The 53583-nt window shown below is 36.0% G+C and carries 39 protein-coding genes, 2 tRNA genes, 1 other RNA gene and 1 pseudogene (1 of these 43 cut by a window edge); 18 read left to right on the top strand and 25 right to left on the bottom strand.

Annotated elements, in window-relative coordinates; translation table 11 throughout:
• From CEV08_RS02665 to ettA, 8 genes are all read right to left on the bottom strand, one after another.
• Window positions 1–1598, bottom strand: the 5' portion of a protein-coding gene (locus tag CEV08_RS02665; protein ID WP_100130247.1) for a peptidoglycan D,D-transpeptidase FtsI family protein. It extends 145 nt beyond the left edge of the window; the window shows 1598 of its 1743 coding nt (coding positions 1–1598); it begins with the start codon at window positions 1596–1598; its stop codon lies off the left edge, out of view.
• Window positions 1595–2002, bottom strand: a complete 408-nt coding sequence (gene ftsL, locus CEV08_RS02670) for a cell division protein FtsL (RefSeq protein ID WP_100130248.1) — start codon at window positions 2000–2002, stop codon at window positions 1595–1597. The genes CEV08_RS02665 and ftsL overlap by 4 nt, the downstream gene beginning before the upstream one ends.
• Window positions 1999–2997 carry a 16S rRNA (cytosine(1402)-N(4))-methyltransferase RsmH gene (rsmH, locus tag CEV08_RS02675; RefSeq protein WP_100130249.1) on the bottom strand — a complete coding sequence of 333 codons (999 nt, stop codon included), beginning with the start codon at window positions 2995–2997 and terminating at the stop codon, window positions 1999–2001. Before rsmH ends, ftsL begins: the two co-directional genes overlap by 4 nt.
• A gap of 264 nt (window positions 2998–3261) precedes the next feature.
• Window positions 3262–3651, bottom strand: an RNA gene (gene rnpB, locus CEV08_RS02680) — RNase P RNA component class A.
• 83 nt (window positions 3652–3734) lie between these two features.
• Complete coding sequence (locus CEV08_RS02685) at window positions 3735–4244, bottom strand: lytic transglycosylase domain-containing protein (RefSeq protein ID WP_100130250.1); 510 nt, start codon at window positions 4242–4244, stop codon at window positions 3735–3737.
• Between the two features lie 1448 nt (window positions 4245–5692).
• Window positions 5693–6136, bottom strand: coding sequence for a hypothetical protein (locus CEV08_RS02690; protein WP_348602882.1), 444 nt, complete (start codon window positions 6134–6136; stop codon window positions 5693–5695).
• A gap of 2136 nt (window positions 6137–8272) precedes the next feature.
• Window positions 8273–9211 carry an ArsR/SmtB family transcription factor gene (locus CEV08_RS02705; protein WP_100130252.1) on the bottom strand — a complete coding sequence of 313 codons (939 nt, stop codon included), beginning with the start codon at window positions 9209–9211 and terminating at the stop codon, window positions 8273–8275.
• Between the two features lie 686 nt (window positions 9212–9897).
• Window positions 9898–11547, bottom strand: coding sequence for an energy-dependent translational throttle protein EttA (ettA, locus tag CEV08_RS02710; protein WP_100130253.1), 1650 nt, complete (start codon window positions 11545–11547; stop codon window positions 9898–9900).
• Window positions 11548–11726: 179 nt separating this feature from the next.
• Between ettA and CEV08_RS02715 the strand changes: the two genes are divergently transcribed.
• Together CEV08_RS02715 and pncA are read left to right on the top strand one after the other, a co-directional pair.
• Window positions 11727–12263: a hypothetical protein gene (locus tag CEV08_RS02715; RefSeq protein ID WP_100130254.1), complete on the top strand. Its 537-nt coding sequence runs from the start codon at window positions 11727–11729 to the stop codon at window positions 12261–12263.
• A gap of 46 nt (window positions 12264–12309) precedes the next feature.
• Complete coding sequence (pncA, locus tag CEV08_RS02720) at window positions 12310–12918, top strand: bifunctional nicotinamidase/pyrazinamidase (RefSeq protein ID WP_100130255.1); 609 nt, start codon at window positions 12310–12312, stop codon at window positions 12916–12918.
• Window positions 12919–13387: 469 nt separating this feature from the next.
• On the opposite strand, the gene CEV08_RS02725 is transcribed toward pncA, so the two are convergent.
• Window positions 13388–14437 (bottom strand): DUF475 domain-containing protein, encoded by a 1050-nt coding sequence (locus tag CEV08_RS02725; protein WP_100130292.1) that lies wholly within the window; start codon window positions 14435–14437, stop codon window positions 13388–13390.
• Window positions 14438–14795: 358 nt separating this feature from the next.
• On the opposite strand from CEV08_RS02725, the gene CEV08_RS02730 reads away from it, so the two are divergent.
• Window positions 14796–15335: a helix-turn-helix domain-containing protein gene (locus CEV08_RS02730; RefSeq protein ID WP_100130256.1), complete on the top strand. Its 540-nt coding sequence runs from the start codon at window positions 14796–14798 to the stop codon at window positions 15333–15335.
• A 382-nt stretch (window positions 15336–15717) separates the two neighbouring features.
• Window positions 15718–15897: a YegP family protein gene (locus CEV08_RS02735; RefSeq protein WP_100130257.1), complete on the top strand. Its 180-nt coding sequence runs from the start codon at window positions 15718–15720 to the stop codon at window positions 15895–15897.
• 778 nt (window positions 15898–16675) lie between these two features.
• Here CEV08_RS02735 and CEV08_RS02740 read toward each other — a convergent pair.
• Complete coding sequence (locus tag CEV08_RS02740) at window positions 16676–16987, bottom strand: hypothetical protein (protein ID WP_100130258.1); 312 nt, start codon at window positions 16985–16987, stop codon at window positions 16676–16678.
• A gap of 203 nt (window positions 16988–17190) precedes the next feature.
• Window positions 17191–17583, bottom strand: coding sequence for a hypothetical protein (locus CEV08_RS09650; RefSeq protein WP_210421459.1), 393 nt, complete (start codon window positions 17581–17583; stop codon window positions 17191–17193).
• Window positions 17584–18303: 720 nt separating this feature from the next.
• Between CEV08_RS09650 and CEV08_RS02750 the strand changes: the two genes are divergently transcribed.
• Complete coding sequence (locus CEV08_RS02750) at window positions 18304–18618, top strand: helix-turn-helix domain-containing protein (protein WP_005773173.1); 315 nt, start codon at window positions 18304–18306, stop codon at window positions 18616–18618.
• Here the strand turns inward: CEV08_RS02750 and CEV08_RS09795 are convergent.
• On the bottom strand, window positions 18542–18724 hold the full coding sequence (locus CEV08_RS09795; RefSeq protein WP_100130260.1) for a hypothetical protein: 183 nt from the start codon (window positions 18722–18724) through the stop codon (window positions 18542–18544). The two genes, CEV08_RS02750 and CEV08_RS09795, sit on opposite strands and share 77 nt — an antisense overlap.
• Before the next feature lie 1669 nt (window positions 18725–20393).
• Window positions 20394–20470, bottom strand: a tRNA-Ile gene (locus tag CEV08_RS02760).
• A 170-nt stretch (window positions 20471–20640) separates the two neighbouring features.
• Between CEV08_RS02760 and CEV08_RS02765 the strand changes: the two genes are divergently transcribed.
• The gene (locus CEV08_RS02765; RefSeq protein WP_100130293.1) at window positions 20641–21369 is read left to right on the top strand and encodes an SIMPL domain-containing protein; all 729 of its coding nucleotides are present in this window, start codon (window positions 20641–20643) and stop codon (window positions 21367–21369) included.
• Between the two features lie 29 nt (window positions 21370–21398).
• Here the strand turns inward: CEV08_RS02765 and CEV08_RS02770 are convergent, their stop codons facing one another.
• The 3 genes from CEV08_RS02770 to dnaG form a co-directional block, all read right to left on the bottom strand.
• Entirely contained in the window at window positions 21399–21860 is a 462-nt protein-coding gene (locus CEV08_RS02770; RefSeq protein ID WP_100130261.1) for a YcgN family cysteine cluster protein, read from the bottom strand.
• 594 nt (window positions 21861–22454) lie between these two features.
• Complete coding sequence (rpoD, locus tag CEV08_RS02775) at window positions 22455–24470, bottom strand: RNA polymerase sigma factor RpoD (protein WP_100130262.1); 2016 nt, start codon at window positions 24468–24470, stop codon at window positions 22455–22457.
• Window positions 24471–24851: 381 nt separating this feature from the next.
• A complete protein-coding gene (gene dnaG, locus CEV08_RS02785) occupies window positions 24852–26795 on the bottom strand; it encodes a DNA primase (protein ID WP_100130264.1) in 1944 nt (647 codons plus the stop codon).
• Between the two features lie 136 nt (window positions 26796–26931).
• On the opposite strand from dnaG, the gene CEV08_RS02790 reads away from it, so the two are divergent.
• The 4 genes from CEV08_RS02790 to ubiC all read left to right on the top strand — a co-directional run bounded on the left by CEV08_RS02790 (window position 26932) and on the right by ubiC (window position 32941).
• Window positions 26932–28143 (top strand): mechanosensitive ion channel family protein, encoded by a 1212-nt coding sequence (locus CEV08_RS02790; protein WP_100130265.1) that lies wholly within the window; start codon window positions 26932–26934, stop codon window positions 28141–28143.
• Between the two features lie 70 nt (window positions 28144–28213).
• Window positions 28214–29905 (top strand): Na/Pi cotransporter family protein, encoded by a 1692-nt coding sequence (locus CEV08_RS02795; protein WP_100130266.1) that lies wholly within the window; start codon window positions 28214–28216, stop codon window positions 29903–29905.
• Window positions 29906–31107: 1202 nt separating this feature from the next.
• The gene (locus CEV08_RS02805) at window positions 31108–31359 is read left to right on the top strand and encodes a GlsB/YeaQ/YmgE family stress response membrane protein (protein WP_012232083.1); all 252 of its coding nucleotides are present in this window, start codon (window positions 31108–31110) and stop codon (window positions 31357–31359) included.
• A gap of 1069 nt (window positions 31360–32428) precedes the next feature.
• A complete protein-coding gene (ubiC, locus tag CEV08_RS02810; RefSeq protein WP_180753538.1) occupies window positions 32429–32941 on the top strand; it encodes a chorismate lyase in 513 nt (170 codons plus the stop codon).
• Window positions 32942–33586: 645 nt separating this feature from the next.
• Here the strand turns inward: ubiC and CEV08_RS02820 are convergent.
• Window positions 33587–34039, bottom strand: coding sequence for a GatB/YqeY domain-containing protein (locus tag CEV08_RS02820; RefSeq protein WP_100130270.1), 453 nt, complete (start codon window positions 34037–34039; stop codon window positions 33587–33589).
• A gap of 264 nt (window positions 34040–34303) precedes the next feature.
• On the opposite strand from CEV08_RS02820, the gene carA reads away from it, so the two are divergent.
• A complete protein-coding gene (gene carA / locus CEV08_RS02825) occupies window positions 34304–35500 on the top strand; it encodes a glutamine-hydrolyzing carbamoyl-phosphate synthase small subunit (protein ID WP_100130271.1) in 1197 nt (398 codons plus the stop codon).
• A gap of 868 nt (window positions 35501–36368) precedes the next feature.
• On the opposite strand, the gene CEV08_RS02830 is transcribed toward carA, so the two are convergent.
• Window positions 36369–37583 (bottom strand): MFS transporter, encoded by a 1215-nt coding sequence (locus tag CEV08_RS02830; RefSeq protein WP_432417141.1) that lies wholly within the window; start codon window positions 37581–37583, stop codon window positions 36369–36371.
• A 575-nt stretch (window positions 37584–38158) separates the two neighbouring features.
• Here CEV08_RS02830 and CEV08_RS02835 point away from each other — a divergent pair.
• A complete protein-coding gene (locus CEV08_RS02835) occupies window positions 38159–39016 on the top strand; it encodes a DUF1460 domain-containing protein (RefSeq protein ID WP_100130273.1) in 858 nt (285 codons plus the stop codon).
• 1605 nt (window positions 39017–40621) lie between these two features.
• Here the strand turns inward: CEV08_RS02835 and CEV08_RS02840 are convergent.
• The gene (locus tag CEV08_RS02840; RefSeq protein ID WP_100130274.1) at window positions 40622–41530 is read right to left on the bottom strand and encodes a cation diffusion facilitator family transporter; all 909 of its coding nucleotides are present in this window, start codon (window positions 41528–41530) and stop codon (window positions 40622–40624) included.
• A gap of 719 nt (window positions 41531–42249) precedes the next feature.
• Here CEV08_RS02840 and CEV08_RS02850 point away from each other — a divergent pair.
• The gene (locus tag CEV08_RS02850; protein ID WP_100130276.1) at window positions 42250–43065 is read left to right on the top strand and encodes a TrmH family RNA methyltransferase; all 816 of its coding nucleotides are present in this window, start codon (window positions 42250–42252) and stop codon (window positions 43063–43065) included.
• Window positions 43066–43326: 261 nt separating this feature from the next.
• Here the strand turns inward: CEV08_RS02850 and mnmA are convergent, their stop codons facing one another.
• The gene (mnmA, locus tag CEV08_RS02855; protein WP_100130277.1) at window positions 43327–44550 is read right to left on the bottom strand and encodes a tRNA 2-thiouridine(34) synthase MnmA; all 1224 of its coding nucleotides are present in this window, start codon (window positions 44548–44550) and stop codon (window positions 43327–43329) included.
• Window positions 44551–44964: 414 nt separating this feature from the next.
• Between mnmA and CEV08_RS02860 the strand changes: the two genes are divergently transcribed.
• Window positions 44965–45240: a DUF1153 domain-containing protein gene (locus CEV08_RS02860; RefSeq protein WP_100130278.1), complete on the top strand. Its 276-nt coding sequence runs from the start codon at window positions 44965–44967 to the stop codon at window positions 45238–45240.
• Window positions 45241–45402: 162 nt separating this feature from the next.
• Here CEV08_RS02860 and CEV08_RS02865 read toward each other — a convergent pair whose 3' ends face one another.
• Window positions 45403–45789 (bottom strand): flagellar export protein FliJ, encoded by a 387-nt coding sequence (locus CEV08_RS02865; protein WP_100130279.1) that lies wholly within the window; start codon window positions 45787–45789, stop codon window positions 45403–45405.
• Between the two features lie 557 nt (window positions 45790–46346).
• On the opposite strand from CEV08_RS02865, the gene ctrA reads away from it, so the two are divergent.
• Window positions 46347–47048 (top strand): response regulator transcription factor CtrA, encoded by a 702-nt coding sequence (gene ctrA, locus CEV08_RS02870; RefSeq protein ID WP_100130280.1) that lies wholly within the window; start codon window positions 46347–46349, stop codon window positions 47046–47048.
• Between the two features lie 237 nt (window positions 47049–47285).
• Here the strand turns inward: ctrA and chpT are convergent, their stop codons facing one another.
• Window positions 47286–47924: a histidine phosphotransferase ChpT gene (chpT, locus tag CEV08_RS02880; RefSeq protein ID WP_100130282.1), complete on the bottom strand. Its 639-nt coding sequence runs from the start codon at window positions 47922–47924 to the stop codon at window positions 47286–47288.
• Window positions 47925–48136: 212 nt separating this feature from the next.
• Here chpT and CEV08_RS02885 point away from each other — a divergent pair, with 212 nt between their 5' ends.
• Both CEV08_RS02885 and CEV08_RS09800 read left to right on the top strand, forming a co-directional pair.
• Window positions 48137–48733, top strand: coding sequence for a DUF1134 domain-containing protein (locus CEV08_RS02885; protein WP_100130283.1), 597 nt, complete (start codon window positions 48137–48139; stop codon window positions 48731–48733).
• Window positions 48734–48760: 27 nt separating this feature from the next.
• Window positions 48761–49403 (top strand): annotated as a pseudogene (locus CEV08_RS09800) (hypothetical protein).
• Window positions 49404–49728: 325 nt separating this feature from the next.
• Here CEV08_RS09800 and CEV08_RS02900 read toward each other — a convergent pair.
• Entirely contained in the window at window positions 49729–50847 is a 1119-nt protein-coding gene (locus tag CEV08_RS02900; RefSeq protein ID WP_100130286.1) for a DegT/DnrJ/EryC1/StrS family aminotransferase, read from the bottom strand.
• A 49-nt stretch (window positions 50848–50896) separates the two neighbouring features.
• Window positions 50897–51853, bottom strand: coding sequence for a Gfo/Idh/MocA family protein (locus tag CEV08_RS02905; protein ID WP_100130287.1), 957 nt, complete (start codon window positions 51851–51853; stop codon window positions 50897–50899).
• A gap of 193 nt (window positions 51854–52046) precedes the next feature.
• Between CEV08_RS02905 and CEV08_RS02910 the strand changes: the two genes are divergently transcribed.
• Window positions 52047–52123: transfer RNA gene (locus CEV08_RS02910), tRNA-Met, on the top strand.
• A gap of 598 nt (window positions 52124–52721) precedes the next feature.
• Here the strand turns inward: CEV08_RS02910 and CEV08_RS02920 are convergent.
• Window positions 52722–53583: phage late control D family protein (locus CEV08_RS02920; protein WP_100130289.1), on the bottom strand; the 862-nt coding region annotated here is incomplete at its 5' end.

The following is a 53583-nucleotide window of genomic DNA, read 5'->3' on the forward strand; positions in this document are numbered from 1 at the left end:
GCGGATTTTTTTCCCTCCTCTGGCCTAGGTTCATCAATAATTGTTAAAACAACATAAGCAGGATCATCAATCGGAAAAGCAGCCAGAAAACTATTGAAATTTTTTGTTTTAGAATATTTTCCATTTTCAACTTTCTCAGCTGTTCCTGTCTTTCCACCCACCCGATAACCTTCTACTGTTGCATTACGTCCAGAACCAATATCACTATTTAATTTATAAAGATAACGCATATTCTGACTTGTCTTAGCTTGCAAAACCTGTTTTGCATGGTTCAAAGTTTGTTCCTTTGTCCGTTTTAAAAATGTCGGCTCAATCAACCAACCACCATTCATTAAAGCAGCAGCCCCAACGGCTGTTTGCAAGGGTGTTGTTGCCATACCATGCCCAAAAGAAATTGTCATAGAATGGATATCCTTCCAATGATGTGGCACAATAGGATGGGCAACTTCAGGCAACTCTGTTGAGAGACGATCCAAGAGCCCAAGTTTTTGCAAAAAAACACGATGTTTATCAACCCCTATCGCCAATGCCTCTTTCGCAGAACCAATGTTGGAAGAATAAATAAAAACCTCCCACAACGTTAAGGGACGATTTTTTCCGTGAAAATCATGTATCGTATAGCCACTACTTGCTTTTATGGGTTTTGAAGCATCGATAATACTATTTAAATGAAAAATATTGGAATCAAGGGCCATCGCTGTCGTAAAACTTTTAATGATCGATCCCATTTCAAAAGCTCCGGCGGTTATCCGATTAAGACGATCACTTTTTAACGCTTCAATAGGATTTCCAGGATCAAAATCTGGTAGTGATGCCAAAGCCAAAATTTCCCCCGTATGGATATTTAAAATAACAGCGCCTGCTGCAATTGCCTTATAACGCTTCATAGCCTGAATAAGTTCATCATGAACAATGGCCTGAACACGCACATCAATCGAAAGCTGAACTTGTTTTAATGATTCTTCCATAGCAAGACCAGCAGCACGCAGAGCACTCAACCCCGTATCATCGATATATTTTTCCATACCTGCAGTGCCCTGATTATCAACATTGACCATGCCGAGAATATGGGAAGTTATAGATCCATTGGGATAAAAACGACGAATTTCAGTCCGAAAACCAATTCCTGGAATACCAAGAGCCATAATTTGCGTCTTCTGCATGGGTGTTAACCCACGCTGTATCCAAGAAAAACCTGTTTTTCTTTTTAAACGCTTATAGGTTTCCTGCCAATTCAGATCTGGCAAAACTGTTGAGAGTAATTCGATTGTTTCATCCACATCAATAATACGTTGTGGCTCAGCAAAAAGTGAATAGGTTCTAATATCTGTTGCTAATAAACGACCATTACGATCAACAATATCAGGCCGTGCCATCAATTGAAGAACATCTGGTCCCTTAGCTTCTTCAATCTGTCCTCCTTTTACCCCATAAGAAACAAGACAAGCCCCCATGATGCCATATAAAACCAAAAAGCAGAACAACGAAAAAAGCAAACGTGGACGACTAGAATAGGGACGACGAACAGAAACATGATGATCATTCAATGAACTCTTTAAGCGCTTTTTTTTCTGTGAGAATAAAAAGGGCAACTTCATTGCTGTAGGCCTTTTTGAACAACACCTTTGACTTGAGAAGTATGATTATTTGCCAAAATATCCTGATTATCTTTCAAGATATTTTGTTTAATCACCTCTTCAATTGGATCATATTCCCGTATCGGAATATCTTTAAACACCACGATTTGACGCGGTTGTATAACTTCTAACTCAAGTTCTTTTTGATAATGTTTCGCAAGTTTTTGCATGCGTGAAGGCTTTATCATAACAGCCCACTCAGCATGAAGCAAATTTACCGTATTTTTTGCTGCAGCAATTTCATGCTCCAGATGACGAACCTCGCTCATGCGTTTTTGAACATCATATTTGACCTTATAAGTAAGCCCTGCCATACAAATCATAATCATCACTAAAATCATATCAAATGTACGGAAAACTGTCATTTCTTGCCACCTTCAAAACTGGCAATTTCTGCTAAACCAAATAATTTCATATCTTCTGCAAGAGCCTCTGATTCAGTTCGCACCCCTATACGCAATCTCGCAGAACGTGAACGAGGATTTTTCTGTAACTCCTCTTTATTGGCCGTTATTCCTCCTTTAAATAAAGGAAAAAATGTTGCTGGAGAATGCTCTATTTCAGGCAAATAGCGTGATCTCATACAGTCTCCAGAACGAGCCGAAAAAAATCTTTTGACCATACGGTCTTCAAGAGAATGGAAACTGACAACCCCCAAACGACCTCCAGCTTTTAAAACACGCTCAGCAGCAAATAAACCACGTGCTAATTCACCAATTTCATCATTAACATAGAGACGAAGAGCCTGAAATACACGTGTTGCAGGATGAATGCGATCTCCTGGCTTACGCCCTACCAGCGCTTTGATAGCATAAGCCAAATCACCTGTACGCAAAAAAGGCTGAACAACACGACGCTTTTCAATCATTCGTGCAATTCGCCCCGCATAACGCTCTTCTCCTAATATCTTAAAAATACGCGCTAAATCCCTTGCTTTTAAATGATTGACAACATCACTGGCTGTAAAACCCGTCTGAGCCATTCGCATATCCAATGGTCCATCTTTTTGAAAAGAAAAGCCTCTTTCTGCTTCATCAAGCTGCATTGAAGAGACACCAATATCCAAAATAACCGCATCCACCTTTTCTTCAACAATACGATCAAGCTGTGAAAATTCCATATGGACCAAACGAAGCCGTGGAAAAAATTCATCAACAAGCAATTGTCCCGCATCAATAGCATGAGGATCACGATCAAGAGCAATCACTTCTGCCCCTGCCTTTAACAAAGCGCGCGTATAACCACCAGCACCAAAGGTGCCATCAATCACTTTTGCACCAACCAATGGCATAAGCCCAGCCAAAACTGGCTGCAACAACACTGGAATATGGCGTTCAGCTCTTTGATTCTGTTTTGTCAAAATAATCCGTCTTGAAGTTATGCTGTTTCAAATCAACAGCCCTCTCATGGCAACCGATATCAGAATAACCCAACCCTTAACTTTCATATTAATCACTATGAACTAAAAAAACTAAAGTTATCCCAAAACACATCCTAACGTATTATACTTAAAGAAATGTTATAATTTTAAAAAACGCTCTTTATTCAAGCGTCCATTTTAAATACAGTCCCCATAAAAGCCCATATGTCATTAAGTTTATGAAACACCGCATATCATTCATGAAATATCAGTCGGCCTATAAGCCGGGTTCTGTATAGTAAAGTTTGCACTTTACATGGCAACCATTCATCTAGGACGGATGTTACCATCCGCCTCGTGCAACCTACCCGAATGACTCGCCTGGAAATCGGCTGCAAATTAATCTTGCACGTCATTTCTATTTGGTCTTGCTCCCGGTGGGGTTTACCTTGCCACATTCATTACTGAATGCGCGGTGGGCTCTTACTCCACCCTTTCACCCTTACCTATAAAAATAGGCGGTTTACTTTCTGTGGCACTTTCCCTAGGGTCACCCCCGCCGGGTGTTACCCGGCACCGTCTTTCCATGGAGCCCGGACTTTCCTCACTTGCCGCTTTTCAGCATTGGACAAGCGCGGCTGCCCAGCCGACTGACATATTAATTTATAAAACATTTTCTGCTCCGTGAAAATAGCCTCTTAAAATATTTTATAACCAATCTCTTTCAAAGGACGTTTTTATTTTAATGAAGCCAAATACATTTTCACTTTTGCGCAATATTTTGCCGAAATGGAATTCATTTTTTTTGCAGCATGACCTGCGTTATATTTAAGGATTGTACCACACGTACTTCCACCACTGAGTTTATAGGCCCGTGCCAAATAACGCATACCATATTCAAGATTGGTCGCAGGATCATACAAATCTTTTACAGAACCACTAAAGCCCAATCCTCGTGCCGTAGAGGGTTTTATTTGCATCAAACCTATTTCGCCCGATGCCCCTTTTATACGTGCCTTATAATTACTTTCAACTTTTACAACAGCATGTGCTAAATTAACGGGAACATTATGCTTAGTTGCAAGTTTCTGAATAAGAAACTCATAAGGACGAGCAGGCGTCTTAGAAGAAACAATCACTGAGCCTTCTTTTGATTCTGCATCATTTAAAGCACTATGAGTCCAGCTTATATCAAATACAAAAAATACAGCACACGCTGTATTTAACAAGATTTTCAAAAATTGCATTTTCTTTCTCTTCACAACATTCTCAAATTCTATCCGCAAATAATTTACAAGCGTATTGTACAAAAAAAGAAAGCAAAAGAACGGCTTGAAAAAGGAAATATGAAGACAATTTCAAGATAAAATTCTGTAACAAAAGAAAATATCTTTATGCACAAATTATAGATTGCTCTATATCATAAAATAAAAAATAAAGAGACTATAGTTAATCTTATAGAATATTCAATAAACTGATATACTCTATCAATTTCTGTTATCGCTATTGTATCATTCATTTTTATAGTACAAAAACAGCAATTTAAATAGATATGATATTTTTTTATAAACAACGATTAAATTCTTTATTGAGGATCAATTCCACAACGCAAGTGAGATACAATCATCTTGATCGAAGATCCTCGATAGCGCAAAAATTTCACAAAATATAAAAACTGTTATCAATACTGCTTTCTCACCAATAAATGCCCGCCACACGCTTTACACTCAATAAACCATCGACGAAAGCCAATCATCAAACCAATCTCGCACCTCATTACTGCGCATAAAAAGTTCATAGATAAAACCCTCATACTCTTTACTAAGTCAAAATATTACAATAGCCTTTGCTCTTTGAGATGACTCAAAGAAGCTTTTTACTTCTTTTAAAAAGGGCTTTTATCCACAAAATCCCCTTGTTTGTGTTGTGCAAAAAACTGATTGTGATTGCTTTAACCGATTGAAAACAAGAGAATTTCACAAAATTTAAGATTCTCACTTCACATATAAAACGACAAATGAGCGTTATAAAATAATATCTTAGAAAAAATCCCCTCTTTCTTTGTTCCTACAAGAAAGCTGAACGATTATTTTTTGTCTGTTTTTTACTCTCGTAATAATGCAATCCCCTTGAGTTTTTTTGAAGGAAAATATCATCCTCATCCAAATATTTTTTGCTTTATCCTAGATTATCATCTTATCAGCCGCGCTTTATCTTCAAAAATCATACCAGTGAATCAACAACCTAAAATTCGCAAGAAAAAGAAAGCTCAAACCTTTTAAGAATTTTCTATCCTTTCCTATCAAACAAAAAATAACCGGCTTATAAAATGAGCTTAACATATTTTGTTACAACAATTTATGCCTTTGTTTTCCTATAAATATCAATGAGCGCTTTCAACAGGATTTTCACTCCTTATGAAAATACTGTCTTGATTTAAACTGTTTTTATCCCTTTTATCATTATAGAGCCATTGATAATGCGGTGACGTAAAAAGCCCTCGATACACTTGCAACCACTCTTATAATAATCACAACCCATATTCTTATACTCTGATTGATGACCTAATGACCTTTTGCGTAAGATAAATTTTGCTAATTCTCTTACAAATTAACTATTCTCCTCACGCTTTTCAAAACTTCACGAAAAGCTCTAGCCCCTAAAATCAAACCCAAAGCGCGATTTTAAAAAATAATTAAAAATAAGTGTCCGCAATAGAAGGACGGGAGCGCGCTTTTAAGAGAGCCATAACAACAGTTTCACCAAACTTGAGAGCCTGCTCACGACTCTGACCATTTTGAATAGCAAATGCAACAGCATCACGACGTACTTTCTCAATAAATAGCTCTTGCTGCTTAGGATTCATCTTAGAAAGGTGTGCGGAAAACCGCACGAAAAAATCTGGGAAAGCCACAATCCACCGCTCTAGCAACAACTCATCTGTCACATTAACCTGCTGAGGATGAGAAGAAGAAGTGTAGTTGGCAAAAAACTTAGAAACAACACCATTACGGAAAGCAAAAATGCTAACACCAAAAATAAGAAACATAAACAAAATAAAAGGAACACGATCGGAGAAAATTCCCATTACTTCTTTCCCAAAGAACTCATAATCAAATAGGACCGCTCCCTGTAGCATTTAACAGTCTCTTAATCAAGACTTCTTTCACTGAGAATGAACGCGATAATACGCACCCTTCAATGAGCCTTTACCCTCCCTAGTACTAACGCTATACAATAGAAAATCTTAAAAACCCCCACCCTTTTAAAGCTCCTGATCACACCTTACAAAACCCTCAAAACAATTACAAAAAAACCTGACTGAGGAGATCCTCAGTCAGGCCAGACAATCTAGGGGATCCACGCGGGGGGGGGGGGAGGAGGTTCCCCGATCGTCTTCTCGCATCAACCACTAAGATAGCCGATGCAATATTCTTGCTATGGAATAAAATGCTTTAAACAACAAGAAATTATTATCATCTTTTGCACAAAAAAACACTGAAGAATTATAAACTGTTTAAAAATGGTAAAATTTAGGCAAAAAAAAATCAAAATGATCCAATTTGAAGCAAATCTATTCCAAGAAACATCGATCAGAATCTATAACCATTATAATTTCTAGCGTAATTTTTTCACAACTCTGGTGATTATAATTAAAAAATAGAATCAGTAGAATGACGTGTCCAACAGAAATCACCACAAAAGAAAAATGTAGCTTTTAAATTTCATATAACAACAGCAGAAAAATCTGTTCAAAAAAATATTAATTATTTGAATAAAAACAATGAATTAGAGAAAAACTTATTTTATTTTTATGGAAATTTCTAAAAATGATGAGTGCAAATATTTCCTTTTTTACCACTTAAACTGCCTTGCAAAATGATCAATAAAATAATTTTTATATTCAAAAATTTCTATGCTCTTTTTACATATCAAAATATTGATTTTGATAATCATTTTACACATTAAATGACCGTTCTCAATCTTATAAACGTCCCTTAAATTTTCTTATATTAAATCAATCAACCTCATACTATCGCACATGATAAATAGGATTGATCTATGGATAAAAAACTATAAATAAGCAAAAAATTCACTTTTGGCAAAAAAATCGACTTAATTTAATAAACTTCATGACTTTCATCATAAAGAGATACAAAACTATACTGTGATTTGCGCCTTTCTTTCTTGCTTTCAGACACGGATTGCCCATAAATTACCGCCAATCTAATCTTTATGAATAGAATGCAAAGCATATATATGCCAATACTTGTAAGAGGAGATAAAAGTGAAGTTATATGCATCATAATTATTGTTTTACAAAGTATTTTACAAAATTTGCTATATTTCTCTAATCCATAACCAATTTATGAGGGAGTATATGATGTTGTCTACTAAGCTTTTGTTTTTCTATGGCTTGTAAATAAATATATTCCGAACATAGCAGCATGTTTGAGACAAAAATTAAAGCGAATAAAAAACCACGCAAGCAGTACCAGCTTTAATATGCCAAATTGAGAAAAAATAGTGCATATATCTGTTTGAGTAATCTCTAAAGCTAGAAGGGAGGATAATTTTGAAAGAATAGGAAAGAGTAGAAACCAGTTTCTATCTTTACCATCACATCACCCTTTAATGCGCTTTACAGCTTTCAAAAACATTCATATTTTTTAGTGCATTGCCTCACGTTTTTTTCTCATTCTTTAATATTTTTCCCACGAAAAACTCTAAGGTATTTCTTATCTATACCCTCTTTACCTTCTTGTTTCACCTCATCTCTTGATAACCTTAAATAACTTACAATTGATTGCCTCCATCTTGGACATTTATGAAGGTACAAACCACCGCCACATGGTATTGTAGTTGCTTTTATCTTGAGAAATATGTATGAGAGGTATATTTCCTTTTTCAAACGATTTTATTGAAACAAAAACCTCCTCTTATAACAGACGAACAAACGCTTTTGGATTGTAAAAATAATAAAAAATATTCTTGTATTCGAGACTCTTATTGGAATTTTAAAAGATGGATGATCTTTTAAAATCAATTGATTGATGAATTAAAAATACAATATCAAAATGCCTTAAATGGCACTCCTCCTAGCCTTAATCTATAAGAGTTCATGATACAACCTCCACGCCCCTATGAAACACCAATACCTTCAAAAAATATAATACAAATAAAAAACAATCACTTTTCAATGATTAAATAAAGTTTTATCTCTGCGCTATTCCTTGAGAAAAATCAGAAAACAAAGCACGTTAACAAGCGCGATTTATGCAAAATTGACTTGTTTATCTTTGATATCATCAACCAATAAACGCGAATCACGAGCAAGCCAAAGTGTCGCCACACACTCCTTACTGTTTTTATTTTGTATAGGCGTAAGACACATTGTTTGTTCTAAAACAAGGCCTGCATTTTTAAGCCATTGTTCTATTTGTAAGGCCGGAAATCCAAAACCCATATGCGCTTGATCAGAATGTGAAGATTCAACTTTATGATCACAAAAATCCACAATCAATAAACGCCCATGAGGACGCAAAACACCAGATATCTTATGAAAAACCATTTCAGGGTTTTCAAGAAAATGTAAAACCCAATGAAGAACGACTAAATCAAAAGTTGTCTTTCCAACTGGCAAGTGCACAACATCACGATCAAGCACAATTTCAATCGCATGCGTATAAAGATTAGAAAACAATTTTAAGACAGAATCTCCCCCTATTCCAATATTCAGCATTGTTTGAAATGGCTTATCACTCACGATTTTAAGTAAAGCATTTTCCACACCATGATCTGCCATATAGGACGATCGTAAGACATCCCATTGCGACGTATTTTGTAAAAAATGCTGCTTCTTTGTTTTTTGACGCTGCTTTTTGATATCCTTCAAACGTTCTAAATCGTGCGCTAACAACACATCATGCTTTGGCAAAACCGAAAGAATGCCCCTCACAATGTCTTTACCCCAAAAATCATGACAAAGCTTAAAATAAAGACAACCTCCCTTCTGATAACGCTCAATCAATTGTGCTTCGTACAATAAACATAAATATCGTGATATACACGCTTGAGACTGATCAAGAATAAAAGTAAAATCAGGGATTGTTAAATCTTCATAATGCAAGAGCCTAAGAACACGTAAATGACTCACCTCTGCAACTGCTTTCAGCAGCACAATCATTGCATCTAAACTTGCACTTTTTTTCATAACTATTCCTTAAACCTCCCTATAAACATTTGTTTATAGGAAAAAAAGTCAAGCATAATACGCATATTCTCAATCTATTTCATGTCCCGTTATTTTATCATACCATGAAAAAATAGGGGGCTATACAAAACGAGCAGATCTTATTCCATTGTCTGCAAATAATTGTAATATATTGACTTATAATCATAATTTATCATTCTTAACTTCAATAAAAAGGCTAAAGTATCATCATTTTTTCTCATCTCAAACCTATTCATGATGAATCAACCAAAACCATTTTCTTGCACCTTATAAACGAGGCATATGGATAAAAAACAGAAGAATGAATGATGGCTACCTCAAAAACAAAAGTCATAGAATATTGAAACAGAATAAATAATAGGAGATGGTTTTAGCTTGTCGCTTTTTAAGTCAAGACGCAAATACCCAACAACCAGCGCATTTAAGGCTAAAGTGTAGAATGATAATTTCCCATAAAAGATGCCCCCCTCTTCATAGCAGTTTACAAGCAAGGACAACGATATATCACGAGTAAAATAGCTTTACTTACGTCATAGTCTCATAAAGAGTTTAGCCTATTTTCAATGAATAAAAAATTCCATGGAATAGATATGACTTTATTGATGAATATCATAAACACAAAAACACACTCTTTTCTCAATAATTTTTCCATAAGATAAGAAATTCTAGCGCGTAAGAGGCTTATAATTTGCCTGCTTAAGGTTAATGGATTCAGCTCCAAGACGGCGAACTTTATCAGCCTCATATTCAGCAAAATTACCTTCAAACCATTCCACATGGCCATTACCTTCAAAGGCTAAAATATGCGTTGCCAATCGATCAAGAAACATACGATCGTGCGATATGATTACTGCACAACCAGCAAAATTTTCTAATGCATCTTCCAATGCACCCAACGTTTCAGTATCAAGATCATTTGTTGGTTCATCAAGAAGAAGCACATTTCCCCCCTCTTTTAAAAGTTTTGCCAAATGGACGCGATTGCGCTGCCCTCCTGATAAATTTACCACCTTCTGCTGCTGATCGGCCCCTTTGAAATTAAAAGCCCCGCAATAAGCACGACTATTCATTTCATATTTGCCTAACTTAATAATGTCATTTCCACCAGAAATTTCCTGCCAAACAGTTTTATCACCCACCAAGGAATCGCGACTCTGATCGACATAACTCATATGAACTGTTTCACCGATACGTATTTGACCTGAATCGGGCTGTTCTTGTCCCGTCAACATTTTAAATAAGGTTGACTTTCCCATACCATTGGCCCCAATAACGCCGACAATACCCCCTGCAGGAAGTTTAAAAGAGAGAGAATCAATCAACACGCGTTCGCCATAAGCTTTAGAGAGATGATCAACTTCAATGACAACCTGCCCTAATCTTTCTCCAATAGGAATAATGATTTGCGCCTCCCCAGGACGGCGCTCACGTGCTGCCTGAACCAACTCATCATAAGCTTTAATCCGCGCTTTTGACTTTGCCTGTCGCCCTTTTGGACTGGACGCAATCCATTCTTGCTCACGGGATAAAGCGCGTTGACGCGCAGCCTCTTCACGACCTTCTTGAGCCAAACGTTTGGCTTTAGCGCCCAAATAAGCAGAATAGTTTCCCTCATAAGGGATACCTCTACCGCGATCTAACTCTAAAATCCACCCCGTAACATTGTCGAGAAAATAACGATCATGGGTTATCAAAAGCACAGCGCCAGAATATTCACGCAAATGCCTTTCAAGCCAAGCCGTCGTTTCAGCATCTAAATGGTTTGTCGGTTCATCTAAAAGCAACAAATCAGGTTTTGACAAAAGCAATTTACAAAGTGCAACACGCCGCTTCTCACCACCCGAAAGTTTTGTCACATCCCCCTCAGCTGGTGGACAACCAAGAGCAGCCATAGCCATTTCAACTTGACTTTCTAAGTCCCAAAGATTCTGACTGTCAATAATATCCTGAAGCTGTGCACTTTCATCAGCCGTTTCCTCACTATAATTCATCATCAATTCGTTATAACGCTCAAGAATAGCCTGCTTATCTGCAACACCTTCCATCACATTGCCACGCACATCTTTGTTTGCATCAAGCAAAGGTTCTTGTGGGAGATAACCACAACGTGCTCCTTCAGAAAGCCACGCTTCTCCCGTATATTCCTTATCAAGTCCAGCCATAATACGTAAAATAGTTGATTTACCTGCACCATTTGGCCCTAAAATACCGATCTTTGCATCTGGATAAAAAGACAAATGGATATTTTCTAAAATTTTTTTATTGCCGTAAGACTTATTGAGCCCAGCCATATGATAGATAAATTGACGTGCCATAAATTTCTCTTTATATTATGCGATATTGAAGATATTGTGTGATATTAAAGATTAGGATTTTGAAAAACTGCTTTTGCTCTCTACTGTATAGTAAATAATACTCAACACACCGTATCAAAAGCTTTTCGCTTTATATTGATACATTTTTTCTAATCTCACAAGCCCCAATATGGTTTTAAATGCAAAAAAACATCTTCTCAAGAAGCAAAAAAAACATCCTTTTAGCTGTACCTGAAACGTGTTATCAAACATTTCCCTTCTTTTCCATACCAGATATAACATTGTATTTTTATCGTATTAAACCAACGTATCAATGTAATATGGAACCAGAAAGAAAAGTAATTCTCTATGCTCCTTCTTTTTTTGCTTTATGGGCTTTAAATTACGCAGTAAAAAACCATTCCCTTTTTTCATCGATTTTTTGTTACGGGAAACAATGGGCTTCACCCCTTGCCCTGATATGGCTTAAATTACGTTTACAAAACGAACGCCGCCTTATGGGATCTGATGTCCCAAGCCCAATGATCATGAAGGCTTTACGCCAACATATCACAGCACATGACTACAGTGCACTTCCCATTGGTACCTGGTTACACTTCGTAAAAAATTATAAAATGAATTGTAAAAACTTATCCATCCCAATCTTCTGGCTTGATAATTATAAAAATGAAATAAATACCCAGCAAATCATTTCAATACTTCAAGACGAAATTTAGCTTTTTCAAAATACGATAAAAGCTCATCTCCTATAGGAATATATTTATGGAAAAAAAAGCCTTAATCGTCATTGATGTTCAAAATGACTTCTTACCTGGTGGAGCACTTGCAGTACCACAGGGTGATGCTGTTTTACCTGCCATTAATAATCTCATCAATCATTTTGATCACGTGATCTTAACTCAAGACTGGCACCCTAAAAATCATTGCAGCTTTGCTTCCTGCTATCCTGAACAAAAAACGTATGATACTATCGATCTTGACTATGGTCCTCAAATACTTTGGCCTGATCATTGCATACAAGGAACATACGGTGCGGAATTTCATCCATCTCTTAGAGTAGAAAAAGCACAACTTATCCTTAGAAAAGGCTATAATCAAAAGATGGATAGCTATTCTGCTTTTCTTGAAAATGATCAAAAAACACCAACAGGTTTACAAGTTTATCTCAAAGAACACGGTTTTACTAAGCTTGTTATGTGTGGCTTAGCCACGGACTTTTGTGTTGGATTTTCTGCTCTTCACGCCATACAATACGGTTTTAAAGTCAGTGTTTTATTAGATGCCTGCGCTGGTATTGATGTAAATGAATCCCTAAACATTATGCTTAAAAAGATGAACGAAGCTGGTATTGAACTGTTAATGGTCTCCTAAAATATTGTTTTCTAACCAGACATTATAAAAAGCTGATTTATAATAAATAAATTGTTTTTTACATATTATAAAAGGAAACCAGAATAGGGTATAATTTTCTCATTTCAAACCTCTTCATACTGAATAAACCATTCTCTTACACCTCACAAATAGGATAAATATGAAAATAAAAATCATTCAGGAAAGCAGCAAAAACGCTTCTTATGAACCTGTTAATAGATAAAAGCTGTCGTCGTTCTGAAAGCTGGTAAAAAGTAGAACGCCCGTTTACACCTTGTATTTAAGCAAAGCCCTCCAAGAGATTTTACATTATTCCCTTCATGGGAAGAATGGAATTCATGCCATGGATTCAACTTAGAAATAAGAATGCAAATAAGAAAGACAATGACATTTTGTTTTGCATAAAAGACCTCTTCTATTAAGGTTATGCGATAAACAAAAGCATAAGAAAATATAAATTTTCCATCACTTAAGACGCAATATCTTTATCCAATTGACGACGCTTAAAACGGATCGAAGAATATAATGCCATTCCAATTATACAGACTCCCACAAGCCCTGTTAAGACTTCAGGAACCGACATAATCGTTTGCAGATACATAATCACGGCAAGAACTAAAATGGCATAAAAAGCACCATGCTCCAAATAACGATAATGCAACAATGTCCCTGATTCGACCAACATAATTGTCATAGAACGAACGTAAAACGCACCGATACCAAGACCAATTGCGATAATAAAAAGGTTGTGTGAAAAGGCAAAAGCACCAACCACACCATCAAAAGAAAAACTTGCATCAAGAACTTCTAAGTAAAGGAACGCCCCTACTCCCCCTTGAGCCACGCTCGTCAAAGTTTTCTTAGGAGCATCCAAGAGATGACCAACAGCTTCAACACCTATAAAAGTCAACAGTCCATAAAGGGCTGCTAATAAAAAAGTGACTTTATCTTCTGAAACAATCTTCCCAGACACAAATAAGATCAAAATCAAAATAATTGCAATATCAATCCCAACAAGTGCCCCAAACCTTTGAGCCGGTCTTTCTATAACATGAAGCCAATGCACCTCTTTTTCAGAATCAAAAAAATATTTCAAGCCAACCATCATAAGGAAAGTTCCTCCAAAAGCGGCAATTCCCATATGCGCATCAGTTAACACTTCAGCATATCGATGTGGTTCCCCTATCGCTAATTTAACTGCCGCAATTGGATTAATCCCAACAGCAATGACAACCACCAACAACGGAAAAACAATCCGCATTCCAAATACAGCGATCAAAATACCCCATATAAGAAAGCGACGACGCCATAACGGATCCATTTTACCAAGAATCCGTGCATTGATAATAGAATTATCAAAAGATAAAGAAATTTCCAAAACCCCTAAAACACAGCAAATAAAAAAATATTTAAGAAAACCAATAATACTTCCCGTTTCAAACCAACCAATAGCCCCTCCTAAAAAGACACCAACAATCGTGAAAAAAAAAGCAAACCCAAAATGGTGTAATAGGGCCATAATCATTCCTAAAAGTTTATTTTCTAATTCATCTACAGTACACACATAATACAAATCGAAAGCTTGTATCTCTTTAAAGTTGCATCTCTTAATGCAGAAGTGTATAAAATATATACAGTAAAACTACATGAAAATTTTCTCAAAAAAAGCAAGAGATAAATGCAGTAAATAGGAAATTTTGTTTTGATGTAGATATTAATCATCAATACAATAATATTTGAGAGACTGTTTTTTATCCACTAAAATAAAGAAAAATTAAAGCTATATATATTGACATTATATCATAGAATATTAATACATAGCGTGCTTTTATTATTTTATGATTTATACTATGATGATTGACTGAGGGAGATAATTCGTGGCACGTCCTGAAACTGAATCAAAAACCATATTTGGAAAACGTTTACGTTATGTACGTCTTTCTTTAGGCGATCCATCACGTGAAACCTTGGCTAAAAGTTTTAGCATGACAAAAAATTCCATTGCTTTTTATGAACGTGGAGAGAGAGAACCCAATCTTAGTGTCTTACAAACCTACCGCAGGTTATATGGTGTCAACATTAATTGGCTTTTAACCGGACAAGGAAAAATGTTTGACGCCGAATATACAAAGGGTGATTTTAACTGGGATTATTTTATTAAAAAAATTGAGGAACTAGAAAAAATACTTACCAAGAGTGATCGTAATGAAAAACTAAATCAAGAAAAAATCGATAGCTCTTATGAGAAATTCCAGCAATATTTGTCAAGACAAGGTTTATCAAATGGCCTTAACGCTAAGACTTCGACCTCTCTGATCGATATGAAAGCCAAAATGGCTAATTCTTATACCCTTAGCTTATTCATTGATTTACTCATTCGAAGCGTATCCCAAAAAGAGGTTATAGCTAATCAATAAATGTCTATTTCAAAATAAAAAACAAAAAATGATCAAGTACCACCAATATGGGAAGAAGTGTTTTTTCTTTGTCCATGAGGGTTAAATTTCATACGTTCTATAATTTATTTCTGTAAAAAAAATATTTGCATTTTTAATAACGTATAGTGTCGTTAAATTAAAAGAAATGATTGTATAGGATAAAATTTTCCTTCACATCTTATTGACAAGAAATTTTTTCTTGTTAAAAGAATAATAGTTCTCATAGAAATTATTTTTTAAGGTCAAGAAATTTTAAGGGAATATATTGACGGCTTCCTATAGAGACATACATTAGTATTCGTAAACGGGTTAGTTGAGTATTCATCCTGAAAATTATCAGCTATTTTATGAGGTAGGAAACATGTATTTTGAGGTGTTTCAAGGTGTTCACAATCAATGGTATTGGCGTTTAATCTCAGGAGATGCACAAAAAATTGCTTTTTCTAGTAAAGGATATCCAACAAAACAAGATCTCCTCATGAATATTGAGCAAATCAAAGAAATTACCCATAAAGCTCTTATTAGAGACCTGCAGTCTTGATATTCTTTGCCGTTAAGATAAGAAGTTCAGTTTGTATAATGGGTTTTTGGTTATGTTTTTGTAATGAATAAAAAGTCGTTGATTTTTTTTCAATGAAAGAATTTTTTTTGTATTATTTTTAACACGTGTAAGTGATAGTTAAATTTTCTGCAGAGTATATGTTTGTTTTCAAATATAATTGAATTTTAATAGCACCGATCAAGCAGCAAATCCCTCAAGTCTTGTGTTTTTTCATAAAGCAAAGCTCCATGAAGAGAAAATAAAGCGTAAATTAGGAATTTGATTATTTTCCCAAAGATCAATATCTTTTACGTTCATTTTCCTATTTTGTATTGAATAATCGTGACTGACTTATCCCCTCTTCTCCATAAAAAAATATCTCTTTCTCTTATCATGCAATTTTTTATGTCTATTAATTAAAATGATCACAAGATTATACCTAAAACCTAAATGGAACGCACAAAATTGTTTTCTACAATAATATAAATTCACCACAACAATTGCTGGATCGTATAGCCCCTCTTTTATACTCCTAGCTATAAACTGAGGTATCATCATAAACTTTTATTTTGACGCCAACCACGACCTTTAAATCAATTTTAATGATTTTATAAATTATAGATCAGAGTAAACTTGAATATTTTCTCCCAATACAATCCCTCGACGAACACCGTAATAGACTTCATAAAAGTTTATCTCATTCTTATTATTTTTCAGTCTTTCTAACACGTCTCCCAATCCTTTAATGCATAAATTCGATGCAAAAATATGGAGACAATCACTCTTTATTGTCTTCAGATTTAAGCCCTTTTTTATATTTCTTTTCATTTTCTTCATATTGCTTAATTTGTTTTTTCAGTTTTTCAATTGCTTGATCGCGTCTTTTAATCACCATATTTTGCTCTCTAAGAACTCTATCTCGTTCTTCAGTCATTTTCATAGAATCCCTTAAAAACTCATGCTTTATTCTTCTAGATTCCTCTTTTAGAGCTTTAATTTGACTGCGATAATATAAAGCAAACCGAAAGGTAACCCCGCTGAACAACAAAATAACAATTATTGCTCCCAATAAAATTTCGTTTACACTCATTTTGATCTCCTTTAATTGCCACTCAAGTGATCATCTTAAGCAATTTTCTTTGTTTCATCCTTCATCAAAAAAGAAGACAATAAACTCCATATTCCAAGTGTGAATAATCACCCTAGGTGTCCGTATCTTCTCCATTAAATATTGATAAATGGCACAAAAAATTCTCTAAAAAGCAGCTGAGCTCACACGCTCACACCAATTATTTACGACAAACTTAGATTCAAAACATAAAAAATAAGGAACTCCCAACAAAACGAAAAACGTGAAAAATCAATACACCCTTTCCCTGAAACGCTCTTATCTTTCTTTTTTACGCCATATGAAATATGACTGTATGTAAAAATTCTTTCCTTATTACAAAAACCTTCAGTGTCACAAAACACAATTTTTTTGTAAAGTTTTATCTTCCCACAAATTTTTACATCACCAAAAACCAAAGCATTATTGTAAACACGAATCTTTCTATAATCACGAGCATCACGACAAGCTTCAATATATTGAGTATTCAAAATTTGACCAAAAGCGACCACATTCGTGTAAACATATGCCTTTCCACTCATATTCAAATGACAACAAAATCCCCCCTTCATAAACATACCAATTCTTGTCTCCCCCTAAATGACCATATATTAGTGCAGTGTCATAAACAAAAATATCCTCAAAAACACAGACTTTATTATAAACCGTAGTATCATCAAAAGCCCCCACCCTTATAGGAACATTGATCGCATATATCACATTCTACCAAATAACCACCTTCATGCTCCAAATTATTTTTGTGTTCTATAAAAATACCAAAATCACTTTTTTGAGATTTCTAAAGTTTTTTAACGCATATAAACAACATACTTCTGATAGTGACCTAATTTATTACAATAAAAGAGAAATAGGCCTTTTTAACCTATGAATTTATGTTTTTTCTACAATCACAATCTTGTCTCTTAAGGCTGTAAAGCTTCGCTATATGCTCATATAGCGGCTTAACGGAGAATTTTTACAAACGCTGATATTAGGGGGTATATCTTGATTTATAATGCTGCTACGTATACTATCATCGTTAAATCTCATAAACACACGCGTGCGTACCACCGTTTCTGGTGTGCACACTGATTTCTTTACAACCGTGGAACTAAGGAACCATTTTTATCGATTCGAATCTAAAAGTGTATGGGGGCATTTTGTTATTAGTTAAAAACAACTCTATATGCTTCGTTAGCGAAGAGCTCTGCATGGATATTTTCACGCTCCTTGTATCACATATTCTGGATTCGCGATGCAATATTAACGCTATAGCGTAAATGTGTAAAGGTCTAAAAATGACAAAGACTGAAAAAGATTGGTTCCAACGCTTAATTGAATTGATAAAAAGTGACGGACGAACAATGATCGAAATAAGCAGAGCAGCGGGCTGTGGACAAAACTATGTCCAACAAATGATAAAAGGAGGAAAGAGGCCTTCAGTCGATAAACTTATGGCTATTCTAAACACACTGGGAAATGCAAGCGCCATATATGTCATAACCGGCTTCAACATCTCCGATGAAGACCTAAAACTTATAGCTTTGATTTCGTCTGGAGATAAAAAGAAGATTGAAGCTTTAAATGTTCTGTTGAATGAGAAGCAGTTGTAGAATTTTCTACTCTATCCAATATCGCTTGCTTTTGAGATGTCGATAAAGACTCCCATTTTACAATAATATCAGATAAAGCCACCTCAAATTTTTCATCATTCTTCATAGTAACACTCCGTATTGTCAAACAATATAACGCTAAAGCGTTTAGATATATCTCATACCTTAGAAAAAAATATTTGTAATAGGCAGTATGGAAGCAATTTTGTACAAACTTATTTTATAAAATCCGATAAAATTCTATGCGTTATGTACCATAACAAAACAGAAAGCATCGCTCGATCCAGACCTTCTTATGAAAATTGGTATGATCTATCAACAACGCGAATAATGTTATGCAAATCTTGTGATTCGAACCAATAACAAATTAATGTGAAAATATCTCTAATCAATACTTCTGAACTCTTTATGAGAGAATACGGAATAAGAAAACAAGAAAAAGCTTATTTTAAAAGAAATAGTGTATCACACTTTTATTCTACAGAGCATCATTTAGCTTTTCTACACAATATTGCAAAGCAAAAATATAATAATGCGATAGGGAATAGTTCTTATAAACAGCCCCACAACCGTAAAACCCTGTAACGTATTTACAAAACACCCCCTTTTGAAAATACTCTTTAAATACTGATGCTCTATCATGAATAAAACAATATTAAAAAAAATAAAGTGAATCACTACCCATGATCTTGGTACGTAAATTGTATGTAAATTTACAACAGGAAAAAAATTCTCTTACGTAAATGAAAAATTATGATCTTTGAAAAAGAAGTGTCTTTTTTCAACAAAATATCACTTCCTTTGCCAGTCATTTTGCAGAAAAGAGAAAACGCTCTTCACAATTAATACAAGAAAATTTTAGCAACACAAAAAAGAGCAAGGCTTACCGGAATACTGCCAAGAGCTTATGAGAAAAGTCCTTGTGATTTCAGTACAATTTTAATGACATAAGAACGATCATTTGAGCATTAGGCAGAAAACGTACAATAGTAAACAATAGCATTTTAATGAACTTTTCAATATCACAGAAAATATTCCTTACAGAATAATAAACGCCTATCACAATCAAATTTGAACAACACAAGGTCATCCCTAACAATCACTCAATTGGGATCTCAAAGAACGATTGACAAATTCCTTTTCGAGAACACTCCACCGCCCTATAAACAATACCTTTCAAAAATCATAAAAAACTTTTTTCTTGGAAAAACATATCAACAAATACTACCCTCGCGCTCCCATGCTTCCTACGAACATCTATATCCCCTTTCATATACAATCTTTTATCATGATGATGTTATTCGAATATCTCAAAAACGTAAAAATCATTCAAAGAAAGCGGATTGAAACGCTCTGTTTTTCTGTACATTTGTTATGAACAAGCATAACATTTAGCATTGTTTTTTGGGATCACTCATTTGCAAAACAAGCATAAATAAACGCATCCCATGAAGGTCCTCCTGCTTTATAAAGAACATTCCATAGAAAAATAAAAACAGCATATGCATTAAGAACGTAAACAACAACACTCACCAAATTAATCTCGATGCTTCAATGTTATAAATGAAAACATTTCTTTGATGGAATTGAAAAGAATATCATCACTTTATATATTAAAGTAATGAATAGAAAAATACCACAATAAAAAGTAAAAAAGAGTTTAGAACAAACAGAGAAACAAATCAAAGAACAAAGGATGTAGAATCTTCAAACTTTATACTAAGCTATTCATTTCCTTATTGAAAAACTCCCTTTTCTATTGAACAATTCCCTATTGGTGGGCCCGGAGGGACTCGAACCCCCAACCAAGCGGTTATGAGCCGCTGGCTCTAACCAATTGAGCTACAGGCCCTACATAGGTGGTCTCTCTCTAAACTAAAATGCTCTATGATACAAGAGCTGAGCCAAATTATAACCCATCTTTTTCTCTTTTCTATTGGTTTTTTTTCTAATGCCCTAATTTCTTTACAAGAACTCTCAAAAATGAGAGAGTTGTCAACTGATAAATGTAAAGGAATAGATATGATAGAAAAAAAAATTCAACCACTGAAGAGTTCTTTAGTTAAAATAGCTATATTAGCATTCACACTCTTAGCCTCTTTATTAACTGTCCATGCTTATGCTGAAGAAAATAAAAGAGAGGCAACAATTACAGTGACTGCCACCGGAGACAGTCAAGCAACACCGGATATGGCAATTATTAATCTCGCCGTTGTTACTGATGACAAAACGGCTCAAAAAGCATTAGCAGCAAACAATAAATCTATGAATGATATTATAAATGCCTTTAAAAGCAATGGTATCCAAGCAAATGATTTACAAACATCGGGCTTATCTATTTATCAATCGTCTCACGAAAAAAAGAATAATGAAAAACTCTATCACGTTTCAAATTCTTTAACCGTACGCATTCGTGATCTTAGCAACGCTGGTAAAATTTTTGATCAAGCAATGGCTCTTGGGATTAATTCAGTCAATGGTATTACTTTTACCAACGCAGATACGAAGCCATTTTATAAAGAAGCACGTAAAAAAGCCATTACTGAAGCCATTGAAAAAGCACAAACAATAGCACAAGCAGCAGATTTAAAATTAGGAAAAATTATTGAAATCAGTGAACACGAAGATTACTACCGCCCAACACCGCGTCTCATGAGTAAAGCAGCAGATGCAAGCTACGCAGATACAAATTTTGCAGGGGGTGAATTAAATTACAATGTGAGTATCACTGTCGTCTTTGCGATCGACTAAACCACCAACCATTGTATAAAATACTCATATCACTGGCCTTCACAAAGAAGACCAGTAATATGAGTGAGATAATCTTCTTCAGATGATAATTCATCTTCGGAAATCTCTATGTATCCACGTGCAGAAATGTGTGCTTTATGCACTGTCTGGCAGTCTCCCGATACCAATGGGTGCCACCATGGGAGATCTTTTCCTTCATAAATTAATTTATAGGCACAGCTTTCTGGAAGCCAACGTGCCGTTTTAACGGTTGTCATGTCTAACACTATACAATCTGGTACAATTGATTTACGATGAACATAGTCTTGACACTGACAAGTATCCCCATCTAAAAGACGACAAGCAATACTGGTTGCGTACAGATCGCCCGTATCATCATCCTCAACTTTGTGGAGACAACAACGACCACAGCCATCACAAAGGCTTTCCCACTCAGAGAATGAAAGCTCTTCTAATTTTTTTACTTTCCAAAAAGGAAGTTTGCCACTCATAAACTCAAGCACACCTTTTTAATAAAGACGATCGTTTTTAAAAAAATAAAAGTTTAATTTCTATAATTTTATCTATTTCTGTCTCTTAAAAAGACAAAACTCAATGCGTACTTCATACAATTTTCTTAAAATCTATCTGAAGAAAAAGAATATATTCAAAAAATAGCGTATATAAATGAATATAGCCTATTGAAAAATCCCTTTGTAAACAGACAAAGAATAAAATGCGTCACCTAAAACGATAGAATAATAACCTTTCTCATCACAAAGACAGTACGGCACACTATAAATTTATTCTTGAGATAGCCCATTTCTTTAAAAAATGAACCGCTCTAGCCAAGATAATATTTTATCGTTCATTTCTTAAAAATAAAACTACTCTACTCCATAAATACTCTTGCCCTAAATCTATTTCCTTTTAGAATAGAGAAGTACAAAGCCCTAAAGCTACGAAAAATATTAAAAATCGTAAATTTTTTATATTATTCAAAACCTTCCCATATTTTTCTCAAAAAAGCTTCCAAGCACACAGAAAAAACTTCCCCCTCCATAAAGAACACAGGGAAAATGATTAAAATATACCAATTCCTTTATTTAAGAATCGAGAAAACTGCGTAATTTTCGTGATCGACTAGGATGCTTCAATTTACGAAGTGCCTTTGCTTCAATTTGACGAATACGTTCTCTTGTAACAGAGAACTGCTGCCCTACTTCTTCCAAGGTGTGATCTGTATTCATCCCTATCCCAAAACGCATCCGTAAAACACGTTCTTCCCGTGGTGTTAATGAAGCAAGAACGCGTGTTGTCGTATCGCGCAGATTTGCTTGGATAGCAGCATCAATGGGTAATAAAGCATTCCTATCCTCAATAAAATCACCCAAATGGGAATCATCTTCATCACCAACAGGCGTTTCGAGTGAAATAGGTTCTTTTGCAATTTTAAGAACCTTTCTCACTTTTTCTAACGGCATAGAAAGTTTGCTAGATAATTCTTCTGGTGTTGGCTCTCGTCCAATTTCATGGAGAATCTGACGGGAGGTACGAACAATTTTATTAATTGTTTCAATCATATGAACAGGGATACGAATAGTGCGTGCCTGATCTGCAATTGAACGCGTAATGGCTTGACGAATCCACCATGTAGCATAAGTTGAAAACTTGTAGCCGCGCCGATATTCAAACTTATCCACAGCCTTCATTAAACCGATATTCCCCTCTTGAATAAGATCAAGAAACTGCAAACCACGGTTAGTGTATTTTTTGGCAATTGAAATAACAAGACGTAAATTAGATTCGACCATCTCTTTTTTTGCAATGGTTGATTCACGTTCACCTTTCTGCACCTGCATAACAATCCGGCGGAATTCACCAATCGAAATAGCCGTTTCTTGCGCAAGATTTTGTATTTCACTCCGCAATTTTTGAATTTCTTTTGCTTCACGCTTTGAAAATTCTTTCCAACCCGGCGTAGGCAAAGTGGCAATATAATTCATCCAATCTGCATCCAATTCACGCCCTTGGTATTCTTTTAAAAAATCTTCATGACCAATACCATAACTGTTAGCGATTCGTTTTAGCTTACCTTCATTATGAATCAATCTCTTATTGATGTCATAAAGCTGTTCAACCAAAGATTCGATGCGATTCTGGTTCAAAGAGAGAGACTTTACGGCTTGAATCAACTCCCCCTTTAATTGAATATATTTCTTCTTCTGAGAGGCTGTAAGAGCCCCCTCTTTACGCTCTGCCAAACTACTTTCAACATGTTGATCTTGTAATTTGCGTAATTTCACATAGGTTTGAGCAATAAAATCCAATGTTTCCATAACTTGAGGACAAAGCTCATTTTCCATTGCTGCAAGGGATAAGTTAACATCATCATCGTCTTCTTCATCATCGTCTTCAATGTGTCTTTCTCCAGCACTCTCCCCCATATTATGCATACCGGAAGATATTTTTTCTTCTTTTGTCCTATCAACTTCACTTCGTTCAATAACCGGAGCCTGCTTTGCTTCTGGCCCCGCATAAGTTGTTTCAAGATCAATAATCTCGCGCAGAAGAATACGCTGTTCTTTTAACTCGTCACGCCAGATAATAAGAGCCTGAAAAGTCAAAGGGCTCTCACAAAGCCCCGCAATCATTGTCTCACGTCCTGCTTCAATACGCTTAGCAATAGCAATTTCACCTTCCCGTGAAAGAAGCTCAACAGCTCCCATTTCACGCAAATACATACGCACCGGATCATCGGTACGATCTGTTACTTCGCGCTTATTGGTTGTCGTTGCAATTGCGTGGTTAGAGGCTTCGACTAAGCCCCCCCCCTCTACCGTAATTTCTTCTTCATAATTTTCAGACTCGACCTCATTGTCATCATCGACAACATTAACCCCCATCTCAGAGAACAGCGCCAAAATATCTTCAATTTGTTCGGATGTAACCTCCTCAGAAGGAAGAACGGCGTTGAGTTCATCCATCGTGACATAACCATTTTTTTTGGCAAGTTTAATCATTTTCTTGATGGCATCATCAGAAAAATCAATAAGAGGACCATCCAAATTCGCTTGGCTTGTTACTTCCACATTATCTTTCTGTTTAACCTTTGTTGCCATACCATAACTCCACTCGATCACTTTATAGTTTCCATGTAACCATCGTTTCCATGTGACCAGCTTTTTTATTCTCACTTAAATTGACCAATAGATTCTCATATATACTTCCTTTTAAGAGATTACTATTGGAAAGAATACATTTTGTATACGCCTTAACATCCAGAAAAATTGTCATCCAGACAAAAACGCGGAAAAACTCCAGAAGTTTCCCCGACACCTCTCAACCTTTCTGAGATAATCTCTGCACCCTATCGTAAGAACCAATTTCCCGCTTTTCCTAAAATTCATTCTAAAATTCAATTGTTATCTTTATGAAAATGTCACTTTACATGAACGTCCTCATCTAAAATTTAAGTGACTGATTCGCACTAAAAAAGCGAATCATTTTATCGTATCTTGTGTATTCCCGTCTATTTTTTCATCCAACCAACTTCCAAACCCTTCAATTAATGCTTCTGTCGCCTGCATCTGCTCCAGCTCATTTTTTACCTCCCGAAGCAGATCAAAAACCTCACTCTTAGGATTTTCTACAAGTTGCTCTTCAATATCCTGTAACCTCTTATGTAGGTGGTGTTCCTGAAGATGCAAGTAGACAGCTTGTTTTAATATAGCACGCGCATCTTCTATAGAAGCTCCCCCAAAGATAATACGCATACCAATATTTTGCACAAGATGTTTCATACGCTCTAATAAAGCTTTTTGCCCTCTTTTTTCTAAGAACGCAACCATTGTCTCTTTATCATCATGAAGCGACTGATCCCCAAGAATTTCCAACATCGTTTGGTGAAAACAGATCAATTGTGTATTTTTTAATTCTAACGCGCAGAGAATCTCAAAATTTTCATGCCATAACTCAGGATAGTAAGCTAAAGTGAGTAAAATCACAGCTTCACGCAATGGAATAGCTTGCGAAGAATTTCGTACTATTTCAGAATTTTCTAATAAAGAAAAGGATTGACCTTTAAAGATGCTATTGGGTGAAGTCTGTCCATAATATCGCCCCCCTCCTTTCTTTTTTGAAAAAGAGGGACGAAAAAAATCAAAAAGGCGTTTTTTTACATCTTGCAAATAATAACGGCGGACATCTTCATCCTTAATTGTAAAAACTTGTTGTTTGAGTTGTTTTTCGAGCGTTGCTCGTGTCTCTGGAGTTTCAAAATGCTTTCCATAGGTAGCACGCCACCATAAAAGTTCAACCAAAGGAATTGCTTTTTGCAAAAAAGAAGAAAAAAGCTGTGCACCACCAGCACAAATAATTTCATCCGGATCTTTTCCTTGTGGCAACAAAACAAAGCGGACACAAACCCCAGCCTTTAAAAGAGGCAATACCCGATCAGCAACGCGAAAAGCGGCCTTTAAACCAGCATCATCACCATCAAAACACAAAATGGGCTCCTTGCCCATCTGCCATAAAAGCTCAATTTGCGCTTCCGTTAATGCTGTCCCTAAGGGCGCTACGACTCCTTCAAAACCGACTTTAGTCAATGCAATGACATCCATATACCCTTCGACAACAAGAAGTGAATGAATTTTTTCATCGCCAACAAAGCGACTATTTTTGCGCGCCGCTGCCGCGTTATAAAGTATATTTCCTTTATGAAATAGAACTGTTTCAGGGCTATTGAGATATTTTGCTCGTGTCTCTTTTTCTAACGCACGCCCTCCGAAAGCGACCACACGTCCGCGCAAATCCTCAATAGGAAACATAATGCGATTTCTAAATCGGTCATAAGAATCCGCATTCTCCTCATGTACTGTAAGAAGTCCACATTCTTCCATTTGCTTTATTGAAATACCACGGGCACTTAAAGCTTCTTTCAAAGCTGTACGCCCCACCGGTGCAAACCCAATTCGGAAGCGCTCTATAAGCTTTTGCGTAACACCACGTGCATCCAGATAACGACGTGCCTGTGCACCTCCTTTATCGCGTAAATGATATTGAAAAAAATCTGTTGCAATTTTCATCACATCATAAAGATCAGCTTTTTCCATTTGACGTTGATGACTTTGTGGGTCAAAAACGGGTAATTTCATTCCCGCAAAGTCAGCCAAACGCTCGACACTTTCTGAAAAGTGCAGTCCATCAAGCTCACAAAGAAACGTAAAAATATCTCCGCTTACCCCACAACCAAAACAATAATAGCGCCCTTTATGGTCATCACAATGAAAACTAGGCGTTTTCTCACCATGAAATGGACAACAACACCAAAAATCCCCCCGTGAAGGCTTACTTTTTCGAGGATCAAAATCCACCCGTTGCCCAATCACTGTTGAAATTGGGAGTCTGCTACGCAGTTCATTAAGGAAATCAGGCGGAAAACGCATTATCTCTCACAGAGTTTTAAAATTCTTTTTTGCATATTTAACGACTTTAGAACATAATTCCAATACTTTCTCTTAAAGCAGTTGCAAAATTTCAAACTCTCAACTGCCTATAATTTTAGAAATGGAGAATAAAAAAGTGATCGAATTTATTGTTCAATATCCGTGGTTAGAAGCTATTTCTTGGCTTATTATTCTTATAATGGTCACCCTTTTAATGAATTTTATAGGACGAAAATTACTCTTTCACGGAGCAAAAAAGCTCTCTTCTTTTCTCCCCAAGAATACAACAATCGATATTAGAAATGCTATTCAATATCTAGCGAATATCATTTCAGCCTTTATTCTTTCAGTCGGTGTTAATTTTATACCAACATTGCCCGATGCATTCAGCACTGTCATCAATAATGTTGCCAACGCCTTCATTATCTTTTTTGTTGTTCTGACAATTTCTGCTTGTCTCAATATCATTAACATCCTTTACGAGCAACAACCAACAGCACGACTAAAACCAATAAAAGGTTATATTCAAATTGCTAAAATTGCACTTTTTGCTATTGCGGCAGTTTTAATGGTCGCCACATTAATTGACCGTTCCCCTCTTATCCTCTTCTCCGGTCTTGGTGCAATGGCCGCGGTTCTCATGTTAATTTTTCAAGATACCCTTCTTTCTCTCGTTGCCGGTATTCAAATTTCATCTACCGATATGGTTCGTGTTGGTGATTGGATTGAAATTCCCAATCTCGGAGCTGATGGTGATGTTATTGAAATTGCCCTTCATACTGTTAAAGTTCAAAATTTTGACAACACCATCACCTCAGTTCCTATCCGTAAACTTGTAACTGACCCTTTTAAAAATTGGCGCGGAATGCAAGAATCAGGTGGCAGACGCATCAAACGTTCCCTTTTTATTGATCAGTCCAGTATCCATTTTCTCACAGAAGAAGAACAAAAATATCTTTCCCGATTTAATTTATTAGAAAATTATTTCACGCAAAAAATAGCAGAAATCAATCAATGGAACGCTCAATTAGAGAAAAATCATGATATTGTAGCCAATACGCGCCGTTTAACCAACATTGGAACTTTTCGTGCTTATATTTTTGCTTATCTACAACAGCATCTCAACATCAACCCCAATATGACCTTTATGGCCCGACAATTACCCCCTACAGAAAATGGTTTACCTTTAGAAATCTATTGCTTTACAAACACGACCGTTTGGATAGACTATGAGCAAATTCAAGGTGATATTTTTGACCACCTTTATTCCGTTCTTCCCTTTTTTGGTCTAAAGGTTTTTCAAAATCCAAGCGGTTATGATTTTAATAAAATATTAAAAGCAAAATAAAAACAATAAACTTTAATTTATAAATTTCGAGTTAACCCTATTCATAAACAAAAGAGAAAGAAAAAGTGTCATGAATGGTTCATTGGTACTCCTCAATCTTGCTGGCGCTGTTTCTTTACTTCTCTGGGCCACACGCATGGTGCGCACAGGAATTGAACGCGCCTATGGTGACAGGCTTAAATATAACATGCGCCATGTCATTTCCAACCCCTTTTTTGCTGTAAGTTTTGGACTTTTTACCGCAATAATTTTACAAAGCTCTACAGCCATAACTCTGCTTGTTGGTTCTTTTGTTGAATCTGGTTTTGTCTCTGGATTAGCAGGCCTTATGGCTGTTCGTGGGGGAGAATTAGGATCAGCACTGGTTGTTAAAATTCTCACCTACGATCTCACACTTGTTGTGCCGCTTTGTCTTTTAACTGGTACTTGTATTTTCATGACAACGGAAAAGCGTGAGTGGCGCCAAATAGGACGTATTGTTATCGGTATTGGTCTTGTGATTTTGTCTTTACAAATGATAAGTACAGCGACAGAACCTTTACGGGATAGTGAAGTTCTGCCGAGCATCATTCGTTATCTTTCAACCGATCCTGTTTCAAGTTTTTTGTTGGCTGCGACTTTAACCTACCTCTTACATTCATCTATTGCAGGAATCATTTTGCTGGTTAATTTTGCCAACTATGACCTTATCCATATGCAACTTTGCGTTGTCATGGTTCTTGGTGTCAACTTTGGTTCTTCTCTTATAGCCCCCCTTTTAACGCGCAATGCTTCTCCCAATACCCGTCTCGTTCCTTTGGGGAATTTACTCATGCGTGGAGCCGGTTCAATCCTTGTTCTGCTCTTATTTCTGTCTTTTCAACCATCCATCACATGGCTTGGTAACAACGCCCCTACTCAAGTGATCAACGCCCATATCATTTTTAATGTTTTCATTCTCCTAGCTGGAATACCGCTTTCAAAATGGGTTTTAAAATTGACCACTCAAATTGTGAGTATGAGTACAAAAAAAACGCAAGCCGATAAAACGCTTAATTTATCGGATCAAACAGCCCTGGATGATAGTGTTCTTGAACGTCCAGCTTTAGCGCTTCCCAATGTCATGCGTGAAGTTATTCATATTTGTGATCTTGTCGACATCATGTTAGAAAAAATCATGGATCTTTATGAAAAGCCTGATCCCAATATGATTGCTGAACTCAATCAACTAAATACCATATTGGATAAAAAACATACCGCTATCAAACTTTATCTTGCACGATTAGCAGGACAAAAATTATCGGATGAAGAAGCTCTTCAAACGCAAGAACTTCTAGGTGCCTGTATAAAATTAGACCAAGCAGGCGATATTATTATCCACAATATGCTGATGCTGGTTAAAAAGAAACAACAAAAAAGTCTAAAGTTCAGCAACGAGGGCTGGAGTGATCTCCTTCGTTTTCATGCCATTGTACTAGCCAACGCGCATATCGCATTTAATGTTCTCGTCTCCCGTGACACACACACTGCACGTTTATTGGTTCAAAAAAAAGATCAACTACGAAACTTAGAAAAAGAGATGAGTTTAAAACATTTTAAACGCTTACGTGAAGGAGATCTCAAAAATATAGAATCATCCAGTCTTCATCTTGATACTGTCCGCGACCTCAAACAAATTAACGCTCTTTTGACCTCAATGATCTACCCTATTTTAGAACAACAGGGACTTCTGCAAAGTTCGCGCTTACGCAATCCTGCTGAAGAACAGACAGAAAAATCTTAAACTTTTAAACTAAATCAAACAAGAAACACATCACATCAATTATTTAATTTTAAACATTAAAATATCTTACTTAATATATTGATTTAATCAAAATATTTTACTCTTTGAAAATTTAAACGAGCTCTCTTCAAGAGCATCAATTTCTTTCATTTTTAATCTATTCATAATAAATTCTTAAAAATCACTTGCTTGTACGATACAAGCCGATTCGGCCATGGAGAATAAAACTCTTGAAAAAAGAATGCCTCATCATCTCAAAAAAAGTTATGAACATTATCAAGTAACTTATTGATTTATGATGAATAATTTACTTTTTATATTGAATGAGCCACCAAATATCGCAAGATTTTCTCATTCCAAACCTGTTGCCTGTTAAAGAACTCAAAATCATTCGCTTGCACAAGGAAAGTGGAGAATTCTGCGTAGAGAAAAACGATACAAGAAAGGATTTTAAAGCGCCTCTTATGAAGCACCTTAAGAACCATTGCAACATTCGGGGCAAATGTGTGATGGCTTCAGCTTGCTCTTTTATGAAATCTAAAAATGGGGAAGCTCAATGAATTTACCACCCTTCACAGACACTGTTGTAAAGTGGAGCTTTGGAACGTTGAAAGAGATCTCTATAGAAGATGACTAAAAATATGATCGTGCCAACCTAAATTCACCTTTTTAAAAAAGATACCTTCACAGTAGCAGCAAAATAAAGAAACACCCGATAAGGAGTGAAAAACCCCACCCAATTGCAACGTTTTATCCATACATACTTATATCAATATTTGTAGAGATTGAACTTATACAGCATTTTATCATGTATAAACAACACAGTTTCAATATCATTTTAAATAATATGGATATCAATTGGCTAACGCCAAATCTTTAAATATCCACTTGATTTATTGTTCTAGTTACAATTATTTTTTTCAAAACTTGAGAGAAAACGATTGTTAAAAAATATAATAAATACATTTTATACATTACTAAACTATTTTAATAAATAATTTCTTTATAAATTAAAATTTTTTATATATATTTAAAACTATTATATATTATACTTAAATATATGAATATTATTTTCATATACAAGAAAGTAAGAAGTAAAATATCTAACAAAAATATCCTTTCCACTGAGTAAAAAGGAATAAACCTTGATCTTTACAAAGTGTACTCTAGTTACAATTTAAATTCAGGCAAAGGAGAGTATCATGGAAAATGCAAACATCGGTTGGATTGCAGCCATTATTATCGGCGGGATTGCTGGTTGGGCTGCACAGTATATTATGAAAAGCCAAACAGGGATACTGTTAAATATTATCTTAGGAATTATTGGCGCTGCGTTAGCGAGCTTCCTTTTTAGTCTTTTAGGCGTAAGTTTTGCTGGCTGGCTTGGTTATCTTATTTCAGGTTTTATTGGAGCCTGTATTCTTATATGGATAGGACGAAAAATTCGATCATAGGACATTTATTGCTTCAATCAGCTTTTGATGTTCAATAAAACAACTGGAATATTTTGAAATATTTCCCCATAATGCGTTGATACCATTTTGGGTATGATGGTGGAATGTTTAAGCTACGACTTCTGGCATACACCATCATGCATCTTAACGAGAAACAGTCAAAGGCTTTTATAAGGTACCTTTCCATATCTCTATAAACATACGCAGATCAGGAAAGCCGTGTATGTTATTTTAATGAAATACGAATTTATTTCTGTACCATATTTTGGGACCAAACGTACAACTCCAGCTCATCTTGCTATCATAGAAATCTACAAGGTTACAAAGATCAATCAATGATGATGATGAAAAATCCTACTGCGTAATATTTCACGCCTATATACTTCATCAACAAAATCATTTTTACTAAAAAAACCCGGAGAGCTCTTTTGCATTCTTAAAAGCTAAAGATAGGAAGTAAGCGCAAAACGATAAAAAGAATTATTCTAGTATGCAAAATAAAAAAACAAACGTTATTGATACATTCCCTTTTTCTTTTCCGAATTTGTTATCACTTATCAATTAAAGGGATTTAAAGTGTTTAATATAAAAATTTAAATGATGATGTATTCTTTTAACTTAAATTTTAACAAGGCTATATAAACACTGCTAATAGAAAATAATTTTATTATAATAATTTAAGTATTCTATATAAAGGTTTTTCTCCTCTTAAAATTTCCTCTTTATATTGATATAGATGAATTCTTCATCCCTTTTTCATATGCGTTACAAACAGGTATTAAAGTATGAAATACCCCACCCTTTCCCATTGTTCTATCAAGAAAACTCTATAACGCATGATCTGAAAGTACTCCAAATAAAGCATTATAGATTATTTTGCTCTTTTAATGAAAATAACGCTATAATCTATTCTCTACATCTCTTCTTTTAAAGATCTTTGCTCTTGATTTTCCCTTTGATATTTTTCTTTTAAAATCTTGCTGCTTTTATACGCTTATATTACAATAAAACCATCTCTTTAGCGCACCCAGCATAGACATATAGAATAGGATTTTAGATGTGGAGTACAATGATGTCTGATCTTGAAGATTCTATCTTACCACCTCTAAAGTGGCTCAGTGATCAAAACCCTCCCGTACCAGAGAACATTCGCGATTGGCTTATGGAATTGGGCTCGATGACGCTGCGATTAAAAAAATATTGCACCTGCCTCGAAGTTCAACAACAACGCGAATGTTTTATTACACGAGATAAATTAAAAGAAGAAGCAGAACATCTCCCTAAAAGTACCCGTTATTGGCTACGCGAAGTCATATTGATGGGAGATAATAAACCTTGGCTCCTTGGACGCACTGTCATCCCACAAGAAACCCTTCTACACAATCAAACCTTGATGCATTTAGGAACAACCCCTTTAGGACAATATTTATTTAACAGCGATAAATTAACCCGCGATTACATTCATATTGGTCAACAAGGCGCTCTATGGGCACGCCGCTCCCGTTTACGACTAACGGATAGGCCATTATTGCTAACTGAGCTGTTTTTAACAGACTCACCCCTCTACCTTCAGCATACATAGAGGATACTTATTTTATTCTGCACAATGTCTAGATTTCATATAGCTTTAAAGCAAAATTTTTCAAAATTGCCTCAAAACAAATTACAAACAAAGGGTTGTTTTCCAAATATTTCTTTATCTTAGCTGAAAAATGTTTCTCACAAAAAAGCATTTTCAAATTCTGCATTCCTTATCACAATCATGAAAACCAGTGCTTGAATTCAAGCAGATACGCACCATATTAATAAAATCATCTGCATTCAACTTCTCGTCGAGTAAAGAGCTCTCTTGGAAAATAATAACAACTCTCTATCCAATAAGTGCTTTGAATCATCAAAAAAGACAACAAAATACGCCTACAAAAAGTTTGAAATTCGGATGAGTTAGCTTTTTCCTGCTATCCCATTTTTTATCTTTAACAGTAAAAACAACAAATCTTTTTAGTTTTTTTAATGATATAACAGCTTTGAAGAACAACAAAATATAAGATAGAAAAAATATTTTATTGCCCCATGAGCCCCAAAAAACAGCTTTGTTCATTTCAAAGGATTATTTTCTTGATAAGAGCTTTGTGTATAAAATAAACACCATTGATCAATATCCTACTGACGAACAAAGGCCTCGCACAATAAAAAATATTTTCCCATTCCTTTGAATTGATAAAACCTATTGCAATTTTTTACGAAGACTAGTGCACACTTTAGAAAAATTCATTTGCCCCGCATAGCGTTCTTTAAGCCACGCCATCACCTTACCAATATCACGTAATTTTTCAGCTTTCGTTTGTGCCAAAGCTTCGCAAATAACCTGTTCTACTTCTATCTCCTTAAGCTGATAGGGAAGAAATTCACGAATAACCTCTATTTCTGCTTGTTCTTTTTCTGCTAACTCCAAGCAACCAGACTCTTTATAGGCTCGCATTAATTCTTCACGCTGTTGAAGCATTTTAGTAAAAACAGACTGTATCTGCTGATCATCCACTTCTCGCTTTCCCTCATCATAATAAAGAATATCACGATCTCTAACCGCAGCATTCATTAAACGAAGTGTAGTAAGACGTGCACTATCTTGCGTTTTCAAAGCAACCTTAAGAGCCCCATCAATTTGGTCACGCAACATAAATCTACCCAATTTTGTTCAAGCGGAAAGCGTCTTTTAACCAATCTTTATCCATCTTGCAATGGAAGATAAAAAATAAAAATAATTGAAGTCTCGATATTAGAAAAGAGAAAAACAAGACTTTACCTCTTCATGGAATCCCCTTATAGTTTTTATTTTAAGCAAAACATGACTGGAATAATAGACACAGCATCTGTTAGAGGTATGGTTTTTGTGTAAAATTAACCATTATACCTTTCAGAAAATAAATTGTGGATACACCCTATGATACAGACAATTTCATCGAGCAGACCTTGGAGTATCAGCAAACCCACAGCCCTCTTAGTCTTAGCTGATGGAACCGTCATCAAAGGCAAAGGAGCTGGTGCGACAGGGGTTGCTGAAGCTGAAGTGTGTTTTAATACCGCCATCACAGGCTATGAAGAAATCCTTACAGACCCATCATACACACAACAAATCGTTAATTTTACTTTTCCTCATATAGGAAATGTAGGGGCAAATAGTGAAGATATTGAATCTCTCACTCCTCTCAACTATCATGGTGCTGTTGGCGCTATTTTTAAGGCAGATATTACACATCCTTCAAATTATCGTGCCAATGAAAATCTTCATCAATGGCTAAAAGCCCGTAAAATTATTGCACTTTGTGGTATTGATACACGCGCACTCACAATTCTTATTCGTGAAAAGGGTGCGCAAAATGCTGTCATTGCGCATCATTCTGATGGAAACTTTGATATTCCTTCTTTGAAAAAACGTGCGCAAAAATGGCACGGTCTCATCAATCTTGACCTTACGAAAGAAGTATCATCTCAATCATCAATGCAATGGGATGAAGAACCATGGTGTTGGAATAAAGGATATGGCACAAACAATGAGCACAATCTTCACATCGTTGCCATTGATTATGGTATTAAACGCAATATTCTTCGCCTTATGGCAAAACAAAAAGCACGCATTACTGTTGTGCCTGCCCACACAACAGCAAAAGAAATTCTGGCAATGAATCCTGATGGTGTTTTTCTTTCTAATGGACCAGGAGATCCAGCGGCTACATCTCAATATGCCATTCCAACAATCAACACATTGATTGATCATAATTTACCAATTTTTGGAATATGTCTTGGTCATCAACTGCTTGCTCTTGCTGTTGGCGCAAAAACCGTAAAAATGCACCAAGGACATCACGGTGCAAACCACCCCGTTAAAGATCTTAACAGTGGAAAAGTTGAGATTGTATCAATGAATCACGGTTTTGCTGTAGATGCAACCTCTTTACCAAAACATGTCCAAGAAACACACATCTCTCTCTTTGATGGTTCTAATTGTGGTATTCGCATCATTGGAAAACCTGTTTTTTCTGTTCAATATCACCCCGAAGCTTCTCCTGGACCCCAAGATAGTCACTACCTCTTTCAGCATTTCTGTGATCTCATTATGAATTATAAAAAAATATCTTGAAACAAAATATCTCACCTTCTCGCTTCTCTTCTTTGAAGAGTGTCTTTTTCTTAACGCATAACGATACTATTACCGACCATTTTTTGAGTGAGTATTATCACTCATCATTTCGCAATTAAAATAAAAGACTTAGCAATTTCAATGAGAACACTAGCGTAAAACTTTCTCCCTCTCCTGCTGTTCATTTTCATGCCCCTCTTTTTTGGACCCCTCATTTTAAGATATTATATCCTATCAATCAAAATCACAGGCTTACATCCTCCAAGAAAAATGAGTGTGTCAATATTTGAGTGCCTCACTAAAAGCTATCGTAATATTGGAAACTGGTAAAGTGAATGATGATGCATCTTTTATAAATAGAGAGAAATGTGTATTGTGAATCTTATACCATTTATAGAAACTGTTCTCTTCTATTCTTCATCGGCACTATCATGAAATTGGTGTGACCTTCTTGAAAACGATAAAGCCGAATAAAAAATGATAGCTCGAAAAGGCTTTACAACTTTATATTCTTCCAAAATGAGATTTTTTTGATTTCCAAAATGATGCAAATAAATATACGCAATATTTTACTTCCAGTTTGGATATAAAAAAACTTAAATTGTTCGCATAACACTAAGGAATCTAACACTATGGCGTCTTCTTCAACATACTGTCCCATGAGTACTGAATGTTGATAAAAAAACACGGGCTTTATGATGCATAACAATCCAACAAAACAAAAAAATTATTTGCAATGAATGAAAAGGATATGTCGGTATTTTATACAATACTTTGCAAGACAAACATTACAAAAAAACTTTCTGCCTATCAAATATAATGTTTGTGCATTCTCTAGCAAAATATTCTGACCCACCCCATTTACAAATTAACGTACGCGTACCCGCAAGGCAAAAATGACCGTTGCAACAACAAGAAGCAAAAAGCCTCCAACAAAAGGAGCACCAGAAAAATAAAACAGTGCATTTTTATCTATAAAACATTCAAAAAGAAACACATAAAAAACAGAACCAAATATTAAACTCAATGAAAAAACCGATGTCATCGCTCCTTGTAGTTCTCCTTGTGCATTTATAGGCACCTGCGCTGAAGCAATAGAACGGATAGGGGCATGAACAAGATATTCAAGCATTGTACACATACAAACCATATAAACCATCCACCCCTTTGTTGCGAAGGTATAGCCCAGCATAGCAACAGATGCAAACAAAAGCCCCACAATAACAATATGCCAATCACTCCATCGCTTAGCAAAATAAGGCAAAATAAGAGCAACGACAACAAATTGGCTTATCCCAAAAACACTATAAGATAACCCAATCGAAAATGAACTCCAATCATAGCGTTCTTTCGCAATGAATGCCCAAATGCTTAACCATATAGATTCCGCAAACAAATAAAGAAAAAAGACCACCAACACCCAAAGAACCATCGGATATTGCTTCAATTGCCAAAAAGCGCCTAAAGGATTTGCCCGCTTAATATCAAAAAATCGCCTATTCCATAAAGAAAGAGTTTCTGGAAACATAACCCAAGCAAAAATAAAATTAACGAGAGAAAAACCAGTCGCAAAATAAAACGGGATACGCGGACCAAACTGACCTAGAAAACCACCCATAAACGCCCCTAAAATAAACCCTAATGCAGATGCAACACCTAATAGGCCAAAATTGCGTGTACGGTTTTTTTCATCCGATATATCAGCAAGATAAGCCGTACAAGTTGCAAAACTAGTGCCACTTATCCCTGATAAAAGCCGCCCGATAAATAACATAGAATAGCTCCATGCTATAGCACATATCAGATTATCGAGAGCAAAGCAGATAATAGAAACAAGCAAAATAGGACGACGACCATAACGATCAGAAAGATTACCAATAACAGGAGCAAACAAAAACTGCATCATTGAATAAGCTGCCAGTAATTTTCCTCTTTCTACAAAAGATGTACTCACATCTCTTCCTGTTAACTGAGAAAAATATTCAGGCAAAACAGGACAAATGATTGCAATGCTAAGAATATCTAACAATAAAATGATAAACACCAAAATCAGTCCACGCTGGACAAACTTCTTATTGAACATCTCATCTTGCATGACATACACACTATTTTACATATATAGCCACTCCCCCCTTGTCTTTTGCCAAGTTCTCTTTTTTAAAACTATTCTATACCGTATAATTTTCACATACAAAATAGTAAATAAATTAAAAACTCAAATAAGAGTCAAGTTAAAAATATAATTTACTTTAAATTATTAAATATTAATAAGAACAAATCAAGTCTCAAGGGATATAGAATATTCGAACAATTTTAGAAACATTATGATTAAGTTTATCAAACATCATTTCCCCTTTTCATACCACTCCTTTCAAACGTCTCAATTCTATTGAGATACATCAGATATTCCATAATACCTATAATTATTAAAATCTTTAAAAAGATAAGCTTTTAAAAATTTTTTACCCTCAGAATATACAGTAAGGTTAAAGAAGAAGAATCAAAAGAGCTTAAAACTGTAAAAAACTGATCATATTTATTGAACACCTCAATGATTATATGCTATTATTAAATCCAATAATGATTTAATAAGCATGAGGAAATACCACTTTTCGTGAGAGTTTGCCGTAAACTGTTGATTAAAAAATGGTGTATACAATGCAAAAAATATCGCAATTCATTCTCATTTTAATGTTAGTGACAGGATGTGAAGTTCAAAATTCTGATTCACAAAAGGGTGTTTTAGAAAATAAAATAGAGACCCAACAAACAACCGGCGTAGAGCTAGAAACAACCAACGTAGAGCTAGATCCTTATACTTTAAATAAATTAAATGCTCTTCTCAAAAAACGTTCAGAAACAAGTGATCACGAAAAAGGAGCCCTGATTGACGTTCTTTCCAAAGCTTTTTTAGGAACACCTTACAAAGCCAATATGTTACATGGCTCAGAAAAGATACCAGAAAAACTCATCATTGATTTTAGAGGCTTGGATTGCTTTACTTATCTGGATTATGTTGAAGCATTGCGCAAATCAACATCCCCGAAAGAATTCGTAAATAATGTCATAAGAACGCGTTACATTAAGGGGAATGTTCATTTTTTAGATCGAAAACATTTTTTTACAGACTGGGCTTATAGAGAATATAAACTCGCCACTGACATTACCGCTGAAATAAGTCCTCATGCAGTCAGCATAGAAAAATATCTCAATAAAAAAGCTGATGATGGAGCCTACCTTCCTGGACTTCCAGTTGTGAAACGCACAATAACGTATATTCCAAGTAACTTTATTAATGAAGAGGTTATAAGCCGTTTAAAATCAGGGGATTTCATTGGCATTTATACAAAACTTGCGGGATTGGATGTAACACATGTGGGGTTCTTTATCATGACAGAAAAAGGGCCAATGTTACGAAATGCTTCTTCACGAAAAGAAAATGAAAAAGTCGTCGATTCACCTTTTATGGATTATGTTGCAAAAACACCAGGAATTATTGTTTTAAGAGCTCTTTAAGAACATCATAACGATATGAAAGAGCTTTTCTATTCTTAATAGATATCCTGAAGTTATTTAGATAAACATCGAGTTTCCGACAAGCTACACGGATAAAATCATTTTTGGAGAAATGACGGATTTATAATGACCTTTACGGACTAAAAGCTGAAGAGAAAAAAAACTTTGTTGTCGTGTCATGCCTTCTTTTCATATTCTCGAGCTAAGAATTATCTATAGATTAGTGCCGATCTGATCTTTATGAGTACATAAAAATATATCGTTTTTTTGTAAGAATAAGTAAAACAAGATATGTTACGATTGTTGTTTCACTAGGCCTTTTTATAAAAATGTGATCTATCTCTCCAATTTATTGCATATAAATTTTGACTTTATAGCGTTGTTTGCCTCAAAAGTCTTTGCTTTTTCTTATTGTCTATAAAGTCAAATCGCCCTAAAGCAGCAGCATATTTAAGATAAAAATTCAAATATACCAATAATGGACGAGCAGTTGCAAAATTTTGATGCTCGATTGTGAATGAGCATATTGCATAACCTATTCAGAATCATCTCCAAAGCAATAAAAAGATAGCCTCATTAAAAAAGAATATGAAGGCATCAATAAAAAACGATTTCCATCTTTACCATCATTCTTTAGTTCAGCTTTGCTGACTTTCTAAAGCATCTAAAAGCAATACCTTTGAAAGAGTAGAGATATACGCATGATCTTTTTTCAATTCTTTAATGGAGGCTACTCAGCTTTCATACAAAATAGAGCACTCAAAAAACACATTGTATTGTTCAGCGCTTATTTCAAAGATATACTACCATTCTCCACCATTTTACAGTAATCATGCGACATAATGATAAAATCCTTCATAAAAGAAGATATGCCCCTCCAAACCCATTGTATAGCAGCTAGCAGCATTTTTACTTCTTTTTCCACAACGGACTTCTACGTGCCAACCTCGCTTATAATATGCAAATGAATATTTTGATGCGTTCATCCTAAACAGATTGGATATGAAAAAATGCTGTATTTATATATTTCATTTAGCTTACAGAACAACAAATTATTATATGCCAATAAGGCCAATAAGATTGTATCCATAAAATAATACATTTGTTACCAATAATCACGATGCTTAATTTACGATCACCAGCTTAAAAATCCTATTTATGACTTTTATATAAGATTTATAATTAAGCCTCATTAAATTTATTATGAAAGCTTTATTCTTCCTTGCCCTCCCCAAAAGAGGACTATTCTCAACGGTCCCGTAAACAATCCTTCCTCTTAAAGCAAATTACAGCAATTAACTATTTCATATGATTTACGTAAGCTCACCGACTGGCCTTGCGACTAAATATTGACCGCACACTCTAAAAACACTTAATAGATAAAATTTTATAGGCCTTATCTCACCATACTTTAAATGACTGTGTACAGAAATAGAATAAATCTTGCTTGGGGAACCTTAGTTCAACTTTCTTCTTTATTGATGCAAAAATAAAATTACCAAAAGAGCATCCCCCAAAAGCATCATTGTATTTTTAAGAGATATGAACTGCGTCACCGTAAAAATAATATTTGTAACATAACAGGCAATTTGAAAAAAAATCTTTTTATATAAAAGGTATCATCGTTGTCCCTGGAGGTAATTTTGCCTCATCTTCAGGCTCGACATGAATAGAAATACGTACATTATCAAATTCTTTTTGAAGAACAGTCTCAATTTTATCACAAATTTTATGGGCTTCTCCGACCTGCATGACAGCTGGCACAACCAAATGAAACTCTATAAAAGTAACCCTACCAGCCACACGTGTCCGTAAGTCATGGATCTCAAGTGCACCATCTGCATTCGCAGAAATCAGCTCTCGAATCCGTATGGTTTCATTCAATTCAACGCCAACATCCATTAATCCTTGAACAGCATTCCTAATCACTTTCCAGCCCTGTAAGAGAATATTAACAGCAACGATTATCGCTAAAATAGGATCTAAAATTCCCCATCCCCCTACAAAACCAGCAATTAGACCAATTAAAATTGCAAGGGAAGTAAAAACATCCGTTATGAAATGCACGCCATCAGCTTTAAGAGCGGGTGAACGATGGCGTTTTCCCTGCCCAATAAGAACCATTCCCCACATGCAATTTATAACAGTTGCAACAAGATGAATAACAAGCCATATTCCGGGTTTTTGCAATAATTTAACAGTAGAAAGCGCTATCCATGCTTCTCTTAAAATAACAATTGCCGCAACAATAATGAGGACCCCTTCAAGAATCGCGGAAAAATATTCCGCTTTATGATGTCCAAAAGGATGATCATGATCTTCTGGCTTCATACTTACTTTAACAGCCCACCATGCCGCCAATGATGCAAGGATATTGACAATTGATTCCAATGCATCAGAATAAAGCGCAACCGACACTGTGATGTGATATGCCCAATATTTCAAAGCAAAAACAATACACGCAATAAAAATAGAATATAAAGTTAAGCTTTGTATATTGATTTTTTCATTCATGAACCTCGTCCTTTTTTCACGAAACAAGGAATAATATTTTCAAACCCTATAACGATATTTGTGACATATCGCCAATATTTCTTCAATATTACAGAATCTTCATCATGTACGAAACGTCTCAAAGCACCATTGTTATCGCAAAAATTATCCAGTTACACGGACAGCAGCAATAAAGGATGAAGAGAAAAAGTCATCAATAAACAGCTTTTTCAAAAGCAATCAAACCCATCCCTTTCATTAATCGTTTTCTGAATAACGTAAAACCATCTCACCTCTCATGAACGAAAAATTTACTTTTTCTCAAATGTATCATGATCATGCACACTTTTTCACATCTTAGGATATGCATTATAATGCGTCTTTACACTGTAGAAAAAGTAACGATGCACTTTACTGTAACTTTACAGCTTAAAGAAATCTTAAAATATGATGGCTAGAAAACTTAAAAAAAGAATCTGGGCATTGGGGACCCAGATTCTTTTCCCTTATAAATTAAGGGCATACAGAGCTTGGGAAATAGCGGGGACCCAAGACACTGCACCCGATACGAAAACAAAATTTATTATCCCGTACCAGTATTTTCACAATACACCTATTGATACACTATGTCAACATAAATTCTACCATAAGTTTAAAATAATATTTTTTTATCTCTTTTTTAAAAATAAAGAAAATTCTAACATCTGGAAATTGCAAGAAAAAAGCATTAAAAACCTCGCATGTATTTGAATATCATAACAATCAACGAAACGAATGACCCACGTCTGAAAAACTATCATAATATCCGTGAAAAAGACCTTGTTGGACGACAACAGCAATTTATTGCTGAAGGAAAAATAACATTATCCGCACTATTGCATTCACAAGAATTTTCTGCTCTCTCGCTGCTTATCGTCGCAAAACGTCTCCCTAGCCTTTTACCGCTTTTAGAAAAAACACAGCCTCTATGTCCCATTTATTGCGTTCCACAAAAAGTTATGGATGATATCACCGGTTTCCATGTTCATCGTGGTGTTCTGGGTATTGGTAAACGCAAAACGCTCCCATCATTACAAAGTTTTTTAAAAAATCTTCCAGAAAAAGCTTTGCTTCTGGTTTTATGTGGTAGCTCGAATCACGATAATATGGGATCAATTTTTCGTAATGCAGCAGCCTTTGCCAGTCATGGTATTATTGTTGACAAAACCTCATGCGATCCACTTTATCGCAAATCAATCAGAGTTTCTGCTGGCGCTGCTCTAAAAGTGCCCTATACGCAAAACGCTGATATAAATGACATTATAGCTGCTTTACACGATGAAAACTTTCATCTTTATGCACTCTCCCCTTCTGCCTCACACACGCTCAAGCAAGCAAACAAAACCAAAAGAATGGCACTTATTTTGGGAACAGAAGGTGATGGCTTACCACCCCATATACTAAAACAATCAAAAGCCTTACGGATTCCCATGACTGACGGCTTTGACAGTCTCAATGTTGCCACAGCCTCAGGAATTGCTCTCGCCCATTTTAGCGACTTTGACCACTCAAGATGATAATACTTTAAACAAATACCCAATGATGTGTGTTCTTTACCAGCCCCACAGGTTGCACCCCCGCTCACATTTGAAAGCATTTAATAAAAACACTTTAACATTTTTCTTTTATCGTTTCCCCATCATCCCATTTGTAAGGAGCAAAAGACATCTTTTTGATGGATTCAATCACAAAACAAACGAGCAATGAGAAAATCTTACGGAAATCTCCCATTCAAGTTAAGGATAAAGATTATCATTATAAATTAATTTACTATCTTTTTACGAAGCCGTTGTTTTAAATTCAGAGGAAACAGAATCTTTTGTTTCAAGATTGCGCAAAACACGCTTTAACATCATTTCAATGTCAGCCGCACGTTCCGAACGGGTTACAAATCCTCCCCCCAGAATACGCGCCTCATGGCCGTTTTGATCATAAAGAACGCAAGCTTGTCCTGGTGCTACGCCATTTTCACATTCCAACAGATCAACGGAAAAAACACCTTCTTTATAATGCAAGCGCGCAAGGTGAGGAGGACGCGTTGAACGCACCTTTACAGCGACCTCAATACCTTGGGAAGGAAAATTATCCAACGACTCATCACCAAGCCAATTCACATCACGTAAAAAAAGCTTATGCGTTTCTAGCATTTCACGCGGACCAACAATAACACGTGCATTTTCCACGTCGAGATAAACCACATAAAGTGCTTCACTCGTTGAAACCCCAATACCACGACGTTGACCAACAGTATAATTAACAATTCCCGAATGCTTGCCTAAAATTTTTCCATCGATATGGACAATAAAGCCAGGATTAGCAGCTTCTGGACGCAGTTTTGCGATAACATCTGAATATTTTCCTTGTGGAACAAAACAAATATCCTGGCTATCATGCTTATTGGCAATCACAAAGCCCATTTCTGCAGCCATTTCACGAACACGCGCTTTTGGAAGGTCGCCAAGTGGAAAACGTAAATAATCAATCTGCTCTTGTGTCGTTGCAAAGAGAAAATAACTCTGATCACGATCGTTATCGAGAGGACGAAAGAGTGCTCGATGTGCCCCATGAGAACGCGAACGAATATAATGTCCCGTTGCCAAAGCATCAGCCCCCAATTCACGTGCTGTTGCTAACAAATCAGCAAATTTAACCGTCTGATTGCACGCAATACACGGCACTGGTGTCTCTCCATGAGCATAGCTTTCTGCAAAAGGATCAATAACAGCTTCGCGAAAGCGTTTCTCATAATCAAGAACATAATGCGGTATTCCCAACGTTTCAGCAACACGGCGCGCATCTTCAATATCTTGTCCCGCACAACACGCCCCCACCCGATGCGTTGCAGCCCCATGATCATAAAGCTGCAATGTAATGCCAATGACATTATACCCTTCCTTTTTCAAAAGGCCTGCAACAACCGACGAATCAACGCCCCCCGACATTGCGACAACAATACGAGAATCCTCTGGTCGTCCTGGTAAATCAAGACTGTTCAAAATCATGTATTCATTCTCTATTTAGTGCTCTATTAATGGATACCCATGCGTTAACATTCTGATACGTGCTTTTTCATCACTTTTATGCTACCGACTGCCTTTATATTGTTTTTTTATCCTTTTCACAACCATAGCATTACTTTCTTAAAAGCAATTGTAAATAAATAAAGGATGATCGAAATAAGGCAGAATGGCAATCACTTGAGAGAATCATTTTAAGAAAATTTTTTTCTCTTTTTTAAAATCTGGCAAAATAAAATCTGGTAGAATGTTGCAAAAGGCTCTTATACACAGTTCGCTTGAGACTCTTTTTACATGCCCAGTGATTTTATTAATTTTTTCTTTCAGCGCGTTTAGCTCTTTTTTAAATTTCATGCTTTATAAACGAATCAAATCCTTGACTAAAGGTAGAGGATACGAATGAGCAACTTGATAAAAACACAAATGAAATATGTTATTGGACCAGATGGAAGCCCGCTTACAATTGCCGACCTACCCCCACAAACAACACGGCGTTGGGTGATTCGTCGTAAAGCTGAAGTTGTTGCGGCTGTCAGAGGTGGATTGTTAAGTCTTGACGAAGCATGTCAACGTTATACTTTGACTGTGGAAGAATTTCTTTCATGGCAAAGTTTAATCGATGAACACGGCTTAGCAGGATTACGAACGACCAAGATTCAACGTTACAGGCATTAAGTTGCCATTGATCATGATCTGATAACATAAAGCACTTTATAAAAACAGTTAAATAAAAACAGCTAAACTTTTAACAAGTTTAGCTGTTTTTATGTTACATTTAATAAAGTAAATCTAAAAAAATTAATTTTTTAATAATTATTTTGATCATCATTCATTGAATTAACCAGTCATTGAATTAGCTTGAATCAGAATATCTTCATCATCCGCAGCAGTCTTTTTTTCTCGTGCTTCCAAAAGCTGTGCATGTTGCAGCTCTACATTAGCTTCATGAAGAGCAATTTCAGCATTTGTTTTTTGAAGCTGTAAATCACGAATGGAATTGAGCAAATTATCGCGTCTTTGCCGAGCCGCACGCGCAAAAGAAGAATAAGCAAAATGGCGCACATCATTGTTTCCAGACTTACGTTCTTCATGAGAAATCTGCATTTCCAGTTCTAACACCATTCGTTCAAATTCTGCGATCATCATCTCTAGCTGTGCAATTTCACGGCGCTTTCCACGCACTTGAAACATCCTCAATCGCACCATATTTTCCCGTGGCTTCATACTCACTACTCCTTGACTGCGCCAACACAAAACCTGCATTCATACTCAATTCATATCGTCTTAAGTTATATGTCTATCCGAAAAGACAGCCCTTTAACGAAACAATAACTTCGCCCTTCCTTAAAGCATCTGCAAACACAATCTTCTTTAAAGAGCCATAACTATTTTTTTAATTTTCTCTCTCACTATAAAATAAAGAGGCTTAAAGCTCCGTAAATAAACACTGAAATTATAAAAAAGTAATTTACAAGATTTTTTTTAGATTAAAATTTATAAGATAAGAAAAGACCTTTCATTTCTTATATGTTGAAAAATACGCGATTTTTTTTAATAATTTTTTAGGCTCTTTCAAAAATAAAAATATTTTGTTAACCACTATCATGGATAGTGGGGAATTTAGTAGTGATTGTTACGCGTACTACTGAAGTATTAATAAACGCTTTATTGCTAAGCGTTTGATTTCATGAATTGTTTTTATAAACAGTGGTTTTACCAACTGTTTATAAAGTAGAAATGCTCCTTATGATTCGTATAAGGAGCCAAGTGAGGGATCTAAAATGCGCGTATTATTAATTGAAGATGATAGAGCGATTACTCAAAGCATTGAGTTGATGCTAAAATCAGCCAATTTTAATGTTTATATCACTGATCTGGGTGAAGAAGGTATCGATTTAGGAAAACTCTATGATTATGATATCATTTTGTTGGATCTGAATCTGCCTGATATGTCAGGATACGATGTTTTACGAAATCTAAGGTTGGCAAAAATAAAAACGCCTGTCCTTATTCTTTCCGGTATGAATGCCATTGAGGATAAGGTCCGTGGTTTTGGCTCTGGAGCAGACGACTATATGACAAAACCTTTTCATAAGGATGAGCTTATTGCACGTATTCATGCAGTTGTTCGTCGTTCTAAAGGGCATGCACAATCAGTTATCGTTACCGGTGACCTCACCGTTAACCTTGACGCAAAGACCGTCGAAGTTGCAGGACGCCCTGTTCACTTAACGGGTAAAGAATACCAAATGCTAGAGCTTCTCTCTTTGCGCAAAGGCACAACACTTACCAAAGAAATGTTTCTCAATCATCTTTATGGTGGCATGGATGAGCCAGAACTGAAAATTATCGATGTTTTTATCTGTAAATTACGGAAAAAATTGGAAGCAGTCTCTTCTAATGTAAATTACATTGATACTGTTTGGGGACGTGGTTATGTATTGCGTGATCCAGTTGAAGAAAACGTACGACAAACCGCTTAAGCAGTGAAAATATACATTGTAAAATCTCGGAGTGTAGCGGACCGAGATTTTTTTCTCAATTTTTCTCTATCATAAATAAAAAAACTCGCACACCAAAAATCTCATATAGAAAGCGCTTAAAGCTTAAGAAATACCGCACCCTATTTACAAATATAATCTTATTGCTCGTAAATTTGATCCTCATAAATTTGATCGAAGTTTCTTTTCCCCAACGCGGCTTAAGCGCTTCTCTCTTATTCAAGGATTTTTCGCACTTTCTAAAATGATACAACGATCCCTTTCATCAATATTTATTTTCATCTCTGTCATCTGAGCAAGCAACAGTGTGTAATAAAATTGGATGACATGTGCATCAATAAGCTCTTCTTTAAGTTCTCCATGATATAACTCAAGAAAATGAGGAGGAATACGGAGAATTTCACCGAAAATCTTGAATCGAAAAGAAAGTTTATTGCTCTCTTGCACAATCATAACAACAATTTCACCACCACGAGAAACTGTTGCATTTGCAATCAATAATAAATTAAGCAAAAGTTTAACTTCATCTTTTGGTAACAAAAAAGAGGGAGCCTGCCATTTTAAAGTTGCTTTTTCTTGCTGCATATATTGTTGAGCAACCTGCTCTGCTGCACGTGTATCTATTTGTCCTCCACTTGCACCAGCAAAACCAAAAGCTAATCGCGCAAATTGTAGACGCGCAGAAGCACTCGCAACGGATAAACGCACCAATTGCAAAGCCTCTTCTTCAGCTCCTGCATCATCATAAAGCTCCATTGCATTTTGAATAGCCCCCACAGGTGAAATCAAATCATGGCAAATACGGCTACAAAGCAAAGCAGCAAGATCCATAGTCTTCAAAGAAATAGCGGACGTCATAAAGATTGAAAACTCCTAAATTCAAAAAAACTTTATGTTAAAGAATAACTCTTAACATCTGATGCATAAGAAAAGATATTAACAATCATACTAAAAGATTTTTAGAAATAAATTCAAGAATTTAAATAACCTTACACCTTATTTTTTATTTGAATAGAATGAAAATCCTAATATTATCTTTTGGTTCGTCACTAATAAAAGGAGAAAACCCCATGGCTCCCTCTCTACTAAAACACTGGTACCAAAATATTATATCTTTAATCTTCCTTTTATTGATCACCATAAACACCACGCATGCTCAACTAAAACCAATAGAAAAAAATGAGCCCCATTATTCACTCCAAGAAATTATTGATTCTGGTCATATTTTTTTTGGAAAAACAGCCAGTGGTCTCGCAGTTGCCATTCAAAATATTTTTTCAAAATATGGTTATCCTAATGCCTATATTTTAGGAGAAGAAGCTTCTGGTGCCTTTTTTGCTGGCTTAACCTATGGCGAGGGAAAAGTTTTTACCAAAAGCTATGGTCAGCATAAAGTTTTTTGGCAAGGCCCCTCAGTAGGGTGGGATTTTGGCGGACAAGGTTCCCGTCTCATGATCTTGGTTTACAATCTTAAGAGCATAAATAATTTATGGAAACGCTATGGAGGTATTTCAGGTTCGGCCTATTTAATTGCAGGTGTTGGTTTTCATGTGCTCAAATACCATGATACCTTGTTAATCCCTATACGGACAGGAATCGGTGCACGCCTTGGTATCAACATAGGATATTTAAAATTAACACCGCGACCAACATGGAATCCGTTTTAAACGGATTCTTATCTCAAAAGGGGTATTATGCTTATTCAATCGTTTCTTTTTTTTATTCTTGGGGTTGCCTCCACTTCTTGGTTACTGGTGCTTTTATCCCCTCTTATTTGGCGTAAAGCCGTTCATTTTGCGCAGAAAAATATTTATTCACAAATTCCATTATCACTCACGGAAATACAAGCAAACCACGATTTTGTTCGTGCCAAACATGCTGTAGAATTAGCAAAAAACCAACAAAAATACGAATCTTTGCAAAAAAAATACGCCCAACAGAAAATACATCTAAGCCAACTAACAGAACAACTTTACCGGCTATATCTCCCCACACAAGACATTTCTCTCAAAGAAGCGATAGCCATTAAACAAAATATCCCCACAACAAATATCTTCAAGGAAGAACACAATGATACGTGAAAAAATCGCACGCTACCAACAGCGTTTACAAAAAATACAAGCTCATGAGCTTTATATGGCTGCAAACCACCAACTGCTAGAAGAACTACGGGAAGAAACAAAAGAACTTGCCGCAACATTAGCAGCTCACATAGCGCTAAAAGAGGGGAATACATCACCCATCAACACGTTGATTCAAAAATCCAAAAATAAAAATGATTTAGCATCACATATCAGAAAAAAAATAACTCTTCTCTCCAAAAGCTCAATTAAATAAGTTATCTCTTAAAAAATCTTAAATGAAGAGTAAAAGCAACAAAGGTTCATTGTAACTTTCATAACCTAAATACTTTTTTAAGCATGGTTTTCTCCTGAAGCGAGAGGATAGAGTGTTTTAACCTACACCATTTTATAAAAAACTCATCTTCTTGTTTAGCGATTCTACTTGCTTGTCATATCAACGCCATAAAGGACGATATTTCGTGAGATCTAGAGGCAAATAATACTTAAAAATATTCATCACACACTCTAACACAAAAAGACCCTCTCAGATGGAGCACTAATGAGGCTTGTACCATATTTTAAAAGCTAAAAGCACGCTCTCAAGAGTGATAAAAATCTCTTATTTTTTGGATAACCATATCCTGATCCATTTGTGTCAAATAAGGATGCATTGGTAAACTTAACACATTCTCCCCTAAAGACTCTGAAACAGACATAGAATCCTTTACATAAGGAAAGTGTTGATAAGCTGGCTGTTGATGTAAAGGTGTTTTATAATAAACCATTGTAGGGATAGAGTTTTTTTGTAAAAAATCTTTTAATTTATCACGCTCTTTTACCTTAATCGTATATTGTGCATAAGCAGAACGAATATTTTCTTCTATTTCTGGAACTTCAACAACATCTCTTAAACCATTAGAATAGCGTTGAGCAATTTCTACACGCTTTTCCATTTCGTCTTCAAAAATCGCAAGTTTTTCTAGTAAAATTGCAGCCTGAATACTATCAAGACGCGAATTCATACCAATCCGTACATTGTCATATTGTGTTTCACCTTTACCATGAAACAAAATAGAACGTAAAAGTTCTGCCAAAGAATCATCATTGGTCATCATAGCGCCTCCATCGCCATAACACCCTAATGGCTTTGCAGGATAAAAACTTGTTGCAGCCACATCACCAAAAGCACCACACATAGTATTACCGCTTCTTCCCCCCATAGATTGAGCAGCATCTTCAATTACAAAAAGATTTTCCTTTGCTGCCACTGAAACAATTTGCACATAGTCAGCAGAAAACCCAAATAAATCAACGGCAATAATAGCCTTTGGCTTTAATCGTCCCTCTTTTTTAACTATTTCGATAGCGTGAGAAAGTTTTTCAACATCAATATTAAATGTATCGGGTAACACATCAACGAAAACAGGCTCAGCCCCCACCAAAGCAATCACTTCTGCCGTTGCCGAAAACGTAAAACTAGGACAAAACACTGCATCACCTGGACCAATATTTTTAGCCATAAGAGGCATCTTCAAAGCATCTGTTCCATTAGCACATGCAATAACATGTTTAACGCCAAGATATTCTGCCAATTTTTCTTCAAACTCTGTTACTTTTGGCCCCAAAATATACTTACCACTCGCAATCACATGAACAATTGCAGAATTAATTTTATCTTCAATACGCGCACGCTGCGCCCCCAGGTCGATGAATTGCATATTAACTCCATTGATCATCACAAAAATGCAAAAGCGCTACTTATTTCTTTTATCTATCATAATTGACACCAGCAGCTGTTAAAATCCGTAAAACCGCAATAGCATCATCACCATTTGTACGAGGCAATTGACGCGTTTGAATACAATCAATAAAATGCCGTAATTCGCAAGTAAGCGGCAAATCTTCACAAACATCAACGTAATTCAGGTCATCCATGCTAAAGGCCCACTCTTGATTTTCTTTCCAAACGGCAAAACGGTGCATTGCCAATTTACGGCTCCACGGTTCCATATCATCAAAAACGAGCATAGCCTTTGTCCCAACAACGGTTAAACGCCTTTCACGATAAGGACTCAAGCGTGAAGTAAAAAGATGACTACGTACACCATTTGGAAAAGTCATATGCACATGGGAAAAATCGGAAATCTGATCAACGACAGCAGTCCCCTCACCACGAATTTTGGAAGGTTCACAATCTGTCAACGCCAAAATCATTGAGAGATCATGAGGGGCAAGATCCCATAAAGCATCACTGTGGGTGTGAAATTTTCCAAAGCCTAATCGATGAGAATAAATATACCGCACATCCCCCAATTTTCCGTTTTTCACCAATTCACACATTTTTTCAAAAGCCGGATGAAAACGTAAAACATGGCCCACCATAAAAACCCGCTTATAGTCTTCAGCCGCCTGAATTTGGCGTTTAGCATCAGCAACATTTAAGGCTATTGGTTTTTCCACCAAAACATCTTTACCATTTTTCACAGCATGCAGCACATTTTGCGTATGAAATTGTGGAGGCAGCGCTAATACTAGCGCATCAATATTTTGATGAGCGAAAAGATCATCTGGTGTAAGAACCTCTACACCATACATTGCTGCGAAATTGGTAGCTCGATCAGCATTAATATCAGAAACTGCTACCAAAGCCCCAAGAGATTGGAGTGTTCGTATATGGTTTTCACCCCAATGACCGCACCCTAAAACCGCCACACGTGGCATCATTTTTATGCCTCCCTAAAACCGCTACACATGGCACCACTTTTATGCCTTACTTTACTTTATCATATAAAACTATATTTTTACATATCTAGGATAAAATAGAATGACAAGAGAAAAGCGTAAAAACGATGCTTGACATCTTACTATTCTACCCCTTATATCCGCAAAGATTTGATTATTTGCAAATACAATTTTTGGCGGAGTAGCTCAGTAGGTTAGAGCAGAGGAATCATAATCCTTGTGTCGGGGGTTCAAATCCCTCCTCCGCTACCATCTTTTCAAAGTGATTGTAGCTTGCCATCTGGTTTTGCACTGTAGCTTGCCATCTGGTTTTGCACAATTTGACAGCAGGTTTTGCATCAATTTATTTTTTTTCAAAGGTTTTTTAAGGGGTTCTCAAAGGGTGTAGCTTGACATCGGGTTTTGCACAATTTGACAGCAGATTTTGCATCAATTTATTTTTTTTCGAAGGATTTTTAAGGGGTCTCAAAGGGTCTTCAAAGACCTTTCAAAGATCATTTAAAGACTCTTTAATGAGTCTTTATTTTCCTCTCTTAAAGGTCACAATTTTTGATGATCAATCATTAAGCTGGAATCATATTATTTGAGAAACAGCGTATATAAGATGTGTTCACCTCTTTGAGCATAAATTGACCGAGAGTTTTTCCGTATCCCAAACACATTATTCAAGTACATTATTAAAGAGAGAAGCATTTAAGCAATTCGGTCAAGTTGACCGAATTGCTCTTCAGTCTGCAATTGTGCAATGTTTGCACTATTGCTTCTTTCAGCAATTGGTGCAACTTGCACCTATTCCTCTAAATGCCCTTCATCACCAATCAAAGGGTAAACATTACCCTTTGATTTTCTGTCACTCATATGTTTCCTTTTCTCCTGTTTCTTTTCCCTCGATCGGTGCCTCAAAGGTGATTTCTGTTGTGTATCCGCTTTGTTTTTCATAACAATGCGTGACGGTAGCGGCTTTCCATGACCCATTAATTTCTTTACGGAACCCTTGAAGCAGCAGCGGTTGATCCGCCATGATTTCAGGGTGTCCCGCAAGCGTTAAGGAACCACTGCCCACAGCACGGCATAAGCGATCCGACTCGGAGGCAGCCGCCGCTTGTGCTTCTTCTTTGCAAAGGTAGCAACTGCGCAGACGACGTACGGGACCGCTAAACCCTGTTTGATGCTTGACTTGGCATTGTTGCCCTGTTGAGCGATCAAAATAAGAAGCTTCAATGGTGCCGTATTGCGTGCGTGGCTCTAGGGTGAATTCCCAGCTTGAACAGTCATGTTTATGAAGGGTAAGAGCTGGTAAATTATCCCCRCTTAAAAATAAAAACTTATGGTCTTTGATTAAAAAACGCGCCCGCATGCGATCCGCAAGGCGGGTTAAAAAGTCAACCGCMGAYTGATCGGTGCGCACCACATAAGGAAGAGTTTGTTTGGTAAATTGGGGGCTCACCTTTGCTTGATAGCCAYGGCGTTTRGCAAGTGTCTCGACAATCTCAGCAATGGTTTGGTGGTCAAAATGTTCACTCGCCTGTTCTTTGAGTTCTTTCTGCATCGAAGCACTTTTGCCACAAAGGCGCAAAATCTCTCCATCACTGCCACCAATACTTACCACCGACTCAACAACAAAACGCCCCATAAAGGCACGGATGCTGTTTTGATAACCAAAGGTAACCTGGAGTGCGCTGTTGCTGGAGGGAATCTCTAAATCATGGTCA

It is taken from the genome of Bartonella tribocorum, assembly GCF_002778015.1.
In the GTDB taxonomy this organism is placed as follows: Bacteria; Pseudomonadota; Alphaproteobacteria; order Rhizobiales; family Rhizobiaceae; genus Bartonella; species Bartonella tribocorum_B.

Excerpts from the sequence above, each read along its gene's own strand:
- ftsL (WP_100130248.1), bottom strand. The coding sequence starts at position 2,002 with ATGACAGTTTTCCGTACATTTGATATGATTTTAGTGATGATTATGATT.
- CEV08_RS02685 (WP_100130250.1), bottom strand. The coding sequence starts at position 4,244 with ATGCAATTTTTGAAAATCTTGTTAAATACAGCGTGTGCTGTATTTTTT.
- CEV08_RS02690 (WP_348602882.1), bottom strand. The coding sequence starts at position 6,136 with ATGCTACAGGGAGCGGTCCTATTTGATTATGAGTTCTTTGGGAAAGAA.
- CEV08_RS02705 (WP_100130252.1), bottom strand. The coding sequence starts at position 9,211 with ATGAAAAAAAGTGCAAGTTTAGATGCAATGATTGTGCTGCTGAAAGCA.
- ettA (WP_100130253.1), bottom strand. The coding sequence starts at position 11,547 with ATGGCACGTCAATTTATCTATCATATGGCTGGGCTCAATAAGTCTTAC.
- CEV08_RS02715 (WP_100130254.1), top strand. The coding sequence starts at position 11,727 with ATGCAAAAAAACATCTTCTCAAGAAGCAAAAAAAACATCCTTTTAGCT.
- pncA (WP_100130255.1), top strand. The coding sequence starts at position 12,310 with ATGGAAAAAAAAGCCTTAATCGTCATTGATGTTCAAAATGACTTCTTA.
- CEV08_RS02725 (WP_100130292.1), bottom strand. The coding sequence starts at position 14,437 with ATGGCCCTATTACACCATTTTGGGTTTGCTTTTTTTTTCACGATTGTT.
- CEV08_RS02735 (WP_100130257.1), top strand. The coding sequence starts at position 15,718 with ATGTATTTTGAGGTGTTTCAAGGTGTTCACAATCAATGGTATTGGCGT.
- CEV08_RS02740 (WP_100130258.1), bottom strand. The coding sequence starts at position 16,987 with ATGAGTGTAAACGAAATTTTATTGGGAGCAATAATTGTTATTTTGTTG.
- CEV08_RS09650 (WP_210421459.1), bottom strand. The coding sequence starts at position 17,583 with ATGTTTATGAAGGGGGGATTTTGTTGTCATTTGAATATGAGTGGAAAG.
- CEV08_RS02750 (WP_005773173.1), top strand. The coding sequence starts at position 18,304 with ATGACAAAGACTGAAAAAGATTGGTTCCAACGCTTAATTGAATTGATA.
- CEV08_RS09795 (WP_100130260.1), bottom strand. The coding sequence starts at position 18,724 with ATGAAGAATGATGAAAAATTTGAGGTGGCTTTATCTGATATTATTGTA.
- CEV08_RS02765 (WP_100130293.1), top strand. The coding sequence starts at position 20,641 with ATGATAGAAAAAAAAATTCAACCACTGAAGAGTTCTTTAGTTAAAATA.
- CEV08_RS02770 (WP_100130261.1), bottom strand. The coding sequence starts at position 21,860 with ATGAGTGGCAAACTTCCTTTTTGGAAAGTAAAAAAATTAGAAGAGCTT.
- rpoD (WP_100130262.1), bottom strand. The coding sequence starts at position 24,470 with ATGGCAACAAAGGTTAAACAGAAAGATAATGTGGAAGTAACAAGCCAA.
- dnaG (WP_100130264.1), bottom strand. The coding sequence starts at position 26,795 with ATGCGTTTTCCGCCTGATTTCCTTAATGAACTGCGTAGCAGACTCCCA.
- CEV08_RS02795 (WP_100130266.1), top strand. The coding sequence starts at position 28,214 with ATGAATGGTTCATTGGTACTCCTCAATCTTGCTGGCGCTGTTTCTTTA.
- CEV08_RS02805 (WP_012232083.1), top strand. The coding sequence starts at position 31,108 with ATGGAAAATGCAAACATCGGTTGGATTGCAGCCATTATTATCGGCGGG.
- ubiC (WP_180753538.1), top strand. The coding sequence starts at position 32,429 with ATGATGTCTGATCTTGAAGATTCTATCTTACCACCTCTAAAGTGGCTC.
- CEV08_RS02820 (WP_100130270.1), bottom strand. The coding sequence starts at position 34,039 with ATGTTGCGTGACCAAATTGATGGGGCTCTTAAGGTTGCTTTGAAAACG.
- carA (WP_100130271.1), top strand. The coding sequence starts at position 34,304 with ATGATACAGACAATTTCATCGAGCAGACCTTGGAGTATCAGCAAACCC.
- CEV08_RS02830 (WP_432417141.1), bottom strand. The coding sequence starts at position 37,583 with ATGTTCAATAAGAAGTTTGTCCAGCGTGGACTGATTTTGGTGTTTATC.
- CEV08_RS02835 (WP_100130273.1), top strand. The coding sequence starts at position 38,159 with ATGCAAAAAATATCGCAATTCATTCTCATTTTAATGTTAGTGACAGGA.
- CEV08_RS02840 (WP_100130274.1), bottom strand. The coding sequence starts at position 41,530 with ATGAATGAAAAAATCAATATACAAAGCTTAACTTTATATTCTATTTTT.
- CEV08_RS02850 (WP_100130276.1), top strand. The coding sequence starts at position 42,250 with ATGTATTTGAATATCATAACAATCAACGAAACGAATGACCCACGTCTG.
- mnmA (WP_100130277.1), bottom strand. The coding sequence starts at position 44,550 with ATGATTTTGAACAGTCTTGATTTACCAGGACGACCAGAGGATTCTCGT.
- CEV08_RS02860 (WP_100130278.1), top strand. The coding sequence starts at position 44,965 with ATGAGCAACTTGATAAAAACACAAATGAAATATGTTATTGGACCAGAT.
- CEV08_RS02865 (WP_100130279.1), bottom strand. The coding sequence starts at position 45,789 with ATGAAGCCACGGGAAAATATGGTGCGATTGAGGATGTTTCAAGTGCGT.
- ctrA (WP_100130280.1), top strand. The coding sequence starts at position 46,347 with ATGCGCGTATTATTAATTGAAGATGATAGAGCGATTACTCAAAGCATT.
- chpT (WP_100130282.1), bottom strand. The coding sequence starts at position 47,924 with ATGACGTCCGCTATTTCTTTGAAGACTATGGATCTTGCTGCTTTGCTT.
- CEV08_RS02885 (WP_100130283.1), top strand. The coding sequence starts at position 48,137 with ATGGCTCCCTCTCTACTAAAACACTGGTACCAAAATATTATATCTTTA.
- CEV08_RS02900 (WP_100130286.1), bottom strand. The coding sequence starts at position 50,847 with ATGCAATTCATCGACCTGGGGGCGCAGCGTGCGCGTATTGAAGATAAA.
- CEV08_RS02905 (WP_100130287.1), bottom strand. The coding sequence starts at position 51,853 with ATGATGCCACGTGTGGCGGTTTTAGGGTGCGGTCATTGGGGTGAAAAC.